This is a genomic window from Pseudomonas arvensis, from assembly GCF_056688935.1.
Window position 1 is genome coordinate 5,635,095 of record NZ_CP162038.1, and the last position, 57,226, is coordinate 5,692,320.

Genomic DNA, 57,226 nt, shown 5'->3' on the forward strand with positions numbered 1-57,226 from the left:
CAATTGCGCTTCATCCACCACGGCATAACGTGCCTGCTGGCTGACCAACAACTGCAAGGCTTGGCGCTCGATGGGCACGCCTTGCAGGTTGAGGCTCGGATAAGTGCTGCGCAGGTAATCGGCCACCGCGCTGGGCATGCGCACGGCAACGCGGGACTGATCGTCGAGTTTTTCCAGCTCCACCGCGCCGCCGCCCTCGCGGACGCCGACGATATGCTGGGGCACGCGCATATAGGGGTCGCTGAATAACCACAGGCGCAAACCAGCCGGGGTTTGTTGCAGGCCGGGGGCGATGTCCACTTCGTCATCGCGGACGGCGGTATCCAGTTGCTCCTGGTTAGGGAAGTTGCGCCAGGTCAGCTCGATATTCAGCGCCTTGGCCAGCGATTGCATCAACTCCACATTGGCCCCGGACAAGCGCTGCAGGCGCCGGTCGTACTGCGCGTAGGGCACTTGCAGCACCACGCCCACCCGCAACTCCGGGTGCCGGGCCAGCCATTCGCGCTGCTGCGCAGTGAGCTGCGCCTGCGGGGCGGCAGGCGCGGGGGAGGCGTTTGCGATCAAGGCGACGCACAAACAGCCGATAACCAGCAGACAGCGAAAACCCATGATCCACGTCTCACATCACTGACAAAAACTGACCAACCCTTTAGGCTGCTGGAATCTCTTCTGGCCGGAAATCAACGATGCCCTATCGAAACCGTTCGGCACTGCCAGCATTGTGCCTGTCGCTGCTGTTTACCAGTGCCTTTTCTGTACAGGCTGCTGACGCCCCCGCGCCGGCTGCCGAAAAACCTGTCGAGCGCCAACCCCTGCTTGAGCGCAGCCAGGAAGACGCCAGCGCGCTGGAGCGCACGATACCGCAGCAGGAACAGCAACAGCTGCAGGCCGGCAGCGACTCATTCCTCGCCCTGTGGAAACCGGCCAACAGCGCCGAACCCGAAGGCGTGGTGATTATCGTACCCGGCAGCGGTGAAAGTGCTGACTGGCCGCAAGCAATCGGCCCGTTGCGACGCAAATTGCCGGACGCCAATTGGGGCAGTCTCAGCCTGTCGTTGCCGGATGTGAGCGTCGACACCCTGCCGCCGCGCGTGATGGAAGCGCCCAAGGCCACCGTCGACACCAGCAGCAAGGACGCGAGCACCGCCGACAAACCGATCGAACAAGCCGCCAGCGCCGAAGCCGAAGGCACCGATCCGTCAGTGGTGCCGGGTGTCGACGAGCAAGACAAGACCGACGCCTCGCGCATCTTTGACCGCATTGACGCGGCCGTGGCCTTTGCCCAGACCCAGAGCGCACGCAGTGTGGTGCTGGTGGGCCATGGCACTGGCGCCTGGTGGGCTGCACGTTACCTGAGCGAGAAACAGCCGTCTCAAGTGCAAAAGTTTGTGATGGTCGCGGCGCAGACGCCTAACGGGCGTCATCCGGACGTGCAGCAACTGGCGCCCGGACTGAAACTGCCGACTGCCGATGTCTACTATCAGGACAACGCACAGGCACGCAAAAACGCCCAGGCCCGTGCCCAGGCAGCCAAGCGATTGAAGAACGATGGCTACAAGCAGGTGTCACTGAAGACCTTGCCCGGCAACAGCGCTGCGGAACAGGAGCAGTTGTATCGCAGGATTCGCGGATGGTTGAGCCCGCAGGCCAGCACCGACTGAGGAACAGCACATACCCAATGAGGGAAGGGACTTGCCCCCTCCCACATTGGTTTATGGTTATCCGTGAATCTAACGAAAATCCCGGCGCTCACGAATCAGCGCATAGGCGTTGTGCAGCTCGCGAGTGCGCTCGGTGGCCTCATGCACTTGCGTAGGGGTGGCGCCACCGCCGGCGACTTTATCCGGGTGGTGGCGGCTGAGCAGCCGACGGTAGGCACGCTTGATGACCGACGGTTCGGTGGTGGCGGTTACACCGAGCAAGCGCAGCGCGTCCTGATAACTGCCGCCGCGATTGACCAGCGTCTTGCGCTCGGGTGTGTAGTCCGCCGCCAAGGCCTTGAGCTGCTGCGGTGTCCAGCCCAACCACTTGCCCCACAAGTCGATCAGGTCGCGCTCGGCGTCATCCGCCCTGCCGTCCGCCCAGACCATCCGCCAACAGGCGCGCAACACACCTTCCGCTGCATGGGGCTGGGCCTTGAGCACACGCAGATAACTGCGCACACGGTCTGAGCCGGACTTACCCCGATTGAACGCGGCAATCGCGCGGCGCTGCGCGGACTCGGTCATGTCCAGCGAACGCATCTCCTGTCGCGCCTGCTGAATATGCCCGTCCACCACGCGCCCGTTGCTTTTGGCTAGGCGCCCGAGCAATACAAACAACAACTCATCATTGCGCAGCACCGGACGACCACCCATGCGCTCGCGCAGCTGAGCCCAGCTGTGCAGTTGCATTCGACGGTCCAGGGCCTGGCCCAGCAATGCACCCAACAAGGCCCCCGGAATACTGGCAATGGCGAAGCCAGCCCCGGCGCCGATCAGCGTCCCTGGCCACAACATGCTACTGCCCCGCTGTCAGCAGGGTTTCGACTTGCGCCAGGCGCTCCAGCGTGCCGACATCAATCCAGCGTCCCGCCATGTGTTCCCCCGTTACCAAACCTTTAGCCATGGCCTCGCGCAATAGAGGCGCCAGCTTGAAGGCACCGGCGCTGCAACCCGCGAACAATTGAGGGTCGAGCACTGAAATGCCACTGAAGGTCAGGTTATCGGCACCGGGCGCCGCATCATGAAGCAGACCCTGATCCAGGTAGAAATCACCGCCCGAAGGGTGATGCGCCGGGTTGTCGACCATCACCAAATGGGCCAGGCCCTTGAGCGGCCGATTGAGTGGGGTGAAGTCGTAATCGGTCCAGATATCGCCATTGACCACCAGGAAAGGCTCATCCCCCAGCAACGGCAACGCCCGGAAAATCCCGCCACCGGTTTCCAGCGGTTCGCCCTCCGGGGAGTAGCGGATGCGCAAGCCAAACTGTGCGCCATCCCCCAGGTAGCTCTCGATCTGCTGACCGAGCCAGGCGTGGTTGATCACGATATCGGTGAAACCAGCCTTGGCCAGCGCCTCCAGGTGATATTCGATCAGCCGCTTGCCGCCGGCCTGCACCAGCGGCTTGGGCGTGTGCAAGGTGAGCGGACGCATCCGCTCGCCTTTGCCGGCGGCCAGGATCATGGCCTTCATACCATTGCCTCAGCGGGTTGGCGCAGGCTGGTGAGCAACTCAGCCAATTCGCTCAACTCCGGACGATCCGCGATCACCGCTTCTATATAAGTAAAGAAACGCGGCACGTCGGCCAGGTAGCGCGGCTTGCCGTCGCGATGGCAAATGCGCGCGAAGATGCCGATGACCTTGAGGTGGCGCTGCACGCCCATCAGGTCGCTGGCACGCAGGAAGTCATCGAAATCCCCGTGCACCGGGATGCCAGCCTGGCCTGCACGCTCCCAATAGCCGCGCTGCCATTCACGCACGCGCCCCTGGGGCCAGCTGAGGAAGGCGTCCTTGAACAGGCAGGTAATGTCGTAGGTGACAGGGCCGTAGACCGCGTCCTGGAAATCCAGCACGCCGGGGTTCGGCTCGCTGATCATCAGGTTGCGCGGCATGTAGTCGCGGTGCACCAGCACTTTGGGTTGCGCCAGGGCGCTGTCGATCAGGCGGTCGCTGACACGCTGCCAAAGGTCTTGTTGTTGTGCATCCAACTCGACGCCCAGATGGCGGCGTATGTACCACTCGGGGAAGAGTTCCAGCTCGCGGCGCAACAAAGCGACGTCATAACTGGGCAGCGGCGCCTCCATCGGCAACTGTTGGAACGCCAGCAAGGCATTGATGGCGTCGGCAAAGAGTTGATCGGCGTTTTGCTCGTCAATCACGTCCAGGTAGGTTTTTCTGCCAAGGTCATTGAGCAAAAGAAAGCCGCGCGGCAGATCTTCTGCATAAATTTTTGGAACATTTACGCCCGACTTCGCCAGTAAATGGGCGATATCGACGAAGGGTTTGCAGTTTTCCTGGGGGGGCGGCGCGTCCATTACCACGAAAGTCCGGCCGCCGCCTTCCCAACGGAAGTAACGCCTGAAACTCGCGTCGCTGCTGGCCGCAGTCAATGTGGCCGGGGGTACGGGGCCCCAGTCCTGAGCGTTGAAAAGGATCGGCAACTGCTCATCCAGCCAGACTTCCAGCTGTTGTAAACGTAGATCTTGCTCGGGCATTACAAGGGTCTCCGACGGCGCTAGCCGTCAAGCGGGGCATGCTTTATTATCACGCATCTTTTTCAGACCATCGAGAGGCGTGCGGCCCAAACCGCGGGCAGATGGCACGCAGGAAGCCCGGACTAATAAGATGGCATTGAAATCCCCCGCGTTTCGTAGAAAATTTCCGTTGCTGGTAACCGGCAGTCTGCTGGCTATGCAACCCTTCGCCACCTCATTCGTGGTCGCCGCGGAACAGTATGACTGCTCAGTCTCTGCTTCGGGTGCCTGGGATTGCGCGCCGAAAACCGCCGCTGCCCCGTTGCCACCGCGCCCGGTGCATGACGGCGCTGCCGTCAGCTCGGCCAACAGCACGGCGCAGGCCGATGCTGGTGGCAGTGCCGCGGCCGAACCCAAGACTGCACTGGTCACCGAATCCAAGGGCCGTGGCCTGCGCTCGCGCAGCGCCGATTACAGCCACTTGGACTGGGTACCTCGCGAAAAGTTGACCGCAGCCCAGCTGGCCGAAACCGGTCCTTATTGCGGCGGTGCGTACATCGAGCCGAATCGTCCTGGCATGAACGACAAGACGAACAAGAGCGATGCGCCCACCTTCATCGGTGCCAAGGCCTCTCGTTACGAGCAGGAACAACAAGTCGCAACCCTGGCCGGTGACGTTGTCATGCGTCAGGGCAGCATGCAGCTTGAAGCCGAAGAAGCCAGCCTGTACCAGGCGGAAAGCCGCGGCGAGCTGAACGGCAACGTACGACTGCGCGACAACGGTGCACTGATCGTCGGCGACCACGCCCAGGTTCAGCTGGACACGGGTGCGGCGCAGATCGACAACGCCGAATACGTAATGCACAAGTCACGTATCCGCGGTAACGCGCTGTACGCCAAGCGTGCCGAAAACGCGATCATCCGTCTCAAGGACGGTACGTACACCACCTGCGAGCCGGACAGCAACGCCTGGCAACTCAGGGGCAACAACATCACGTTGAACCCGGCCACCGGTTTCGGTACCGCCACCAACGCGACGTTGCGGATCAAGAACATCCCGATCCTGTATACCCCGTATATCTATTTCCCGATCGACGATCGTCGTCAGTCCGGCTTCCTGCCGCCGAGCTTCAGCACCGGCAGCGAAACCGGCTTCACCCTGGTCACGCCGTATTACTTCAACCTGGCGCCTAACTACGACGCCACGTTGTACCCGCAATACATGACCAAGCGCGGCATGATGATGGAAGGCGAATTCCGCTACCTCACCAAGTCCAGCGAAGGCCAGTTCGGCGGCGCGTACCTCAACGACGACAACGACGAACGCAAGCTGCAGACCGATTACGAAAAAACCCGCTATATGCTCAATTGGCAGCATAAAGGTGGGCTGGATTCGCGTGTACTGACCCAGGTCGACTACACAAAGATCAGCGACCCTTATTACTTTCAGGACCTCAAGTCCTACCAGGAAGGTGTCGAGAGCCAGGACTACGTCAACCAGCAGGGTTCCGTGAGTTATCGCGGCGACTCCTTCCAGGCGCGCTTGAATGTCCAGGCTTATCAGCTGGCCACGATCTCCCAGATCACGCCTTACGACCGACTGCCTCAGATCACCTTCAATGGTCAGTTGCCCTACCACCCAGGTGGTTTGAACTTCAGCTACGAGACCGAAGCAGTTCGGTTTGAACGCAGCCTGGAAAGCGGCAACTTCATCAACGAAAATGGTGATTCCGAGCGTCGCCTGGACACTTACGTCAACGGCCTGACCCGTGCAAATGGTACTCGCCTGAACGTGGCGCCAGCCGTCTCCTACCCGATGAACTGGACCTACGGCTTTGTGACGCCGAAGCTCAAGTACGTCTACACCAAGTACGATCTTGACCTGGACAACAAAGGCAAGAACGACATCATCGCTGCACAAGCTGCAGCGGCGACAGCTGGCACCCAATATAACGGTGGCACGTTCAAAAGCTCCCAGGACCGTGCAATTCCTGTAGCCAGCGTAGACAGCGGCCTGTATTTCGACCGCAATACCAACTGGTTCGGCAAAGACTATCGCCAGACCCTTGAGCCGCGTGCGTTCTACCTGTACGTACCGAACAAGGACCAAAGCGATATTCCGGTGTTCGACACCAGCGAAACCTCCTTCAGCTACGCGTCGCTGTTCCGCGACAACCGCTTCAGCGGCTCCGACCGTATCGGCGACGAAAACAAGCTGTCCCTTGGCGTGACCAGCCGCTGGATCGAAGAAAACGGCTTCGAGCGTCAACGTGTGGCCGTGGGCCAGGCGCTGTATTTCAAGGACCGTGAAGTGCAACTTCCAGGTGTCCTGGCTGCCGACCGTGCCGATGCACAGTCTGACGTATCGCCGGTTGCCCTGGACTACGAGTTCCGCTTCAACCGTGACTGGCGCGCCACTGCCGACTACAACTGGGACACCGAGGAGCACAGCCCTCGCTCCGGCAGCGCGATGCTTCATTACCAGCCGGAAGACAACCCGAACAAGATCATCAACGTCGGTTATCGCTATCGTAACGACCAGGTCGTCTACAACCAGCTGACCGGTAAATGGCAGTTCGGTGGCGACTACGGCACACCAGGCTCGGCGAACTACGTGAAGGATTACTACAAAATCCAACAACACGATTTCTCGATGATGTGGCCGATCATTCCTCAGTGGAACCTGATCACCCGCTGGCAGTATGACTACGCACGCAACCGTACCCTGGAAGCCTTCGGTGGTTTCGAGTACGACAACTGCTGCTGGAAACTGCGCGTCATCAACCGTTACTGGGTTTCCAACGACGAATACAGCCAGATCGCCCCGCTGAACGAAAAGGGTGACCACGGGCTCTTCCTGCAAATCGTCCTCAAAGGACTCGGCGGCCTGACCGGCGCCAAGGTAGAGAGCTTCCTCGACAAAGGCATTGAAGGTTATCGTGAACGTGAAGACCAAGCTTTCTGATTGTCTGCGCCCGCTAGTGCTGGGCGCACTGTTCCTGGGGACCGCATCGGCACACGCTGCGGTTCAACAGCTGGACAAGGTTGTGGCCATCGTCGATAACGACGTGATCATGCAGAGCCAACTGGACCAACGCGTCAAGGAAGTTCAGCAAACCATCGCCAAGCGTGGCGGTGGTGTGCCGCCTACCAGCGTCTTGGACCAACAGGTATTGGAACGTCTGATCGTTGAAAACCTGCAACTGCAGATCGGCGACCGCTCCGGCATCCGCATTTCGGACGAAGAGCTGAACCAGGCCGTTGGCACCATTGCGCAACGCAACAACATGAGCATCGATCAGTTCCGCGCCGCCCTGGCTCACGACGGTCTCTCCTATGAAGACGCCCGTGACCAGATCCGCCGCGAGATGATCATCAGCCGTGTGCGTCAGCGCCGGGTGGCCGAGCGGGTTCAGGTGTCCGAACAGGAAGTGAAGAACTTCCTGGCGTCGGACCTGGGCAAGATGCAGCTTTCCGAAGAACTGCACCTGGCCAATATCCTGATCCCGACCCCGGACAGTGCCAACTCCGAGCAGCTCAATGCCGCCGCCGCCAAGACCCAGGCCATTTATGAGCGCCTGAAGGCGGGTGCAGATTTTGCCCAGATGGCAATTGCCCAGTCCGGCAGCGACAACGCTCTTGAAGGCGGCGACATGGGCTGGCGTAAAGCTGCTCAGTTGCCACCTCCGTTTGACCGCGAGCTGAGCGCCATGGAAGTGGGTGGTATCACCCAGCCAGCGCGCACCCCAGGCGGTTTCATCATCCTGAAGTTGCTGGAACGTCGCGGTGGCGAGACCTCGCTGAAAGACGAAGTGCATGTTCGTCATATCCTGGTCAAACCAAGCGAGATCCGCACCGAAGCACAAACCAAGGAACTGGCCCAGAAGATCTACGACCGCATCGAAGGCGGTGAAGACTTCGCCACCCTGGCCAAAAGCTTTTCGGAAGACCCTGGTTCGGCCCTCAACGGCGGCGACCTGAACTGGATCGACCCGAAAGCCCTGGTGCCGGAGTTCCAGCAGGTGATGGCCGATACACCACAGGGCGTGCTGTCCAAGCCGTTCAAGACCCAATATGGCTGGCATGTACTGGAAGTCCTTGGCCGTCGCGCCACCGACAACACCAGCCAGGCCCGCGAGCAACAAGCACTGAACGTACTGCGTAACCGCAAATACGACGAAGAGCTGCAAACGTGGTTGCGTCAGATCCGTGACGAAGCCTACGTGGAAAACAAGCTGCCAGGCGCCGAGCAAACAGGCACCGACCAGGCAGCACAGTGAAACCCCAGCGTTTCGCGGTAACACCCGGCGAGCCGGCCGGTATAGGTCCAGACCTGTGCCTGCTGCTCGCCTCGCAGCCCCAGCCACACCCCCTGATTGCCATCACCAGCCGCGACCTGCTCATTGAGCGGGCCGCGCAACTGGGTGTGGCCGTCAACTTGCTGGACGTGGCACCGGGCAACTGGCCCGACCTGCCGGCGCCAGCCGGTAGCCTGTATGTGTGGGATACCCCACTTGCAGCCAAGGTGATTGCCGGGCAACTGGACAAAGCCAATGCGGCATTTGTGCTGCAAACCCTGACCCGAGCCGGGCAAGGCTGCATCGACGGCGACTTCGCAGGCATGATTACCGGCCCGGTACACAAGGGTGTGATCAACGAATCCGGCATCGCCTTTTCCGGCCACACCGAATTCCTCGCTGAACTGACCCACACCGAACAAGTCGTGATGATGCTGGCAACGCACGGCCTGCGGGTCGCACTGGTGACCACGCACCTGCCGCTGCGTGAGATTGCCGACGCAATCACCGCTGAACGCGTGGAGCGCGTCACGCGCATCCTGCACGCCGATCTGCAGCAAAAATTCGGCATCGCCCAACCGCGCATCCTGGTCTGCGGGCTCAACCCCCATGCCGGTGAAGGCGGTCATCTGGGCCATGAAGAAATCGACATCATCGAACCAACCCTGGAGCGTCTGCGCCAAGAAGGCATGGACCTGCGTGGCCCACTGCCAGCGGACACTCTGTTTACCCCCAAATATCTGGAGCACTGCGACGCAGTGCTGGCGATGTACCATGACCAGGGGCTGCCGGTGCTGAAATACAAAGGCTTCGGCGCCGCCGTCAACGTGACACTGGGCCTGCCGATCATCCGCACGTCCGTCGACCATGGCACTGCCTTGGACCTGGCGGGCAGCGGCAAGATCGATACCGGCAGCCTGCACGTGGCCCTGGAAACCGCCTATCAGATGGCCGAGACCCGTATATGACTGAGCATTACCAACACCGGGCGCGCAAGCGTTTCGGGCAAAACTTCCTGCACGACGCCGGCGTGATCGACCGCATCCTGCGCTCCATCCATGCCAAGCCCGAAGACCGCCTGCTGGAAATCGGCCCAGGCCAGGGCGCACTGACCCAAGGCCTGCTGGCCAGCGGGGGCCAATTGGACGTGGTTGAACTGGACAAGGATCTGATCCCGATCCTGAACCAGCAGTTCGCCGGCAAATCCAACTTCAACCTGCACCAGGGCGATGCACTGAAGTTCGACTTCAACTCCCTCAACGCCGCGCCCAACAGCCTGCGCGTGGTCGGTAACCTGCCGTACAACATCTCTACGCCGCTGATTTTCCACCTGCTGAACAACGCCGGGATTATCCGCGACATGCACTTCATGCTGCAGAAAGAAGTGGTGGAGCGCCTGGCCGCAGGCCCTGGCGGTGGTGACTGGGGCCGTCTGTCGATCATGGTTCAGTACCACTGCCGTGTTGAACACCTGTTTAACGTAGGTCCAGGTGCATTCAATCCGCCACCTAAGGTCGACTCGGCCATCGTCCGCCTGGTGCCACATGCCGTTCTGCCGCACCCGGCCAAGGATCACAAGTTGCTGGAGCGCGTGGTGCGCGAGGCGTTCAACCAGCGCCGCAAAACCCTGCGCAACACGCTCAAAGCCCTGCTGAGCAACGCCGAAATCGAAGCCGCCGGCGTCGACGGCAGCCTGCGCCCCGAGCAACTGGACCTCGCCGCGTTTGTGCGCCTGGCCGACCAGCTTGCCATCCAGCCTGCGCCAGCCGCCGACTGAAGCACCCAGGCATGGCCAGACACATGTCTGGCCTAGTGCCCACCTCTTGGCCTAGACTGATCCGCATCTGCTGTCCTCCGCTTTTGCTTTTAAGGCCTCTTGCATGTCCGATCCTCGCTACCAGATCGACGTCAGCGTCGTCACCCGCTTCCTGGCGGACCAATCGCAACCTGAACACAACCGCTTTGCCTTTGCCTACACCATCACGGTGAAGAACAACGGGCTCGTGCCGGCCAAGTTGCTGTCACGCCACTGGGTGATCACCGACGGTGACGGCCAGGTCGAAGAAGTACGCGGCGCAGGCGTGGTTGGCCAGCAGCCGTTGATCGACATTGGCGCCAGCCACACCTACAGCAGCGGCACGGTGATGACCTCCAAGGTCGGCACCATGCAAGGCTCGTATCAGATGAAAGCCACTGACGGCCAACTGTTCGACGCCATCATCAAGCCGTTTCGCCTTGCCGTACCGGGAGCCCTGCACTGATGGCGACCTACGCGGTCGGTGACCTGCAGGGCTGCCTGGAACCGCTCAAGTGCCTGCTTGAGCGCGTGGCCTTCGATCCGGCCAACGATCGGCTTTGGTTGGTCGGTGACCTGGTCAATCGCGGCCCCGAGTCACTGGATACCCTGCGCTACTTATATAGCCTGCGTGATTCCCTGGTATGCGTACTCGGCAACCACGACCTGCATCTACTGGCGGCCGGCAACAATATCGAGCGCCTGAAAAAGGGCGACACGCTACGGGAAATCCTCGAAGCTCCCGACCGGGCCGAGTTACTCGACTGGCTGCGTCGGCAAAAGATCATGCATTACGACGAAGGCCGCAACATGGCCCTGGTGCATGCGGGTATCCCGCCGCAGTGGACACTGAAGAAGGCCCTCAAGTGCGCCGCTGAAGTTGAAAGCGCCCTGGCCGACGACAGCCTGTACACCGCCTACCTCGACGGCATGTACGGCAACGAACCGGTGAAATGGGACAACGACCTGACCGGCGTCGCCCGCCTGCGGGTGATCACCAACTACTTCACGCGCATGCGTTTCTGCACCGCCGAGGGCAAGCTGGACCTCAAGAGCAAGGAAGGCGCCGACACCGCCCTGCCCGGCTACAAGCCCTGGTTCGCCCACAAGGAACGCAAGACCCGTGACACCAAGATCATCTTCGGGCACTGGGCCGCCCTGGAAGGCAAGTGCAATGAACCCGGCGTGTTCGCCCTCGACACCGGTTGCGTGTGGGGTGGCGCCATGACCCTGATGAACATCGACACGGGCGAGCGCCACAGCTGCCAATGCCAGTCCTCCCCTCCCACTACACAGCCGGCCGCCATAAAGCCATAGGAGCCCGCCATGAGCGAATTCAAACGTATCCCTCCCGAACAAGCCCAGGCCTTGCGCGAGCAAGGTGCGGTAGTCGTCGACATTCGTGACCAGCCGACCTACGCGGCTGCTCACATCACCGGCGCCCAGCACCTGGACAACGTCAACATCGCCGACTTCATCCGTGCGGCCGACCTCGACGCGCCGCTGATCGTGGCCTGCTACCACGGCAACTCCAGCCAGAGCGCCGCCGCCTACCTGATCAGCCAGGGTTTCTCCGACGTCTACAGCCTGGACGGTGGTTTTGAGCTGTGGCGTACGACCTATCCTAAGGAAATTTCCTCGGGCGATTCGCAATAATTTTTTTCAAACCCCGCTACCCCGCGTGACGCTTGGGCTCGCGCCGTTTCTGACGAACGGCGCAGGCAAACTAATTGCGTATCGCGCCTTGACCTCCCGGATTCCGAACTATCCTTAAGCGCAGGCCATCCGAATCAGGGGAGAGCCGGTACACCGGCGTGCGGGTCATCGGTAGGGTTTAGGGTGTTCTGGGGGGAAAACAGCCGTTGGCGATTGCCAATGGCTGCCAGCATCGACTGATTGATCCGACGTCGGCTCCACGTATCGAGCGAGGTGACGACGTCATGAGTATTTTTAGCCACTTCCAACAACGCTTCGAGTCCACACAGCAGGAAGAACTCACGCTTCAAGAGTATCTAGAGCTGTGCAAAAAGGACCGCAGCACCTACGCGTCTGCCGCCGAACGCCTGCTGCTGGCAATTGGCGAGCCGGAGCTGGTAGACACCTCGAACAATTCGCGCCTGTCGCGAATATTTTCCAACAAGGTGATCCGCCGCTACCCGGCCTTTGAAGACTTCCACGGAATGGAAGAATGCATTGACCAGATCGTCTCCTATTTCCGCCATGCCGCCCAAGGCCTGGAAGAGAAGAAACAGATCCTTTACCTGCTCGGTCCCGTCGGCGGTGGCAAGTCGTCCCTGGCCGAAAAGCTCAAACAGCTGATCGAGAAAGTGCCCTTTTACGCGATCAAGGGCTCGCCGGTCTTCGAGTCGCCACTGGGCCTGTTCAACGCCACAGAAGATGGCGCGATCCTCGAAGAAGACTTCGGCATCCCACGACGCTACCTCAACACCATCATGTCGCCCTGGGCCACCAAGCGCCTGGCTGAATTTGGCGGCGACATCAGCCAGTTCCGTGTGGTGAAACTCTACCCGTCGATCCTCAACCAGATCGGCGTGGCCAAGACCGAGCCGGGTGACGAAAACAACCAGGATATTTCCGCGCTGGTGGGCAAGGTCGATATCCGCAAACTCGAAGAATTCCCGCAGAACGACGCCGACGCTTATAGCTACTCTGGCGCACTGTGCCGGGCCAACCAGGGCCTGATGGAGTTCGTGGAAATGTTCAAGGCACCGATCAAGGTGCTGCACCCACTGCTGACCGCGACCCAGGAAGGTAACTACAACAGCACCGAAGGCCTGGGCGCGATTCCGTTCACCGGGATTCTGCTGGCCCACTCCAACGAATCGGAATGGCACACCTTTCGCAACAACAAGAACAACGAAGCCTTCATCGACCGGATTTATATCGTCAAGGTGCCGTACTGCCTGCGGGTCAGCGATGAGATCAAGATCTACGACAAACTGCTGTTCAACAGCTCCCTGGCCAAGGCCCATTGCGCACCCGACACCCTGAAGATGCTCGCCCAGTTCACCGTGCTGTCGCGCCTCAAGGAGCCGGAGAACTCGAATATTTACTCGAAGATGCGCGTGTACGACGGTGAGAACCTCAAGGACACCGATCCTAAAGCCAAGTCGATCCAGGAATACCGCGACACGGCGGGCGTGGATGAGGGCATGAACGGCCTGTCGACACGCTTTGCGTTCAAGATCCTGTCCAAAGTCTTCAACTTCGACCCGCACGAGATCGCCGCCAACCCGGTGCACCTGCTCTATGTACTGGAACAGCAGATCGAACAGGAACAGTTCCAGGCGGAAACCCGCGAACGCTACCTGCGCTTCCTCAAGGAATACCTGGCACCGCGCTACATCGAGTTTATCGGCAAGGAAATCCAGACTGCGTACCTGGAGTCCTACAGCGAGTACGGCCAGAACATCTTCGACCGCTACGTGCTGTACGCCGACTTCTGGATCCAGGACCAGGAATACCGCGACCCGGAAACCGGCGAGATTCTCAACCGCGTCGCCCTCAACGAGGAACTGGAGAAAATCGAGAAACCGGCCGGCATCAGCAATCCGAAGGATTTCCGCAACGAAATCGTCAACTTCGTCCTGCGCGCCCGCGCCAACAACAACGGCAAGAACCCGACCTGGCTCAGCTACGAGAAGCTGCGGGTGGTCATCGAGAAGAAAATGTTCTCGAACACCGAAGACCTGCTGCCGGTCATCAGCTTCAACGCCAAGGCCAGCAAGGAGGATCAGCAAAAACACAACGACTTCGTCACACGAATGGTCGAGCGTGGCTACACCGACAAACAGGTACGGCTGCTCTCCGAGTGGTACCTGCGGGTTCGTAAATCACAGTAAGGCAGCGGCAAGCGTTCACTGCCAGGCAGTTGGCCTGGCAGCTGACCGCTTGTCTCTAAGCTTCCAGCTCGCGGCTTGAAGCTTGTAACGTGAAGCTGCCCGGAGGGCTCCCCATGAGCTATGTGATCGACCGACGCCTCAATGGCAAGAACAAGAGCACGGTAAACCGCCAGCGTTTCCTGCGGCGTTACCGTGACCACATCAAAAAGGCCGTTGAAGAGGCCGTCAGCCGCCGTTCCATTACCGATATGGAACATGGCGAGCAAATCAGCATCCCCGGACGGGACATCGACGAACCGGTGCTGCACCACGGTCGCGGCGGCAAACAGACCGTCGTGCACCCAGGCAACAAGGAATTCACCACCGGCGAACATATCCAGCGGCCCCAAGGCGGTGCGGGCGGCAAAGGTCCGGGCAAGGCCGGCAACTCCGGCGAAGGCATGGATGAGTTCGTGTTCCAGATCACCCAGGAAGAATTCCTCGAATTCATGTTCGAGGACCTGGAACTGCCCAACCTGGTCAAACGCAACCTGACGGGTACCGACACCTTCAAGACCGTGCGAGCGGGTATCAGCAACGAGGGCAACCCGTCACGGATCAATATCATCCGTACCCTGCGTTCGGCCCATGCGCGGCGCATCGCCCTGTCGGGGAGCAGCCGCGCCAAACTGAAGGAAGCCAAGGAAGAATTGGCGCGTTTGAAGCGCGAAGAACCTGACAATTTCGGCGATATTCAGGAAATCGAGGCGGAAATCGAGAAACTCAGCGCGCGTATTCACCGCGTGCCCTTCCTCGACACCTTCGACTTGAAATACAACCTGCTGGTCAAACAACCCAACCCCAGTTCCAAGGCGGTGATGTTTTGTCTCATGGACGTCTCCGGCTCCATGACCCAGGCCACCAAGGACATCGCCAAGCGGTTCTTTATCCTGCTGTACCTGTTCCTCAAGCGCAATTACGACAAGATCGACGTCGTGTTCATCCGCCATCACACCAGCGCCCGGGAAGTCGACGAAGAAGAGTTCTTCTACTCGCGGGAAACCGGCGGCACCATCGTGTCCAGCGCCCTGAAGCTGATGCAGGAGATCATGGCCGAGCGCTATCCGGCCAACGAGTGGAACATCTACGCCGCCCAAGCCTCGGACGGCGACAACTGGAACGATGACTCCCCCATTTGCCGCGACATCCTGATCAACCAGATCATGCCGTTCGTGCAGTATTACACCTACGTCGAAATCACCCCCCGTGAGCACCAGGCCCTGTGGTTCGAATACGAGCGCATCGGCGAAGCCTTTGCCGACACGTTCGCCCAGCAGCAACTGGTCTCGGCCGGCGATATCTACCCGGTCTTCCGTGAACTCTTCCAGCGCAGGTTAGTGACATGACCGCCAAAAAAGAGACTAAGCGCCAACCCATTTCCACCGGCTCCGAGTGGACCTTTGAACTGATCCAGGCCTATGACCGGGAAATCAGCCGGATCGCGGCGGGTTATGCCCTGGACACATACCCCAACCAGATCGAAGTGATTACCGCCGAGCAGATGATGGATGCCTACGCGTCCGTCGGCATGCCGCTGGGTTATCACCATTGGTCCTACGGCAAACACTTCCTCAGCACCGAGAAATCCTACACCCGAGGCCAGATGGGCCTGGCCTACGAGATCGTGATCAACTCCGACCCGTGCATTGCCTACCTGATGGAAGAAAACACCATCTGCATGCAGGCTTTGGTAGTGGCTCACGCCTGCTATGGGCATAACAGCTTTTTCAAGGGCAACTACCTGTTCCGCACCTGGACCGATGCCAGCTCGATCATCGACTACCTGGTGTTCGCCAAGCAGTACATCATGCAGTGCGAGGAGCGCCACGGCATCGATGCGGTAGAAGACTTGCTCGACTCCTGTCATGCCCTGATGAACTACGGGGTCGACCGCTACAAACGCCCCTACCCGATTTCCGCAGAGGAGGAACGCCTGCGCCAGAAGGAGCGCGAGGAGCATCTGCAAAAGCAGATCAACGACCTGTGGCGCACCATTCCTAAAAAAGCTGGGAAGAACAGCGACAAGGACAACGCACGCTTCCCCGCCGAACCTCAGGAAAACATCCTGTATTTCCTGGAAAAACACGCGCCGCTGCTGGAGCCATGGCAACGGGAAATCGTGCGCATCGTGCGCAAGATCGCCCAGTACTTTTATCCACAACGCCAAACCCAGGTGATGAACGAAGGCTGGGCGACGTTCTGGCACTACACGCTGATGAACGACCTGTACGACGAAGGCCTGGTCACCGATGGCTTCATGATGGAGTTCCTCACGTCTCATACCAGCGTGGTGTTCCAACCTGGCTTCGACAGCCCGTATTACAGCGGCATCAACCCTTATGCCTTGGGCTTTGCCATGTACCGCGACATCCGACGCATGTGCGAACACCCCACCGAAGAAGACCGCCGCTGGTTCCCGGAAATCGCCGGCACTGACTGGCTGTCTACCATCAAGTTCGCCATGAGCAGCTTCAAGGACGAGAGCTTCATCCTGCAGTACCTGTCACCCCAAGTGATCCGGGACCTCAAGCTGTTCAGCATCCTTGATGACGACCTCAAGGATGACTTGGTCGTCCCGGCCATCCACGATGAGCCTGGCTACCGCATCATCCGTGAAACCTTGGCCGCGCAGTACAACCTGGGCAACCGCGAGCCCAACGTGCAGATCTACAGCATCGATGTGCGTGGCGACCGCTCGCTGACCTTGCGTCACCAGCAACATGACCGCAAGCCGCTGGGCGAATCCACCGAGGAAGTACTCAAGCATCTGCACCGGCTGTGGGGCTTCGACATCCATCTGGAAACCCTGCAGGGCGATCAGGTGATGAAGACTCACCATGTGCCACCGCGCAGCGATCACAACGACAACGACTACGGCCGCCTGGACCTGGCCGTCGTGCATCTCTGAAACGGCAAAGCCTCCATTGGTCCGGCACAGGCGGTATCCTGTGCCGCTAATGGAGGCTTTTTCATGAAAATCTATAAAGTCGGCGGCGCCGTGCGTGACCGCTTACTGGGCATCAAGGTTACCGACATCGACCGCGTGGTCGTCGGCGCCACCACCGAAGAGATGCTGGCCAAAGGCTTCAAGCCGGTGGGCTCCGACTTCCCGGTCTTCCTCGATCCCAAAAACGGCGACGAATACGCCCTGGCCCGTACCGAGCGCAAGAGCGGCCGGGGTTACGGCGGATTTGTGTTTCACGCCAGCCCCGAAGTTACGCTGGAAGAAGACCTGATCCGTCGCGACCTGACCATCAATGCAATGGCAGAAGACGATGAAGGCAACCTGACCGACCCTTATCACGGCCAGCGCGATCTCGAAGCGCGCATTCTTCGCCACGTTTCCCCCGCGTTTGCCGAAGATCCCCTGCGAATTCTGCGCGTTGCACGTTTTGCTGCGCGCTATGCACACCTGGGTTTTACGGTGGCACCGCAGACCCTGGAACTGATGCGTCAACTCAGCGAGTCAGGAGAGTTGGAAGCCCTGACGCCGGAGCGCAGCTGGAAAGAAATCTCCCGGGCGCTGATGGAAGATCAGCCCCAGGTGTTTATTCAGATACTGCGCGACTGTGACGCACTGAAAACCCTGATGCCGGAAGTGGATGCCCTTTTTGGAGTACCGCAGCCCGAAGCCCATCACCCCGAAATCGACACCGGCGTGCACACGTTGAGCGTGCTGGAGCAGTCCGCACTGCACAAGCAGCCACTCACCGTGCGCTGGGCCTGCCTGCTTCATGACCTGGGCAAAGGCCTGACGCCTGTGGATAAGTTGCCGCAGCACATCGCCCACGAGCATCGGGGTTTGAAGCTGATCAAGGCGGTCAACGAGCGCTTCAAAGTGCCAAGGGATTGCCAGGAACTGGCGCTGTTGGTGGGTCAATATCACACCCACGGCCATCGAGCGCTGGAGCTGAAAGCCTCGACACTGCTGGAGTTGCTGCAAAGTTTTGACGTCTATCGCCGACCGCAGCGCTTTGAGGAGTTTGTGGTGAGCTGTGAAATGGATGCTCGGGGCCGCAAGGGCCTTGAGCAACGCAGTTATCCACAGGCAGATTATTTGCGCGGCGCAGCAACGACAGCGCGTGAAGTGGCCGTAGCGCCACTGCTGGAGAGAGGTTTCAAAGGCCCTGAGCTGGGCGAGGCCTTGAAGCGCGAACGGCTCAAGGCGCTGCAAGCCTACAAGGCAGAACGCGCCCTATCGAATTAGGAGCGCGCTCGATGTCAATTGCTGGCCCTGCCACTCAAATGCAACAGGCGCCAGCACTTGGTCGATGTGCGCATCACGCCACAGCTCAGCCATGGTTTTGCCCACCTCAGGGTGCACCCGGTCCGGCGCCATCATCGACAGCGGCCACAACACGAAGGCGTTTTTCAGGATCTCTGCGCGGGGCAGGATCAAACCGTCGAAATCACCCACCATTTCGCCGTACAGCAGCACGTCGATATCCAACGGCAAGCCCTTGCGATCTGGAGCATAACGACCATTGTCGGCTTCGATGAGCTTGAGACGACGATCCAGCTCCCTCAACGGCAGGTCGGTATAGGCCGACACTACTAAATTGAAAAACGGCCCACTCTTGATGCCCACTGGTTGGCTTTCGAACACCGCCGAGCAGCGCAAGTCGGTCAGAAAGCTCGCCAGCGCATCAAGTCCGGCGCACAAATGGGGCTCGCGCTCGATATTGCTGCCGAGGCCAAGGTAAATCTGCGTTAGCGACATCCGCGCTCGATCTCCACGCCCACGCCCGTTGCGGCCGGTACGGCGCCGGGCTTGGTCAACTTGAGGTGCAGCCAGGGAATCTGGAATTCACTCATCAGCACTTCGGCCAGGCGCTCGGCAAAGGTTTCCACCAGTTGGTACTGGGACTGCTCGGCAAAGGCCTGGATACGCGCGGACACGCTGGCGTAATCCAGAGCCAGGCTCAGGTCGTCACCCGCAGCCGCCGGGCGGTTATCCCATGCGAAGCTCAGGTCCAGGCGCAGGCATTGGCGGATTCCGCGCTCCCAGTCGTAGGCCCCGATCACGGTGTCGACTTCCAGGCCTTCGATAAACACTCTGTCCAAGCTCTTCTCCGCAGCACGACAAGGGCGCGATGCCCCGTTAGAATCAGGGCGTCCTCGCCCGGAATAGTTAGCATGTTTTGGTCACTGGCGATTCTCGCCTACCTGCTCGGCTCGCTGTCCTTCGCCATTTTGCTCAGCCGCCTGACGGGAAACCCCGACCCGCGAATGAGTGGCTCAGGCAATGCCGGCGCCACCAATATGTTGCGCCTGGCCGGCAAGAAGCTCGCCGTCCTGACGCTGCTGGGCGATCTGTGCAAGGGTTTGCTGCCCGTGCTGATCGCCAGCCTCGTCGGCCTGACCCTGCAACAGCAGGCCTGGGTGGGCGTGTGCGCCGTCCTCGGCCATCTGTTTCCACTGTACTTCCGCTTTCGCGGCGGCAAAGGTGTCGCTACGGCAGCCGGCATGCTGCTGGGGATCTACCCACCGGCAGCATTGCTGGCGGTACTCGCCTGGCTGCTGACGTTCTACCTGACCCGCACCAGCTCACTGGCGGCTCTGATCGCCACGCCGCTCACCCTGCCCTTGCTGGCCTGGCAGGAACCCGCGGCGCTGTTGCCGATGAGCGTGCTGACACTGCTGATCGTCTGGCGTCACCGGGGCAATCTACGCGACCTGTTTGCCGGGCGCGAACGGCATTTTTAAATACCGTCGATGAGTACTTCTCACGTTGCAGCCCTACAACAGCCTACAAAGGCGGCAGTTGCTCCATCGGCCAGCGCGCCTGCACGCTGATTGCCAGACTTTCGTGCTGCCCCGCCTGCAAGCGCTGGCAACCGGCATAGGCGATCATCGCGCCATTGTCGGTACAGAACTCAGGGCGGGCGTAGAACACATCGCCCTTCATATCGCCGAGCATTTTTTCCAGTGAACTGCGCAGCGCCTTGTTGGCGCTGACGCCGCCAGCGATCACCAGTCGCTTCATGCCTGCCTGTTTCAGGGCACGCTTGCACTTGATGGTCAAAGTCTCCACCACGGCCTGCTGGAACGCCAGCGCGATGTCGCAACGGGCTTGCTGACTGTCGTCCCCGGCGCTGACACTGTGCTGCCAGGTATTGAGCGCAGAGGTTTTCAAGCCGCTGAAACTGAACATCAAACCAGGGCGATCGCACATCGGACGCGGGAAGGTATAACGACCAGCAACGCCTTTTTCGGCGAGGCGGGCGATCTCCGGTCCGCCGGGGTAATTGAGGCCCATCATCTTCGCGGTCTTGTCGAACGCTTCGCCGGCGGCGTCATCCAGCGACTCGCCCAACAGCGTGTATTGACCGATTGCGTCGACCTGAACCAGCTGCGTATGCCCCCCTGAAACCAACAAAGCGACGAACGGGAACTGCGGCGGGTTTTCTTCCAGCATTGGCGCCAGTAAATGGCCTTCCATGTGGTGCACACCGAGGGCCGGAATGCCCCAGGCAAACGCCAGCGCCTGGGCGCAAGAGGCCCCAACCAGAAGGGCTCCGACCAATCCAGGGCCTGCGGTATAGGCAATCGCGTCGATCTCGGTCGGCACGCAACCGGCCTCGTCCAACACCTGACGAATCAACGGCAACATACGCTTGACGTGATCACGGCTGGCCAGCTCCGGCACCACGCCGCCATAGGCACGATGCAGGTCGATCTGACTGAACAGTGCATCGGCCAAAAGCCCGCGTTCACTGTCGTAAAGTGCGACACCGGTTTCGTCGCAGGAGGTTTCAAGTCCCAGTACTAGCATGGGTTTGCGCCTTGTAGAGGCTAAATTCGAAGGCGCGCATAATAGTCGCCACTCCCCCTCCCGACTAGCGGTTTTCGATCAGAGGCTTTGCATTCCGGTCAATGAGGGGTTAACATCCGCAACCCTTAAAAACCGACGACCTCAGCCGCGAATTTTTTGCGACGAGAACGTTGATCCCGGTAATGAAAGAAGGTAGCTCTGGATGCCAGCCGTCAAAGTTAAAGAGAACGAACCCTTCGACGTAGCTCTGCGTCGTTTCAAGCGCTCCTGCGAAAAAGCCGGTGTACTGGCCGAAGTTCGTAGCCGCGAATTTTACGAGAAGCCAACTTCTGAGCGTAAGCGTAAAGCAGCAGCCGCTGTTAAGCGTCACGCCAAGAAAGTTCAGCGCGAGCAGCGCCGCGCCGTTCGCCTGTACTAATACACAGACGTTCGTAGCACGCTTCTGCCAAGCCCGGCCCTCAGCCGGGCTATTGGCATTTGCAGATATCGCTTGATGCTTTACCGTCGACGCCGCACACGCGACTGAGACAACTGCTTCACACGTCAGGACTGGCTCTTTTGCCAGCGGTGCACGTCTCTTCTGACGAGCCTAACAAGGCTACTGACGAGCACACTTATTCTGTAAACAGGCGATCAACGGTCGACTGTGCCCATCGATGAGCTACCGAGGCCACCATTGGCCAGAACCGGAGCCCGGGGCAACATTTCTTCGCCGAAGACTGATTGGAAATTAACGTCAGTGAATGCTCGGCAGATACACTTCCATACAGCCCAAGCAGACGATTGATGGTCGAGCTACTCGACCCAAGCGCTTGAGCACTTCACGGGCCCTCATTTACACGCAGTGATGACGAGAACGCCATGGCCGGGCTAATTCCCCAGAGCTTTATTGACGACCTTCTGAACCGCACCGACATCGTCGATGTTGTCAGCTCGCGCGTGCAACTGAAGAAAGCCGGCAAGAACTACACCGCCTGCTGCCCGTTCCACAAAGAAAAAACCCCGTCGTTCAGTGTCAGCCCCGACAAGCAGTTCTACTACTGCTTCGGCTGCGGCGCAGGCGGCAACGCCCTCGGCTTCCTGATGGACCACGACAACCTGGATTTCCCCCAGGCAATCGAGGACCTGGCGAAAGCCGCCGGCATGGAAGTCCCCCGCGAAGAAAGCGGCCGCCCGCACAAACCGCGGCAACCCACCGATTCGCCGCTGTACCCACTGCTCACCGCCGCCGCCGACTTTTACCGACAGGCACTCAAGAGCCATCCGCAGCGCAAGGCCGCCGTCGACTACCTCAAGGGCCGCGGCCTTACCGGCGAAATCGCTCGCGACTTCGGCCTCGGCTTCGCGCCGCCCGGCTGGGATAACCTGTACAAGCACCTGAGCAGTGACACCCTGCAGCAAAAAGCCATGATCGACGCCGGTCTCCTGGTGGAAAACGCCGAGACCGGCAAGCGCTACGACCGTTTTCGCGACCGCGTGATGTTCCCGATCCGCGACAGCCGCGGCCGCATCATCGCCTTTGGTGGCCGGGTATTGGGGGACGACAAGCCCAAGTATCTGAACTCGCCGGAAACCCCGGTATTCCACAAAGGCCAGGAACTCTACGGCCTGTTCGAAGCGCGCAAAAACAATCGCAACCTCGATGAAATCATCGTGGTTGAAGGCTATATGGACGTGATTGCCCTGGCCCAGCAAGGCTTGCGCAACGCCGTAGCCACCCTCGGTACCGCCACCAGCGAAGAGCACTTGAAACGCCTGTTTCGCGTAGTGCCCAGCGTGCTGTTCTGCTTCGACGGCGACCAGGCCGGCCGCAACGCCGCCTGGCGAGCACTCGAAGCCACGCTGCCGAGCCTGCAAGACGGGCGCCGCGCACGCTTCCTGTTCCTGCCTGAAGGCGAAGACCCGGATACCCTGGTGCGCTCCGAAGGCACCGACGCATTCCGCGCACGCATCAACCAACATGCGCAGCCGCTGGCGGACTATTTCTTCCAGCAACTGACCGAAGAAGCCGATCCGCGCTCCCTCGAAGGCAAGGCCCATATGGCCACCCTCGCAGCGCCGCTGATCGACAAGGTGCCAGGCGCCAACCTGCGCACCCTGATGCGCCAGCGCCTGCTGGAAATTACCGGATTGAGTGGCGAAGCCGTCAGCCAACTGGTGCACAGCGCACCGCAGGACGCGCCGCCCGCCTACGATCCGGGCATGGATTACGACGCCATGCCGGACTATTCCGACTTCCAACCGCAGGATGCCTACGCGCCCCAGCAGGAATGGGCCCCGAAGAAACCCGGTGCCGGCGGCAAGAAGTGGGACAAAAAGCCCTGGAGCAAGAACGGTAAGCGCGGCGATCGCGACGAGGCCTACGCCCCGCGCACGCCAGTTGCCGTAGAAGCGCCCACGCTGATCGCCCTGCGCACGCTCATTCACCACCCGCAATTGGCGGGCAAGGTCGAAAGTGCCGACCATTTTGCCAATGCGAGCAATACCTACGCTCAAGTCCTGATCGCACTGATCGAAGCTGTGCAGAAAAATCCTAAGCTAAACTCAATTCAGTTGATGGCGCGCTGGCACGGCACAGAACAGGGACGCTTGTTGAAAGCACTTGCGGAAAAGGAGTGGCTAATTGACGGCGATAACCTTGAACAACAGTTTTTAGACACCATTACTAGGTTATCCGCGGGTCAGCATACGCAGACCCTCGATGAACTCATCATGAGAGCAAGACAGCCGGGATTATCGGCTGAAGAGCAAATTCAGATAGCAAAACAGATGCGTGACCTCTTAAAACAGAATGTTTCCGCATCAAACCCGACCTCAGCTGGCGTGTGAGGTCATAGCTCGGGTATAATCCTCGGCTTGTTTTTTGCCCGCCAAGACCTTCAGTGGATAGGGTGTTATGTCCGGAAAAGCGCAACAGCAGTCTCGTATCAAAGAGTTGATCACCCTTGGTCGTGAGCAGAAGTATCTGACTTACGCAGAGGTCAACGACCACCTGCCTGAGGATATTTCAGATCCTGAGCAGGTGGAAGACATCATCCGCATGATTAATGACATGGGGATCCCCGTACACGAGAGTGCTCCGGATGCGGACGCCCTTATGTTGGCCGACGCCGATACCGACGAGGCAGCCGCTGAAGAAGCCGCTGCTGCGTTGGCCGCGGTGGAGACCGACATCGGTCGCACGACTGACCCTGTGCGCATGTATATGCGTGAAATGGGTACCGTCGAGTTGCTGACACGCGAAGGCGAGATCGAAATCGCCAAGCGTATCGAAGAGGGCATCCGTGAAGTGATGGGCGCAATCGCGCACTTCCCTGGCACGGTTGACCACATTCTCTCCGAGTACACTCGCGTCACCACCGAAGGTGGCCGCCTGTCCGACGTCCTGAGCGGTTATATCGACCCGGACGACGGCATTGCGCCGCCTGCTGCCGAAGTACCGCCGCCTGTCGATCCGAAAGCCGCGAAAGCGGATGACGATTCCGAAGACGACGAAGCTGAAGCCAGCACCGACGACGAAGAAGAAGTCGAAAGCGGTCCAGACCCGATCATCGCTGCCCAGCGTTTCGGTGCGGTTTCCGATCAAATGGAAATCACCCGCAAGGCCCTGAAAAAGCACGGTCGCTCCAACAAGCTGGCAATTGCCGAGCTGCTGGCGCTGGCTGAGCTGTTCATGCCGATCAAGCTGGTACCGAAGCAATTCGAAGGCCTGGTTGAACGCGTTCGTAGCGCCCTTGAGCGTCTGCGTGCACAAGAGCGTGCGATCATGCAGCTCTGTGTCCGTGATGCGCGCATGCCGCGTACCGACTTCCTGCGCCAGTTCCCGGGCAACGAAGTTGACGAAAGCTGGAGCGACGCCCTGGCCAAAGGCAAGGCGAAGTACGCCGAAGCCATTGGCCGCCTGCAGCCGGATATCATCCGTTGCCAGCAGAAGCTGACTGCACTTGAGACCGAAACCGGTCTGACGATTGCCGAGATCAAGGACATCAACCGTCGCATGTCGATCGGTGAGGCCAAGGCCCGCCGCGCGAAGAAAGAGATGGTAGAAGCGAACTTGCGTCTGGTGATCTCCATCGCCAAGAAGTACACCAACCGTGGCCTGCAATTCCTCGATCTGATCCAGGAAGGCAACATCGGCTTGATGAAGGCTGTGGACAAGTTCGAATACCGTCGCGGCTACAAGTTCTCGACTTATGCCACCTGGTGGATCCGTCAGGCGATCACTCGCTCGATCGCCGACCAGGCCCGCACCATCCGTATTCCGGTGCACATGATCGAGACCATCAACAAGCTCAACCGTATTTCCCGGCAGATGTTGCAGGAAATGGGTCGCGAACCGACCCCGGAAGAGCTGGGCGAACGCATGGAAATGCCTGAGGATAAAATCCGCAAGGTATTGAAGATCGCTAAAGAGCCGATCTCCATGGAAACCCCGATTGGTGATGACGAAGACTCCCATCTGGGTGACTTCATCGAAGACTCGACCATGCAGTCGCCAATCGATGTCGCCACTGTTGAGAGCTTGAAAGAAGCGACTCGCGACGTACTGTCCGGCCTCACTGCCCGTGAAGCCAAGGTACTGCGCATGCGTTTCGGCATCGACATGAATACCGACCACACCCTTGAGGAAGTCGGTAAGCAGTTTGACGTGACCCGCGAGCGGATCCGTCAGATCGAAGCCAAGGCGCTGCGCAAGTTGCGCCACCCGACGCGAAGCGAGCATCTGCGCTCCTTCCTCGACGAGTGATACCAGAACCCCCGGCCCAGGCCGGGGGTTTTGTTTTGCATAGATAAAATCCTGTACTGCCCCTCCTCCCCCTGCAATGCCCGTCTACACTCGACACATTCCCCGTGCCATAACGAGACCGTTATGCCCAGATTGCCGACCGTGATACTGCTGTCGCTGCTGAACTGGACCGCAACGGCTGGCGCGTTGACTCTTACTGATGATGAGCGTGGCTGGCTGGCGGACCATCAGGAGCTGAGACTTGGCGTGGACGCCTCGTGGCCACCCTTCGAATACCGTGATGACAGTGGCCGATACCAAGGCTTGTCGGCAGATTACGTGCGCCTGATCCAGGACCGCCTGGGCGTCAGGGTCAAGATAATCGAACCGCCGAGCTGGGGCGCTGTATTGGAGATGGCGCGAAACAACCAACTCGATCTTATCGCCAGCATCATGTCGACCCCGGAACGCCAGGGCTATCTGGCTTTTACCCGGCCTTACATCGACTTCCCGATGGTGATTCTTGCCCACGAAGGCGGAGCACGACCGCACAACCTCAAGGATCTTTACGGCCTGAAGGTTGCCGTGGTGGAAAACTACGCCCCTCACGAGTTGCTGCGTACCCACCATCCCGACCTTAACCTGGTCGCACTGCCCAACGTCAGTTCCACACTGCAAGCCCTGGCGACCGGCGAAGTGGATGCCGTGGTCAGCGACCTGGCGTCCAGCGTCTGGAGCCTGCGCGAACTCAAACTCGATGGCCTTTACGTCAGCGGCGAAACCCCTTACCGCTATCAATTGGCGATGGGCGTACCACGGGACGATAAAATGCTGGTGGGCATCCTGGACAAAGTCCTGGCCGACCTCAGCCCGGAGGAAACCGACGCGATTCAGCAGCATTGGGTGAGTAAGTTCACGGATAACCGCACCTTCTGGAACGACCTGCTGATGTACGGCCTGCCCGCCGTACTGCTGCTGTGCAGCGTATTGGCCATCGTGATTCGGATCAATCGTCGGCTGAGTTCGGAAATTTCCCGCCGCGTCGCTCTCGAACAAGAATTGCGCAGCAGCGAATACCACTATCGCGGCCTGGTAGAGAGCTTGTCCGCCATCGCCTGGGAAGCCAATGTCACCGATTTCACCTACAGCTACGTCTCCCCTCACGCAGAAGACTTGCTCGGCTACCCACGCGCTCATTGGCTGATTCCGGGCTTCTGGCGCAACATCATTCACCCGGCCGACCTCATACGTGCCGAAGCTTATTGCCACCGCGAAACCCGTGCCAGCCGCGACCACAGTGTTGATTACCGAGTGATTACCGCAGACGGCCGCTGCCTGTGGGTACGCGACATTGTCAGCCTGATCGAACACGGTCATGAGCCTGTGCTGCGCGGCCTGATGATTGATATCAGCGAGGCCAAGCGCACCGAGGAAGCGCTGCAATTGTCCGAACAGAAATTTGCCTCGGTGTTCCAGCAATGCCCGGACATTCTGGTGATTGCACGGCTATCCGATGGCTGCTTGCTGGAGGTCAATAAAGCCTTCGAAGATCAAATCGGCCTGACTGCTGAGGAGGTGATCGGCAAAACCGGTACAGAACTGGAAATATGGGGCATCCCGGGCATCGGCCCCGAGCTGCTGCAACGTGTCCAGACCACCAGTATCCGCAACCTTGAAATTCCGTTCCTGCGCAGCAACGGCCAAGCCTTTACCGGTCTTATCTCGGCAGAGCCCTTCCAGTTGGATACGACTGAAGCCATCGTGGTGGTGGTGCGCGATATCACCCAACTCAAGGAAACCCAGCAACTGCTGCAAACCTCCGAAGAGAAGTTCGCCAAAGCCTTCCACGCCTCGCCCGACGGTTTGCTGCTGAGCCGCCAACGCGACGGTCTGCTGATTGAGGTCAACGAAGGCTTCAGCCGGCTGACCGGCCACACCAGCGCCACATCGGTTGACCAATCGAGCCTGGACCTTGGCATCTGGGTCGACCTTAACGAGCGCAAACACATGCTGGAGTTGATGCAGCGTGATGGGTTTGTCCGCGACTTTGTCTGTCATATCCGTCGCGTCGATGGCCTGATACGCCTCTGTGAATTGTCCAGTCGCCCACTGCCTATCGGCGATGAAGACTGCATGCTCACCATCGCCCGCGACATCACTGAACGCCAGCAGATGCAGGAAAAACTGCAACAGGCCGCCACCGTCTTCGAAAGCACTGCCGAAGGCGTGTTGATCACCGACACCCGCCAGAACATCAGTGCCGTCAACCGCGCCTTCAGCGAAATCACCGGCTACAGTGAAGCCGAAGCGCTCGGCCAGACACCGCGCCTGCTCGCCTCGGGCCAGCATGACAGCGCCTTCTACGCCGCCATGTGGCACCAGTTGACGGCCCATGGCCATTGGCAAGGCGAGATCTCCAACCGCCGCAAGAACGGTGAGTTGTATCCCAGTTGGCTGACCATCAGCGCCGTGCGTAACCGCGATCAACTGATCACCCACTTTGTGGCGGTGTTTGCCGACATCTCCAGCCTCAAACTGGCCCAGGCACGCCTCGACTATCAGGCGCACCACGACCCACTGACCGGCCTGCCCAACCGCACGCTGTTTGAAAACCGGTTGCAGGCCGCCCTCAACGGTCATCAGGAAACCGGTAAACAGGGCGCCGTGCTGTTCCTCGACCTGGACCGCTTCAAACACATCAACGACAGCCTCGGCCACCCGATCGGCGACCTGCTGCTCAAAGACATCGCCGTACGCCTCAAGGATCAACTGCGAGACATCGACACCGTCGCGCGCCTGGGCGGCGACGAGTTCATCATCCTGTTGCCCGGCCTGCAACACGCCAGCGACGCCGAACACCTGGCGAATAAGCTACTGGCCTGCTTCACCCCGCCCTTCCAGGCTGGCGAGCACGAGTTCTTCATCAGCGCCAGCATCGGCACAAGCCTCTATCCGCAGGACGGTACGGACGTCGCCACCCTGGTCAAGAATGCCGACGCCGCGATGTACCGCTCCAAAGCCAAGGGGCGTAACCGGGTCGAAAGCTACACCCGCGACCTCACGGCCCAGGCCAACGAACGTGTGGCACTGGAACATGAACTGCGGCGAGCCATCGAACGAAAAGAGCTAAGCCTGTATTACCAGCCAAAGCTGAGCCTGGTGACACACGAACTGATCGGCGCCGAAGCCCTGATTCGCTGGCACCACCCCACCTTTGGCGAAGTACCCCCCGAACACTTCATTGCCCTGGCCGAAGAGAACGGCACGATCCTGCAAATTGGCGATTGGGTATTGGAACAGGCCTGCCAACAACTGCACGCCTGGCAGGGCACCTTCGAAGATTTCGGCCCGCTGTCGGTCAACCTCGCCGGCGCGCAGTTGCGCCATCCCGGCTTGCTGAGTCGCATCGAACAACTGTTGCGCGACTACCACCTCGACCCCGGCCACCTGCAATTGGAGATCACGGAAAACTTCATCATGAGCCAGGCCGAGGAAGCACTGGAGGTGCTGTACCAACTCAAGCAGTTGGGCGTGCAACTGGCGATTGATGACTTCGGCACCGGCTACTCATCCCTCAGCTACCTTAAACGCCTGCCGCTGGATTTCCTGAAGATCAACCAATCCTTCGTCCGTGGCCTGCCCGATGACCCCCACGATGCCGCCATCGTGCGCGCCATCATCGCCCTGGGGCATAGCATGCAATTCACCATCATCGCCGAAGGCGTGGAGAACCCCGCCCAGCAAGCCTTCCTGGCCGCTGAAGGCTGCGAACAGATGCAAGGCTACATCGTCAGCCTGCCGCTGCCGCCGGAGCTTTTTGCCGCTACCTTCCTTCGCATGAACATTGAGGATTTTTCGGATGGCACAGCGGGGAAACCATCGTTATAATCCGCGACCTGTTACAGGGCCTATAGCTCAGTTGGTCAGAGCAGAGGACTCATAATCCTTTGGTCCACGGTTCAAGTCCGTGTGGGCCCACCAAACAAGAAAGCCGCGCAATGCGCGGCTTTTGTGTGTCTGGCAGTCTCACTTCGCAAACAACTGCCCAATATCCCGGAATGCCTTGAACTCCAGCGCGTTCCCGCACGGATCAAACAGAAACAACGTCGCCTGCTCCCCCACCTGCCCCTTGAAGCGAATGTGCGGTTCCAACACAAACGTCGTCCCTCTCGCCTGCAAGCGTTCCGCCAAGGCATGCCAATCTTCCCAGCCCAACACCACGCCAAAATGCGGCACGGGCACGTCGTGGCCGTCTACCGCGTTGGTGTGGGCTGATTCCTGGGAGGCGGTTTTCGGGTGTTCGTGAATGACCAACTGATGCCCGAAAAAGTTGAAATCTACCCAGTGTTCGCTGGAACGCCCCTCTTCAAGGCCAAAAACGTCACCGTAGAAATGCCGCGCAGCGGCGAGGTCGTAAACCGGAATTGCCAGGTGAAAAGGTGCGAGTGTCATCAGGTCAAACCTCTGTGGGCATTAAGTCCCCCGAGTTTAGCCTTGCTTCAGCCGATGAAAAGACGATAGTTTTTGCGCCGAGCTCAAATTATTTCGATGAATCGAGACCCTATGCTGCGTGAATTGAAGACCTTTATTGCCGTAACCCGCCATGGCACGTTCGCGGCGGCGGGCATGCATGGCGGCCTGACACAGTCGGCGGTCAGCGCGCAGATTCGGCAGTTGGAGCAGACGCTGGGGGTGCAGCTGTTCGATCGCACCGGGCGTCAGGCCACGCTGAATGCGGCGGGTTTGCGCGCATTGCCATTGGCCAAGGAAATCATTGAAACGTTCAACCGCATGGCGGTGCCGGTGGACGCCGATGAATATCGGGGCGAGTTGAAAGTCGGTGCCATCACCACCGCCCAGACCGGCTTGCTGCCACAGGCGTTGGTGCGTTTGCGCCAGGCTGCGCCAACGGTCGAGTGCAAGTTGGTCCCTGGCGTGTCCCTGGAGTTGTTGAGCCAGGTAGATGCCGGCGAGTTGGATTCGGCGATCATCATTCGCCCGCCGTTCGATCTGCCCAAGGAATTGCACGTGCAGGTGCTGCGCAAGGAACCGTTCGTGCTGGTCGTGCCGCACACAATGACTGGCGATGATCCTGTGCAGTTGCTCAGCAGCCACCCCCATGTCCGCTATGACCGCGCATCGTTCGGCGGTCGGTTGGTGAGCCGGTTCCTGCGCGAGCAGAAAATTGATGTACAGGTCGCACTGGAACTGGACGAGCTGGAGGCCATCGTCAAGATGGTGGAATGTGGCCTTGGCGTATCGCTGATCCCCCAGGCGGGCCTGTGGCTGGAGCGTTCGCCTGAAATAAGAACAATCCCCCTGGGCAGCCTGACGTTTTACCGTGAGATCATCCTGCTCAGTCGCTACAGCCAACGGCATCTGCCGGTCCCGCAGCTGTTCGCCCGCTGCCTGCTGGCCGATACAAGCCTGTAACATGCGTGGCTGTTGCCGCCCGAATGGAGCCTCTCTTGCCTGTCCTAGATGAAATCGACCGCCAGTTGATCGCCGCGCTGCAGATCAACGCCCGCGAAAGCGTGGCCATGCTTGCCCGGCAGTTGGGGATCGCACGCACCACCGTGACTTCGCGCCTCGCACGCCTGGAGAAAACCCAGGTGATCACCGGTTACGGCGTGCGCCTGGAGCAACGTGTGGCAGACGGTGGTTTGCAGGCCTACGTGGGCATCACCGTGCAACCACGCTCAGGCAAAGAAGTGCTGCGCAGGCTGAGTGCCATGGCTCAAGTGCAGCAGTTGTGCGCGGTGAGCGGCGAGTTTGATTACGTGGCCTGGCTGCGCACGGACTCGCCGGAGCAGCTTGATCAGTTGCTGGACCAGATCGGCGGTGTCGATGGTGTGGAAAAAACCACCACCTCAATCATCCTCAGTAACAAATTGGATCGCGGCCAACCAATCTGACCGTCAAACTCGTCACTTCGACTGAAAACAGTCCATTTTGACGACACATTGCGTCTTATTAACGAGCGCAACGCTCCCTAAACTGGCTGCCATCTTTTCCTATACTCAGCGGGTTCCTTCCGCCTAGTCGCCAGTAAGGTCAGCCATGAGCATTCCGTCCAGCACCCTCAGCAAGACCACTCGCCATCCGGCAGACGGTAAAAAACCCATCACCATCTTTGGCCCGGACTTTCCGTTTGCCTTTGATGACTGGATCGAGCACCCCGCCGGCCTGGGCAGTATCCCCGCCGCCAACCATGGCGCCGAAGTTGCCATCGTCGGCGCAGGCATCGCCGGTCTGGTCGCCGCCTACGAACTGATGAAGCTGGGCCTCAAACCCGTGGTGTACGAAGCCTCGAAGATGGGCGGCCGGTTGCGCTCCCAGGCCTTCGAAGGCGCCGAAGGCATCATCGCCGAGCTGGGCGGCATGCGCTTTCCTGTGTCATCCACCGCCTTCTACCACTATGTGGATAAGCTGGGCCTGGACACCAAGCCGTTCCCCAACCCGCTGACGCCGGCCTCCGGCAGTACCGTGATCGACCTCGAAGGCCAGACCCACTACGCACAAAAGCTGTCTGACTTGCCTGCCCTGTTCCAGGAAGTGGCCGACGCCTGGGCCGACGCGCTGGAAGCCGGCTCGCAGTTCGGCGATATCCAGCAAGCCATTCGCGACCGCGATGTGCCGCGCCTCAAAGCGCTGTGGAACAAGCTGGTACCGCTGTGGGACGACCGCACCTTCTACGACTTCGTCGCCACCTCCAAGGCCTTCGCCAAGCTGTCGTTCCATCACCGGGAAGTGTTTGGCCAAGTCGGTTTCGGCACCGGCGGCTGGGACTCGGATTTCCCCAACTCGATGCTGGAAATCTTCCGGGTGGTGATGACCAACTGCGACGACCACCAACACCTGGTGGTCGGCGGCGTGGCCCAGGTGCCCATGGGCATCTGGCGCCATGTGCCAGAGCGCTGCGCCCACTGGCCGGCCGGTACCAGCCTCAGCTCACTGCACTGCCGCGCACCTCGCGCAGGGGTCAAGCGCATTGCCCACGCCGCCGATGGCCGTTTCGCGGTGACCGACAACTATGGCGACACCCGTGAATACGCCGCCGTGCTCACCACCTGCCAAAGCTGGCTGCTGACCACCCAGATCGAATGCGATGAAACCCTGTTCTCGCAAAAGATGTGGATGGCCCTGGACCGCACGCGCTACATGCAATCGTCGAAAACCTTCGTGATGGTCAACCGCCCCTTCTGGAAAGACAAAGATCCGGAAACCGGCCGCGACCTGATGAGCATGACCCTCACCGATCGCCTCACTCGCGGCACCTACCTGTTCGACAACGGCGACGACAAACCAGGGGTGATCTGCCTGTCGTACTCGTGGATGAGCGACGCGCTGAAAATGCTTCCGCAGCCCATCGACAAGCGGGTAAAACTGGCCCTGGATGCCTTGAACAAGATCTACCCGAAAGTCGATATCAAGGCGCGCATCATTGGTGATCCGATCACCGTGTCCTGGGAGGCGGATCCGCATTTCCTCGGCGCCTTCAAAGGCGCATTGCCTGGCCACTACCGCTACAACCAGCGGATGTACGCGCACTTTATGCAGAAGGACATGCCCGCCGAACAGCGTGGGATTTTTATCGCGGGCGACGACGTTTCCTGGACCCCTGCGTGGGTGGAAGGCGCCGTACAAACCTCGCTGAACGCAGTGTGGGGCATCATGACCCACTTCGGCGGCAGCACTCACGCCGAGAACCCCGGCCCCGGTGATGTGTTCGATGAAATCGGGCCAATCGCCCTGGCCGAGTAAGGAGTTACGCCATGCGTGTCGCCCTGTACCAATGCCCGCCGCTGCCGTTGGACGTAGCGGGCAACCTCAAGCGCCTGCGTCGGCTTGCACACGAAGCGACCGACGCCGATGTGCTGGTGCTGCCGGAGATGTTCCTCACCGGCTACAACATCGGCGCAGAAGCCGTCGGGGCCTTGGCCGAAGCACAGGATGGCGAGTCTGCCGAGATCATCGCAGACATCGCGAAAATTGCCGGGCTCGCCATTTTGTACGGTTATCCGGAGCGGGCCGACGATGGGCAGATCTACAACGCCGTGCAATTGATCGACGCCCACGGCCAGCGCCTGTGCAACTACCGCAAGACCCATCTGTTCGGGGATCTGGACCATTCGATGTTCAGCGCCGGCGACGATGACTTCCCACTGGTGGAGCTCAATGGGTGGAAGCTGGGATTCCTGATCTGCTACGACCTGGAGTTCCCGGAAAACACTCGACGCCTGGCCCTGGCCGGGGCAGAGGTGATCCTGGTACCCACCGCCAACATGGTGCCGTTCGATTTTGTTGCCGACGTCACCGTGCGGGCGCGGGCCTTTGAAAACCAGTGCTACGTGGCCTACGCCAACTATTGCGGGCACGAAGGCGAGATTCAGTATTGCGGGCAAAGCAGCATCGCCGCGCCGGATGGCCAGCGAATCGCCCAGGCGGGGCTGGATGAAGCCTTGATTGTTGGCACGCTGGATCACCAATCGATCCTCGACGCCCGCGCCGCCAATCACTACCTGCAAGACCGTCGCCCCGAGCTTTACGGCCCGCTGCACAAGCCCTGACCCAACGGGTTTGTTAGCATAGGCACTTGCCCCGTTCTGGAAGTGCCCATGCCTGCCCCGGCCCACCCTTATCCCGTTCATTTGACCCTGGCCAATGGCCTGCGTGTTTCCCTGCGCCATGCGCCACGTTTGAAACGTTGCGCCGCAGCGTTAAGGGTGTCTGCCGGTAGTCATGACGTGCCGCTGGATTGGCCTGGACTGGCGCATTTCCTTGAGCATTTGTTGTTTCTTGGCACCGAGCGTTTTCCCACCGGCGAAGGGTTGATGGCCTACGTACAACGCCATGGTGGCCAGGTGAACGCGAGCACCCGCGAACGCACCACGGACTTCTTCTTCGAGCTGCCGGTTTCGACCTTTACGGATGGGCTGGAGCGGCTGGCAGACATGCTCACCCATCCGCGCCTTGCGCTGGAAGATCAACTGCGCGAGCGCGAAGTGCTGCACGCCGAGTTTGTCGCCTGGACCCAGGACGCCAAGGCTCAACAGCAGGTGGCGTTGGTCGAAGGTTTGGCGGCAGATCATCCGTTGCGTGGCTTTCACGCAGGCAACCGCGACAGCCTGCCGGTGGAGCGTGAGGCGTTTCAGCAAGCCTTGCGGGAATTCCACGCGCAGTTCTATCAGAGCGGGCAGATGACCTTGAGTCTCGCCGGCCCGCAGTCGTTGCAAACGCTGGAAACCATGGCGCAGCAATTCAGCGAGCATCTGATCTCTGGCCCGCAGCATCCACAGGCTGCGCCACCCGCCTTGATGCAAGGCGCGGCCCGGCGTTATCAGCACACCGAAGACGGCCACCTGCACCACGTCATCACCTGTGACGCGCCCCGCGCCGCACTGGACTTCCTTTGCACCTGGCTCAACGCCTCTGCGCCGGGCGGGCTGCTCGCCGAGTTGAAAGCACAACAACTGGCCAGTGCACTGCAGGCGTCCGTGCTGTATCACTTCGCCGGACAAGCCGTGCTGGATATCGACTTCACGCTCGGTACCGCAGATAAACCGACGACACAGATTGAGGCGCTGTTGCACGACTGGCTGAGCTTTTTCTCACGCAGCGACTGGACGCCACTTCGCGAAGAGTCCGCGCTGCTGAACGCCCGCCGACAACAGATCCAGGGCGCATTGGCATTGGCCCGAAACGACAGCGAAGATCTGTGTGAACAAGACATCGCCGCGCTCAAGGCCCTGCTTGAATCACTGCACCTGCCGCCCGCCGAGCACATTTGGCAACTTCCCCCGCCCAACCCGTTCCTGCGCCCACCGGCCAAGGAAGAGCGCGCCGGCCTGATCCGCGGCCAAACCAGCGCCCACCGGGGCCTGCGCACCTTTGCCCAGGACCGCTCGCGGGGTCGCCGCGAGGTATCGGCGCTGGCCTTCAGCCAGGCCTTGGCGGATGACAGCGATGAAGGCGCGCTATACCTGCAATGGCGGTTCGACGCGCCAGTTGCTGCCGCGCTGGAAAACACCTTGCAGCCATTGCGTGAGAGTGCACGTCAGGCGGGCGTTGAAGTGTCCTTCGAAACCACCGGCACTGACTGGCGGGTGACGATGACCGGACTGCACGAGCCCATGCCAGCCGTGCTGGAGGCCTTGGCGCAAAGCCTGAACCTGCCGCAAGAGGCGGTCATTGCCCCAGCGCCAATGATTCCAATCCGGGCGTTGCTCAAGGCGCTGCCCTCGTGCTGCGCCAACGGCAATGTCGAGACACGTGAGCAGCCTGCATCCTGGGCCACCGCACGCTGGCATGGCCTGGGCCTGGGTTTGCCCGCCGCGACTGAAACGCTGATCAAGGCCGCCGCTGCTCGTCTGCCAGGCCAACCTGCCCACCTCGAACCACCTCAGCAGACCTTCAGCGGTCAACGCGTGTGGCATGCGATAAAAACCGATTCCCCTGAAGCCGCCTTGCTGCTGTTTTGCCCGACACCGAGCCCGTCGCTGGCCGACGAAGCGTCGTGGCGACTGCTGGGACACCTGCTCCAAGGGCCGTTCTACCAACGCCTGCGGGTCGAGTTGCAGTTGGGCTACGCGGTCTTCAGCGGTGTCCGACAGATAAACGGACAGACCGGCCTGTTATTTGGCGTGCAGTCTCCCAGCGTGTCCCTGGAAGGCATCGTTGAACACTTGAACACCTTCCTGGGCCAACTGCCGGCATTGGTCGGCACCAGCGAAGACCTGGACAATATTGCCCTTGCCCAACAGTTTTCACCTCAAGCGTTGCCGGTCGCCCAAGCCGCCGAACTGCTGTGGCACGCACACTTGGCCGGCCATCCGTCGGCTTATCTCACCCATCTTCAACAGTTGATCCAAGGCCGCAGCCGTGAGGACGTGCTGCTGGCCGCCCAGCAACTGAACGACGCCCAAGGAGGCTGGCGCTATGTGGCCAACGGCCCACAAACCTCGAACGTGTGAAGGCCGGCAGGTCGATCATTGCCAACTCTGCAACAGGCTTTTTCCACCAAGACAGCGCTAACTTGCCAAGAATTGAGTAACATTCCTACGCACACATCTGAACATCTCCGACTGGAGGTGGACTATATGTATTACTTGGTAGTAAACGTCCCATCCCTTCGTAGGAGTATGAATATGACTTGGTCCAAACCTGCTTACACTGATCTGCGCATCGGCTTCGAAGTCACCATGTACTTCGCCAGCCGCTAATCCGCTGGGTAATACAACGCCTCGGTTCGCCCGGGGCGTTTTTGTTTTGAGCTTTGCGTGATGGAGCAATCATGTTTGTCCAGATTCTAGGTTCCGCCGCCGGCGGTGGTTTCCCGCAGTGGAATTGCAACTGCGTGAACTGCGCAGGCTTTCGTGATGGCAGCCTGCGGGCCCACGCACGTACCCAGTCGTCCATCGCGATTTCCGACGATGGCGTGAATTGGGTGCTGTGCAACGCCTCGCCGGATATCCGCGCACAGCTGCAAGGCTTTGCGCCGATGCAACCCGGCCGCGCCCTGCGCGACACCGGCATCAGCGCGATCATCCTGATGGACAGCCAGATCGACCACACCACGGGCCTGTTGAGCCTGCGCGAAGGCTGCCCGCACCAGGTGTGGTGCACCGACATGGTCCATGAAGACCTGAGCACCGGCTTCCCGCTGTTCACCATGCTCACCCACTGGAACGGCGGCCTGGCCTGGAACCGCATCGAGCTGGACGCCAGTTTCACCATCCCGGCCTGCCCCAACCTGCGCTTCACTCCACTGCCGCTGCGCAGCGCTGCGCCGCCGTACTCGCCGCACCGCTTCGACCCGCACCCCGGCGACAATATCGGCCTGATCGTCGAAGACCTGCGCACCGGCGGCAAACTGTTCTACGCCCCGGGCCTGGGCAAGGTCGACGCGCCGCTGCTGGAGATCATGGCCGGCAGCGACTGTCTGCTGGTAGACGGCACGATGTGGGATGACGACGAAATGCAGCGCCGTGGCGTCGGCACCCGAACTGGGCGCGAGATGGGCCACCTGGCGCAAAACGGCCCCGGCGGCATGCTCGAAGTGCTGGAGCAGTTGCCCGAGCAGCGCAAGGTGCTTATCCATATCAACAACACCAATCCGATCCTCGATGAAGACTCTCCCGAGCGCGCGGAGTTGGTGCGACGTAATGTCGAAGTGGCTTACGACGGCATGAGCATTGAATTGTAGGAGCAGACGACATGACTGACACACCGTTGACGACCGCCGAATTCGAAGCCGCCTTGCGCGCCAAGGGTGCCTTCTACCATATCCATCACCCGTACCACGTGGCGATGTACGAAGGCCGCGCCAGCCGCGAACAAATCCAGGGCTGGGTCGCCAACCGCTTCTACTACCAAGTCAATATTCCGCTGAAGGACGCCGCGATCCTGGCCAACTGCCCAGACCGCGAGATTCGTCGCGAATGGATCCAGCGCTTGCTCGACCACGATGGTGCACCCGGTGAAGACGGCGGCATCGAAGCTTGGCTGCGCCTGGGCCAGGCGGTCGGCCTCGACCCGGATCAATTGCGTTCCCAGGAATTGGTACTGCCCGGCGTACGCTTTGCGGTGGACGCCTACGTCAACTTCGCGCGCCGCGCCAGTTGGCAGGAAGCCGCCAGCAGTTCGCTGACCGAGCTGTTCGCGCCGCAGATCCACCAGTCGCGCCTCGACAGCTGGCCGCAGCATTACCCGTGGATCGACCCGGCCGGCTATGAATATTTCCGCACCCGCCTGGGCCAGGCCCGTCGCGATGTGGAGCACGGTTTGGCGATCACGCTGCAGCACTACACCACCCGTGAAGGCCAGGAGCGCATGCTGGAAATCCTGCAGTTCAAACTGGACATCCTGTGGAGCATGCTGGACGCCATGAGCATGGCCTACGAACTCAAACGCCCGCCGTATCACAGCGTGACCGAGCAGCGGGTCTGGCATAAAGGGATCACCTTATGAGCTTTGATCGCAGCAGAATACCGACCTGGCGCCAGGGCTATCGCTACCAGTACGAGCCCGCGCAAAAGGGCCATGTGCTGCTCTACCCAGAGGGCATGATCAAGCTCAATGACAGCGCCGCATTGATCGGCGGTTTGATCGACGGCGAGCGCGACGTGGCGGCGATCATCGCCGAGCTGGATCAGCAATTCCCCGGCGTGCCTGAGCTGGGTGACGACATTGAGCAATTCATGGAGGTCGCCCGTGCTGAGCACTGGATCACCCTTGCCTGAAAAACCGGCTGTCGGTTTGCCGCTGTGGCTGTTGGCCGAACTGACCTACCGCTGCCCGTTGCAGTGCCCGTACTGCTCCAACCCGCTGGATTTCGCCGAGCAGGGCAAGGAGCTGAGCACCGAACAGTGGATCAAGGTGTTTCGCGAAGCCCGGGAAATGGGTGCCGCGCAGTTGGGCTTTTCCGGCGGTGAACCGCTGGTGCGCCAGGACTTGGCGGAGTTGATCGCCGAGGCGCGCAAGTTGGGGTTCTACACCAACCTGATCACCTCCGGCATCGGCCTCACCGAGCAGAAAATCAGCGACTTCAAGAAGGCCGGCCTGGACCATATCCAGATCAGCTTCCAGGCCAGCGACGAACAGGTGAACAACCTGCTGGCCGGCTCGAAAAAAGCCTTCGCGCAAAAACTGGAAATGGCTCGGGCAGTGAAAGCCCACGGCTATCCGATGGTGCTGAACTTCGTCACCCATCGGCACAATATCGACAAGATCGACCGCATCATCGAGCTGTGCATTGCGCTGGAAGCCGACTTTGTCGAACTCGCCACCTGCCAGTTCTACGGCTGGGCGCAGCTCAATCGTGTGGGGTTGTTGCCCACCAAGGAGCAGTTGGTGCGCGCCGAGCGCATCACCAACGAATACCGCGCCAAGCTCGAAGCCGAAGGCCATCCGTGCAAGCTGATATTCGTCACGCCGGATTACTACGAGGAACGCCCGAAAGCCTGCATGAATGGCTGGGGCAGTATTTTTCTTACCGTGACGCCAGACGGAACCGCCCTGCCCTGCCACGGCGCCCGACAGATGCCGGTGCAGTTTCCGAATGTGCGCGACCACAGCATGCAGCACATCTGGTACGACTCGTTTGGCTTCAACCGCTTTCGCGGCTACGACTGGATGCCCGAGCCGTGCAAGTCATGTGATGAAAAGGAAAAGGACTTCGGCGGCTGCCGTTGCCAGGCCTTCATGCTCACGGGGGATGCGAGCAATGCCGACCCGGTGTGCAGCAAGTCCGAGCAGCACGGCATCATCCTTCAGGCACGGGAAGAAGCCGAACACGCCACCCAGACCATCGAGCAACTGGCCTTTCGCAATGAGCGCAACTCACGGCTCATCGCCAAAGGCTAACGGCCTCAGCGCTTGGCGATGATGTACACCGCGTGGATGATGCCTGGGAAGTAACCGCACAAGGTCAGCAGAATGTTCAACCAGAACGCGCCGCCGAAGCCTACTTGCAGGAACACACCCAATGGCGGCAGCAGAATGGCGATGATGATACGAATGATGTCCATGGGTCAGCTCCAAAAAATCGGCTCGTGTGAGCCGTGTAGCTAATCGACCTTGGGCGCTCGTGAGGGTTCAGTGGAATCTGGCACTGGGCCACCCTCAGGCCAGGATTTCCAATCCATGCTTTTGCACGATGCTCAGAAGCTTGAGCGCCATGCCGCTGGGTTGTTTCTCACCCGACTCCCATTTTTTTACCGTGGAGGCGCTGGTGTTCAGGTAACGGGCGAATACGGGTTGGCTGACATGGTTGGTTTCGCGCAGTTGTTTGATCTGTTCGGCCGGGATTTGCACGGGGGCAGTTGCAAAGCACATCTCGTCGAACTCTCGAAGGGTGGTCTTGCTGATCGCACCAATCGAATACAACGCCTTGGCCGATTGATGAACCGACTCCAATGCTTCACTTTCATATTTTCTGGTCATGATGTATCTCCACAAACTCCTTGAAGTCCAGTAGCTGCTGGACATCCGATTCAGTTAAATCTTCATATTTCTTCGCCATCGCACGCAACCCGACCAAATCCTTCTGGCTGATATTGCTTTGATCCTGTTTGGCATACAGAAGCTGATAAACCCAAAAATGTCTGCCCTTGGCCAAGACAATAGACCGATGTCTGTTCTGGTTTAGGCGTTTTTTCCACACCCCGCCTCCCAGGTTGTCTGCTTGCCCTCTTAGCATTTCGCCGAATGCCTCACTCAACTCCAAATCACAAATCCAGGCCTTGCTGGCCGCATCAGCGAAATTGCGTGTTTTAAACAGCCTGAGCCTCATGGATATCCCTTCCTATAAAACATACCACCCAGTGGTACAGATTAGAAATGGAGCACGCGAAAAAGCGTCACGCCCCATCGGCAGTCCTTGCCGACGCCCGCTAAAAAGCCACTATTTTCAAAATCGATCAATCAACGCTTTCAATCCAAAAATTTCACACACAAAAAAACGCCCCCAGCCAAAAGAATCAGGCTGGAGGCGCCGCGTATGCCGCGAGACGGTTCAGGAAAATGGGGTTAAACAGCGATGCCCTTGCGGCATTGCAGTTGTGCGGTGCGCACGCGGGAGAAGGCGCGGGCCAGGCGCAGGAGCATGTCGTCGATGTTGCTTCTGCTCACGGTCAACGCCGGGGTGAAGCGCAGGCAGTCAGGTTGCGGGGCATTGAGGATCAGGCCTTCTTGCAGCGCGGCGTTTACCACGGCATCGGCAGAATCATCCGACAACGTCAGGCCCCACATCAGACCTTGTCCGCGCAGTTGGCCGTGCTCGTAGCGGTAGGCCAGGCGGGCAAGGCCTTCGCCCAGATAAAGTCCGGATTCACGCACGTGCTCAAGAAAACCATGTTCCAGCACCGTGTCGAGTACCGCCGCGCCGGCTGAAGCCATCAGTGCATTGCCGTGATGGGTACCTTCCAGCTCGCCCACTTCGAAACAACACGCGCTACCACGCGCCAGTAGCGCCGCGAGAGGCACGCCGCCGCCCAGGCCTTTGCCGAGGGTGATGATGTCGGCTCGTACGCCGTACTGTTGTTCGGCCAGCAACGTGCCACAACGACCGAGGCCGGTCTGCACTTCGTCGAGGATCAGCAGGATTCCCAGTTCACGGCACAGGCGCTCGACGCCCTTGAGGTAGTGTTCGGTCGCGGGGGTTACGTTGGCGCCCTGGATCGGCTCAAGCAGGATGGCAACGGTTTGCGCATCGACAGCAGCGTGCAGGGCCGGCAGGTCGTTGAAAGGCACATGGCTGAAACCGGGCAGTTGCGGCTCGAAACGGTTTTCCAAGGTCCCGGCCGATGCCGCCAGCGCCGCGAAACTGCGGCCATGGCAACCGTTGCTGGCGCTGATGATGCGATAGGCGCCGCCGCGGTGCAGTTGGCCCCATTTACGCGCCAGCTTGATCGCCGCTTCACAGGCTTCCGCGCCGCTGTTGAGCAAATAAGCCTGGTCGCTGCCGGTGCGGTGGCACAAGCGCTCAACGAGGTTGAGTTGGGCGCGGTTATGCAGGCCCATGCCGGGGTTGATCAGCGCGTGGGTTTGTTCGCTCAAGGCTTTGATCAACACCCGCGGGCTGTGGCCGAGGCTGTTGGCGCCATTGCCTTGGCTGAAGTCCAGATAGGCGCGGTCGTCACTGTCCCACAACCAGGAACCCTGGCCACGCACGAAGACGTGTTGCGGCCGCGCCACCGTGGGCATCAAGGATTCGCTGGAGGGATCATTGCGCGGCGCATCCAGGACCAAATCGTCCAGGCTTGGCGCGGGGCGGCGGATAGAGAACAAGTTCACAGATCCGTCCCGATAGCAACCGAGCCTGGTGCCGACACTGCCGTTGGATTTTTTGACTTGCCTATGTAAACGCTATCAACACAAACACTGTTCATTGCCCGATCCGGCCCTGTAAGCCCTGCGAATAGGCGCTAGACTAGGCGTCTCACAGGCCACAGGCCATTTCGATTTTGCAGCTTTTTCGATAAGAAAGTCTTATGGATTTCAAGCAACTGCGTTATTTCGTCGCGGTATATGAAGAAGGCCATGTGGGCCGTGCCGCCGAACGTCTGTCGATCTCTCAACCGGCGCTGTCACAGCAGATTCGCCAGTTGGAGCAGAACCTGGATGTGAGCCTGTTCGAGCGCAGCAGCAAGCGTCTGCTGCCAACCCTGGCCGCCCACACGCTGTACAACCATGCGCTGCCGTTGATCGATGGCATGCAGCAAGCTGTCGAGGCGCTACGCAACTTCAAAGGCCAGGCCTTGCGCACCTTGGCCATCGGCGTGCTGCAAACCGTGCACACCAGCCTGGTGCCGCAGATGCTTGAGCGGGTGCGCAAGGCCCAGCCGCACCTGGTGGTGCAGATCTATGAACTCACCGGGATTGAGATAGAACGGCGGCTGCTCAACGGCTCGCTGGACATTGGCATCAGTTACCTGCCGCCGCGTCAGCCGGGGTTGCACGGCGTGCTGCTGTATGAGGATGAGCTGAAAGTGGTGATCCCGGACGATCATCCCCTGCGCGAATTCAAGAAAGTCTCGCTGAAACAAGCGGCCGAGTTGCCAATGTTGCTATTGGGGGAAGAGTTTCAAATCAGGCAGATATGGCAGGGCCAGCTCGCCAATCTTGGGCGACGACCGCAAGTACAGGCTGAGCTCAATACCATGGTGGGGATTCTCGACAGCCTGCCCCATACCAAACTGGCAACCGTGCTGCCGGGGCGCTCCCAGGACGAACACAGCAGCCAGATGCTGCTGTGGAAACCCTTGAGTGAACCGCGGGTGCCGCTGAAAGTAGGCCTGGTCTGTCGTGATGTGCAGCGTCAACAGGCGACGGTGGCGTTGCTGCGCACCTTGCTCGAAGACGTGATGAATGCCCCGCAGGCGCCGGCCTGACTTTTTCGCAGGCAAAAGAAAACCCCGCCGAAGCGGGGCTTTGCAGACTGTTTCCCTGACATCCATTTCACTCCGCCGTCCTGGCAGAATCCTACGTGTCCGTGTTGTTGCTTTGCGCTTCCTGCGCGACGTCCATGTGAAGTAGATTATCCGTGGATCCAATTTGGCGATAGAGGACGAATAGCAGTACGTCATGTAAGAGAATGCTTACACGCCCTCCAAACCCTTAGAACAGTGCCTCATCCAGCAGAAACAGTGATTCACTCCCGGCCTTTACCGACGCGCTCAGCGAGTGAATACGCGGCAGCAGGCGTGCAAAATAGAAGCGCGCCGTCCCCAGTTTGCTGGCGTAGAAGTCTTCTTCAGCCTCTTTGCCCAACGCGGCCTTGGCCATACGCGCCCACATGTAGGCGTAGGCCATGTATCCAAACGCATGCAAATACTCCACCGAGGCCGCGCCGATTTCATTCGGGTTGGTCTTGGCGCGATCCAGTACCCAGGCCGTCAGTTCATCCAGGTTATCCACCGCCGCGCTCAGCGGTTTAGTGAACTCGGTTAACCCAGGGCCTGACTCAACGACGAACTGGCGGATCTCATCAGCAAACAAGGTGTAGAACGCCCCGCCGCTGCCCACGATCTTGCGGCCCATCAAGTCCAGGGCCTGAATGCCGTTGGTGCCTTCGTAGATCTGGGTGATGCGCACATCACGCACCAATTGCTCCTGGCCCCACTCGCGGATGTAACCGTGGCCGCCAAACACCTGCTGGCCGAGCACCGTGGTTTCCAGGCCCAGGTCGCTGAGGAACGCCTTGGCCACCGGCGTCAGCAATGCCACCAGGTTATCCGCTCGTTCACGGGCTGCGGCGTCTTCGCTGAACTTGGCGATGTCCAACTGCGTTGCCACGTAGGTGGAGAACGCACGGCCGCCTTCGTTGGCGGCTTTCATGGTCAGCAGCATGCGGCGCACGTCCGGGTGGACGATGATCGGGTCAGCGACTTTGTCTTTCGCCTGGGCACCGGTCGGCGCACGGCTTTGCAAGCGGTCACGGGCATATTCAATCGCGTTCTGATAGGAACGCTCGCCGGACGCCAGGCCCTGGATACCCACACCCAGGCGCTCGTAGTTCATCATGGTGAACATCGCCGCCAGCCCGCGATTAGGCTCGCCCACCAGGTAACCCACGGCTGCGTCGAAGTTCATCACGCAGGTCGCGGACGCCTGGATACCCATCTTGTGTTCAATGGAGCCACAGCTCACCAGGTTGCGCGCGCCCAGGCTGCCGTCGGTGTTGACCATGAACTTCGGCACCAGGAACAGCGAAATGCCTTTAGGCCCGGCCGGCGCATCCGGCAGCTTGGCCAGGACCAGATGGATGATGTTTTCGGTGAGGTCGTGCTCGCCACCGGTAATGAAAATCTTGGTGCCGCTGATTTTGTAGGAACCATCCGTCTGCGGCTCGGCCTTGGTACGGATAATCCCCAGGTCGGTGCCGGCATGGGCCTCGGTCAGGCACATGGACCCGGCCCACTCGCCGGAATACATCTTCGGCAGGTAGACCGCCTTGAGTTCTTCACTGGCGTGGGTGTTGATCGACACACACGCACCGGACGTCAACATTGGATACAGGCCAAACGCCAGGCTCGACGAGTTGATCATCTCCTCAACCTGCGCCGACACAGCCTTGGGCATGCCCATGCCGCCAAACGCAGGATCGCCGCCGACGCCGACCCAGCCGCCTTCAGCGTAGGTTTTGTAGGCCTGTGGGTAACCGTCCGGGGTGAACACCGCTGTGTTGTCCCAGCGGCAGCCTTGTTCATCGCCGCTGCGACTGATCGGGGCAATGGATTTGGCGGTGACCTTGCCGGCTTCTTCGAGGATCGCCTCGACGGTTTCGGCGTCGACGGTGTCTGCCAATGCCGGCAATTGGGCCCAGGTGCTGGCGACCTCAAAAACTTCGTTGAGGACGAAGCGCATATCACGCAGCGGCGCTTTGTAATCAGCCATGACAAACCTCGTGGGAACGTGAAAAGTGATTCGATAGGATCGGTTTTACAGGCTCCGAGTGTACCCGAACAACTTTTCAGACACATAGGGTCCACTTGTGACTGATTGGTATTTTTAAGTCATTACAAAGCAAACGCCTCCGCCGGCAGACTCATCAGGCATTCGCTGCCCGCTTCCACCGCTGCACGGTGGGTTGCCGTACGCGGTAGCAGGCGCTTGAAGTAGAACTCGCACGTGGCCAGCTTGGCCTTGGCAAACTCGACATCGTCATGGGCCTGCGCCGCGATCGCCATGCGCAGCCACAGGTAGGCGAGGATGATGTAACCGCTGTACATCAAGTAATCCACGGCAGCGGCGCCCACTTCGTCAGGATTTTTCATCGCGGCCATGCCGACCTGGGTGGTCAGTTCGCCCCACTCTCCGTTCAATTGATTGAGCTGCGCCACAAAGGCCTTGAACTGCGGATGTTCAGCATTCGCGGCGCAGAACTTATGCACAATTTTGGTGAAGCCGCGCAGCAACTTGCCCTGGCTGCCCAATACCTTGCGGCCCAGCAGGTCGAGCGCCTGGATGCCGTTGGTGCCTTCATAGATCGGCGCAATCCGCGCATCGCGGGCCAGTTGTTCCATGCCCCACTCACGGATGTAGCCGTGACCACCGAACACCTGCATGCCGTGGTTGGTCACTTCCAGCCCGGTGTCGGTCATAAACGCCTTGCAGATGGGCGTGAGAAACGCCAACAGGTCTTCAGCGTCCTGGCGTTGAGAGGCGTCGCTGCTCATGTGCGCAGTGTCGAGCAATTGCGCGGTGAAGTAGGTCAGTGCGCGGTTGCCTTCGTTGAAGGCTTTCATGGTCAGCAGCATGCGGCGCACATCGGGGTGCACGATGATCGGATCGGCGGCCTTGTCCGGAGCCTTGGCGCCGGTGAGCGAGCGCATTTGCAGGCGGTCGTTGGCGTATTTGACCGCGCCCTGGAAGCTCGCCTCGCCGTTGCACAGTCCTTGCATGCCGGTGCCCAGCCGCGCGTGGTTCATCATGGTGAACATGCAGTTGAGGCCTTTGTTGGCCTCGCCAATCAAAAAGCCCTTGGCACCGTCGAAGTTCAGCACGCAGGTGGCCGAGGCCTTGATGCCCATCTTGTGCTCGATGGACCCGCAGTGCACCGCGTTGCGTTCGCCGGAATCGGCGTGGAACTTGGGCACGATAAACAGCGAGATGCCCTTGGTGCCCGCCGGCGCGTCCGGCAGTTTGGCCAACACCAAGTGGATGATGTTGGCGCTCATGTCGTGCTCGCCGGCCGAGATGAAGATTTTGCTGCCGGTGACTGCATAACTGCCGTCCGCCTGTGGCACGGCGCGGGTCTTGATCAGGCCGAGGTCGGTGCCGCAATGGGCTTCGGTGAGGCACATGGTGCCGGTCCATTCGCCGGCCGTGAGTTTGCTCAGGAAGGTGTCTTTCTGCTCAGGGGTGCCGTGGGCGTGGATCGCCGACATGGCGCCGTGGGTCAGCCCGGGGTACATACCCCAGGAGGTATTGCTGGAGCCGATCATCTCACTGAGCACCAGACCCAGGGATTGCGGCAAGCCTTGGCCACCGTAGGCCGGGTCCGCCGCCACACCGTGCCAGCCGCCTTCGACGTACTGGGCGAAGGCCTCCTTGAACCCCTCGGGCGTGGTAACGACGCCATTATCGAAATGGCAGCCCTCTTCATCGCCGCTGCGGTTGAGCGGCGAGAGCACGTTCTCGCAGAATCTCGCGCCTTCTTCGAGGATCGCGCTGACCATGTCCGGGCTGGCGTCGGTTGCGCCCAGCGCGGCGTAGTGGCCGTGGAAATCGAACACGTTGTCAATCAGAAAGCGCATGTCGCGCAGGGGAGCTTTGTACTCAGGCATGGTCATGTCTCCGGCAGCAGATAGTCTCAACCTACTGCCGGCGAACGCCGCAAACAATCACTGTAGAACCGCTGAATACAGCGCCATTACTCAACCGGTAGCGCTTTCCATGCGCACTGCGCCACGGCGGGTCTGCCCGGCGGCAATCACACAGTTACGCCCCGCGCCCTTGGCGGCATAGAGTGCCTGGTCGGCAGACTTGAGGACTTCTTCAGGCGTGCGCTGCTCGGCCTGGCGTTCGGCCACGCCGATGCTGACGGTCACCGACACACTCGTCGCGCCGCTGCCCGCCCGGCGCTGACGGCCTTGCTGATCGTCATGAGGGCGGTCCGCGTTGCGTAGCTTGATGTCGTAGTTGGCGACAATTTCGCGGATTTCTTCCAGGTGCGGCATGCACTCATCGAGGGTCTTGCCGGCAAATACCACGGCGAACTCCTCACCGCCGTAACGATAGGCACGCCCGCCGCCGTTGACCTTGGACAGCTTGCTCGCCACCAGACGCAGCACTTGGTCACCCACGTCGTGGCCATGGGTATCGTTGAAGCGTTTGAAGTGATCGACGTCGGTCATAGCCAGCACATAGTTGCGCCCCAGCCGTTGCATGCGCTCGTTGAGGGCGCGGCGCCCCGGCAGGCCGGTCAGTTCATCGCGGAACGCCATTTGATAGGCCTCGTGGGCCACGCCCGCAGCAATCATCAGCATCACCTGGCTACACATGATGTTCAGGGTAAACGGCAGGATGAAGGTTTTCGGCAACATCCAGAACAGCCCCAGCAGCCCGACCAATTGCGCCGCATGCAGCGGGCGCGGTTGGTACCAGTACTGTGCGGCGAGGGTGAGAAAACCGATCAGGAACATCGGATACGACAACTGGATCAGGCTCATCCAAGTGCCGTGCAGCGCCGGCCAGCGAATCTCTGCCAGCCAGTTCAGCACCGCCTGCGGAAAACTCTGTTCCAGAGCCAGCGCCACACTGCCGATGGCCAGCAACACGGCGCAGCGGGCCACGAAGTCGCGGAACAAATGGGTTTTCTCCTGCCACAGCGCGTAGATGCTGAACAGCAGCGGCAACAACAGGCAACACAGATGAAACACCACCGCCGCGTCTTCGCGCACGCGGCCGTTGTCGCGATAGAAATCGGTTTGGGTATCGAGCAGGAAGTAGGCGATGTACACGGTGATCATCAAAAACAGCTCACGCTGGCGCCGATAAACCGCGCAGTACGAACCGCCGAGCAACAGCACCAAGGTGGGCAACACGTTGAACAGTGATGTGAAGAAGACGTTGAGGTCCTTGACGTACGCAGCCGAGAGCCCGGCCAGCAAGAGCAGCAACGAAGGTAGAAAATGACTGAAACGTACAGCGGACACGCGTGACAAGGGTAAAACTCCGACCCGCAAAAAATGATGGCAATGTGCCTTGGACGGAACAGTTAAGCACACCCTGCCTGCCATGTATCACATTGCCATCACTGTAACGGCAGCCGGCGGCAATCCCTGAGCGCTGTGCTGTGTTTTTTATCCTCCAAAAAAAACCGCCGCTCCCAAAGGAAGCGGCGGTTTCAGGTAAACCCGGTGAGGCTTAGTAAGCCAGGCCGAAGTCTTCCTCTTTCATGTCCATCAGGTTGTTGGCGCCCGACAGCATGGTTGCCTTGTGCGCCAGAGTACGCGGCAGGATGCGCTGGAAGTAGAAGCGCGCGGTCTGCAGCTTGGCGGTGTAGAAGGCCTCTTCGGTGGTGCCGGCAGCCAGTTTTTCAGCCGCCAGGCGGGCCATGTCGGCCCAGAAGTAAGCCAGGCACGCGTAACCGGAGTACATCAGGTAATCCACCGAGGCGGCGCCGACTTCTTCACGGTCTTTCATCGCGGCCATGCCGACCTTCATGGTCAACTCGCCCCACTCTTTGTTCAGTGCAGCCAGCGGTGTTACGAACTCCTGAACGGCGGCGTTGCCTTCGTTGGCCTGGCAGAACTTATGCACGATCTTGGTGAAGCCCTTGAGCGCTTCGCCCTGGGTCATCAGCACTTTACGGCCGAGCAGGTCCAGCGCCTGGATACCGGTGGTGCCTTCGTACAACATCGAAATGCGGCTGTCGCGAACGTTCTGCTCCATGCCCCACTCGGCGATGAAGCCGTGGCCGCCGTAGATCTGCACGCCATGGTTAGCCGCTTCAAAGCCGACTTCGGTCATGAACGCCTTGGCGATCGGGGTCATGAAGGCCAGCAGGCCGTCGGCCTGTTTCTTGGCTTCGTCGTCGGTGCCGTACTTGACGATGTCCACTTGCTTGGCGGTGAAGTACACCATCGCACGGTTGCCTTCAGCGAAGGCTTTCATGGTCAGCAGCATGCGGCGCACGTCGGGATGCACGATGATCGGGTCAGCAGCCTTGTCCGGTGCTTTCGGGCCGGTCAGGGAGCGCATTTGCAGGCGATCGCGAGCGTATTTCAGGCCGCCCTGGAAGCCGATCTCGGCGTGGGACAGGCCTTGCAGTGCGGTGCCCAGGCGCGCGGTGTTCATAAAGGTGAACATGCAGTTCAGGCCTTTGTTCGCCGGGCCGATCAGGAAACCGGTGGCCGCATCGAAGTTCATCACGCAGGTGGCGTTGCCGTGGATGCCCATCTTGTGTTCCAGGGAGCCACAGGACACCGCGTTGCGCTCACCCACCGAACCGTCGGCGTTGGGCAGGAACTTCGGCACGATAAACAGCGAGATGCCTTTGGTGCCGGCCGGCGCGTCCGGCAGGCGGGCCAGTACGATGTGGACGATGTTGTCGGCCATGTCGTGCTCACCGGCCGAGATGAAGATCTTGGTGCCGGAGACTTTGTAGGAACCGTCGGCCTGAGGCTCGGCCTTGGTGCGCAGCATGCCCAGGTCGGTGCCGCAGTGTGGCTCGGTCAGGCACATGGTGCCGGTCCATTCGCCCGACACCAGTTTGGTCAAGTAAGCCTCTTGCTGCTCGGGAGTACCGTGCTCGGAGATGGTGTTCATCGCACCGTGGGACAGGCCCGGGTACATGCCCCACGACCAGTTGGCGGCGCCGACCATTTCACTCACCGCCAGGCCCAGGGATTCCGGCAGGCCTTGGCCGCCGTGTTCCACGTCGTGGGCCAGGCTAGGCCAGCCGCCTTCGACGAATTGCTTGTAGGCTTCTTTGAAACCCGTCGGCGTCTTAACGCCTGACTCACTCCAGGTGCACCCTTCGATGTCGCCCACGCGGTTCAGCGGTGCCAGCACTTGTTCACAGAACTTGGCGCCCTCTTCAAGGATGGCGTCAACCATGTCCGGAGTAGCGTCCTGGCAAGCCGGCAGGCTCTGATAGTGCGCTTCATAACCGAGCAGTTCGTCACGAACGAAGCGAATATCACGCAAGGGGGCCTTGTAGTCAGGCATAGCGATAAACCTCTGCTGATGTAGCTGGAATGAACAACCGCGTGGAATGTGTTGTGGCGGTCAAACAGGTGTTTGAAACATACGTTTACGACCTGGGGATGTCAAGCGTCGTCCAAGCGCCGTTTGTCATGACGTGGATCAACCCAGGCGCAACAAGGCCTGCGGCGAGATACCACATCAAAGAGAGTGTAGAGAGGGTTCAGGATAAAACAGGGCAAATGTGGGAAGGGGCTTGCCCCCCTCCCACACTTTTAGATCAGGCGTAGGTGTCGATCAGAGTACCGAGCATTTCGTCGGAAGCCTTGGCGACTTTGACGCCCAGCTCCACCTGAAACTTGCCTTCGGCCAGTTCCACCATATTGCTGGCGGAGTTGGTCGGCTGGCCACGGTTGACCGCCTGCAAGCGATCATTCTGGGCATCCGAAGGTTGGCTGGTGGCTGCACTGGCGATCTTGCCAGCGGCCTGGTCGACACGGCTTTGCCCGGACTGAATGGTATTCAGGCCCGAGTAAAACGCGCTGCTTCCAGAGATTTCCATGGCGTAAGCCTGCCTTTAGAGAATCGTGAACGCTGATTGAAGCAGAGAACGTGGCAAAACGCCCGTCAAAAACACTAATAGCACAATGCCTTACCGATAGCCAAAATCAGTCAAGCAAGTCCAACTGCAAGTATTCCGCCACGGCTTCGGCGCCGGCATGCTTGAGTTTGGGCACGCGCCCCAGGCACGGTGCGGGCAACCGTTCGGCCAAGGTGGCGAGGTTTTCCTCCAGGCGGGAAGTCTTGGGGTCGATGATGTTCGCGACCCAACCCGCCAGCGCCAAACCGTCCCGTGCGATGGCTTCGGCGGTGAGCAAGGCATGGCTGATACAGCCCAGACGCACGCCCACCACCAGGATCACCGGCAGTTTGAGCGCGATGGCCAGGTCCGACAGATTGGCCTGGTCAGCCAGCGGCACGCGCCAGCCGCCCGCGCCCTCGATCAAGGTGAAATCCGCGTGCCGCGCCAGAACCAGTTGCATGGGCTTGAGCAGCGATTGCACCGTCAGCGAAACACCGGCCTCCCGCGCCGCCAGATGAGGGGCTATAGCCGGTTCGAACGCCACCGGATTGACCTCGGCATAACTCAACGGCAATGAGCATTCGGCCAGCAGCGCCAGGGCATCGGCATTGCGCAGGCCGTTGGGGGTCACGGCACAACCGGAGGCCACGGGTTTGCCGGCGGCGGTGCTTTTGCCGGCTTGGCGGGCGGCATGCAGGAGGCCGGCGGCGACGGTGGTCTTGCCGACATCGGTGTCGGTGCCCGTAATGAAATAAGCGACGCTCATTGAGGTTTCTCCAGTACGGCATACACCACTTGATAAGTCGCCGGCAGGCCCTGGGCCTGGCGGAACCGCTCATAAGCCTCGACCAGTGCCACAATCCGCGCCCGGCCAGTCAACCCGCCGGGGCGGCCGGGGTTGAGGTTGTGTGCACCGAGGGCCTTCAATTCATGGGTCAGGCTGCGTACATCCGGGTAATGCAGCACATGGGGCTGGCGCTCCAGGCTGACCACGCGCAAACCGCTGGCCGCGCACAGTTGCTGGTAAGCCTCGAAGGTGCGGAAGCGATTGACGTGCACCAGGCCATCGGCGGCGCGCCAGCTTTCGCGCAGTTCATCCAATGTGCCCACGCACAAACTCGCAAACGCCAACACCCCGCCCGGTTGCAGCACGCGATGGGCCTCGCTGAGCACCGCATCGAAGTTCGCACACCATTGCACCGCAAGGCTGGAGAAGATCAGCTCAAAGCGCTCGGCGTTCAGCGGCAAGCGTTCGGCATCCCCCGCGATGAAGTGCTGCGCGCCACCCAAGGGCCGCGCATGGTTGAGCATGCCTTCGGCGATATCCAGGGCCACGCCCTGACTGGCGGGCAATAAATCCCCCAGCACGCGACTGAAATACCCCGTACCACATCCCATATCCAGCCAACGACGTGGCGCACAGGCTGACGGCAGGCGGGACAGCAACGCGTGCCCCACAGCGCGCTGCAACTCGGCGACGCTGTCGTAACTGGCCGCCGCACGGGAAAACGACGCCGCCACCTGGCGCTTGTCTGGCAAGGCACCCGGCAGAGGGGGGTGGGATAGATCAGTCATCGACACACTCATGCAAAAAAGCCTGGATGGCCCCCGCTACACCGTGGGGGTCTTCCAGAAGAAACGCGTGACCGGCCTGTTCAATCAGACCGATTTCAACATCGGGCAGCAGCGCCAGCAGGTCGCTGGCGGCTTCGGCGGGCACCAAGCCGTCCATACCGGCAAACAGATGCAACTGCGGGCCGCGATAGGCCAGCAAGGCTTCGCGGGTGTCCAGTTGCGCAAGCAGTTCAAGACCGGTCATCAAAATGGCGGACGGCGTCTTCGGCGCGCCGCTGACCAACAACCGCGCGAGCCCGCGAGGGTCTGCGGCGCCTTTGGCACACAACAGGCCGAAGCGCTTGAGCGTGACCTGGGAGTCCGCGTGGCACCCGGCGAGAAACGCATCGAAGGTCTCGGCGGGCATCGCACTCGGCCAACTGTCGTGGGCGACAAAACACGGGTTGCTCGCCAGGGTCAGCAAGCCACAGCAGCGTTCACCGCGTCGCGCCGCCAATTCAGAGGCCAGCATGCCGCCCAGCGACCAACCGCCAAGCCAGGTGTTGTCCGGCAAGGTGGCGTTGAGTTCATCCAACCATTCGCCGAGATCGCTGGCGTCCAGCGCCGGCAACGGCTCGATCTGTACGTGCAGATGCTCGTCCAGCCCCTGCAATGCGGCGGCCAATGGTTCCAGCGGCGATACGCCAAGGCCCCAGCCGGGCAGCAATATCAGTCGATCACGCATGGTCGGGCTCCAGGGCGCCTGGCAAGCGGAAACACTCTTCCAATGCGTTTAACAATAGCTGCACCTGCGCCTCGCTGTGGGCCGCCGTCAATGTCACGCGCAAACGGGCGCTGCCGACGGGCACGGTGGGCGGGCGGATCGCGGTGACCATCAGGCCACGCTCGCGCAGCATCCGGGACAAACGCACGGCCCTGGCGCTGTCGCCGATCAGGATCGGCTGGATCGGTGTAAAGCTGTCCATCAAGTCCAGGCCAAGCTGCTCGGCGCCGTGGCGGAACTGACGGATCAGGCCGCTGAGGTGTTCACGCCGCCAATGCTCGGTGCGCAGCAGTTCCAGGCTTTTCAACGTGGCGCAGGCCAGCGCCGGTGGTTGGCTGGTGGTGTAGATATAGGGGCGAGCAAACTGGATCAGGCTTTCGATCAAGTCTTCACTGCCCGCCAAAAACGCGCCGGAGGTACCGAAGGCTTTGCCCAGGGTGCCGACCAATACGGGCACGTCTTCCTGGCTCAAGCCGAAATGCTCGACGATGCCTGCGCCGTTGGCACCCAGCGGGCCGAAGCCATGGGCGTCGTCGACCATCAGCCAGGCGCCTTTGGCCTTGGCTTCACGGGCCAGGGCGGGCAAGTCAGCCAAATCGCCGTCCATGCTGAACACGCCATCGGTGACTACCAACGTGTTGCCGGTGGCTTTCTCCAGGCGCTTGGCCAGGCTGGCCGCGTCGTTGTGCAGATAGCGATTGAAGCGCGCCCCGGACAGTAAGCCCGCATCCAGCAACGACGCGTGATTGAGCCGGTCCTGCAGCACCGTGTCGCCCTGCCCCACCAGCGCCGTGACCGCGCCCATATTGGCCATGTAGCCGGTGGTAAACAGCAGCGCACGCGGGCGACCGGTCAGGTCAGCCAGCGCCTCTTCCAGCTCATGATGCGGCGTGGCATGCCCGACCACCAGGTGCGACGCGCCACCGCCCACGCCCCAACGGGAAGCACCGGCGCGCCAGGCTTCGATCACTTGCGGGTGATTGGCCAGGCCCAGGTAGTCGTTATTGCAGAAGGCGAGCAACGGTTGGCCGTCGACCACCACTTCAGGGCCTTGAGGGCTCGCCAGCAATGGGCGTTGGCGGTAAAGGTGTTCGGCACGGCGGGCAGCGAGGCGCGCAGAGAGATCGAAAGACATGCTGGCCTCGGTTTAACAGGATTAACTCAGTCGAGAATGTCGGACGGGCTGCTTCGCAGCCCCGCGCAGGACAAGCCTGCTCAACACAGCAAGCCGGCTCCTACAGGGTCCGAATCAAACAGCAGCGTTGTAGAACTGCTCGCTGCTCTTCTGCTCCACCAATGCCTGCTCGATCGCCGCCTGATGCACTTCATCGGCGTGCTCTTCACGGGCTTCCGGCAGGATGCCCAGGCGCGAGAACAGTTGCATGTCCTTGTCGGCCTGCGGGTTGGCAGTGGTCAGCAGTTTGTCGCCGTAGAAGATCGAGTTGGCGCCGGCGAAAAACGCCAGGGCCTGCATCTGCTCGTTCATGGCTTCACGACCGGCCGACAGGCGCACGTGGGACTGCGGCATCAGGATGCGCGCCACGGCGAGCATGCGGATGAAGTCGAACGGGTCGATATCTTCGGCGTTTTCCAACGGCGTACCGGCCACTTTCACCAGCATGTTGATCGGCACCGACTCTGGATGCTCCGGCAGGTTGGCCAACTGGATCAGCAGGTTGGCGCGGTCGTCGAGGGACTCGCCCATGCCGAGGATGCCGCCGGAACAGATCTTCATCCCCGAGTCACGCACATAGGCCAGGGTTTGCAGGCGCTCGCTGTAGGTGCGGGTCGTGATGATGCTGCCGTAGAACTCCGGCGAGGTATCCAGGTTGTGGTTGTAGTAGTCGAGGCCGGCCTGGGCCAGGGCTTCGGTCTGGTCCTGGTCGAGACGGCCGAGGGTCATGCAGGTTTCCAGGCCCATGGCTTTCACGCCCTTGACCATCTGCAGCACGTACGGCATGTCTTTGGCCGACGGGTGTTTCCAGGCGGCGCCCATGCAGAAGCGGGTCGAACCGATGGACTTGGCGCGAGCGGCCTCTTCGAGGACCTTCTGCACCTCCATCAGCTTTTCTTTTTCGAGGCCCGTGTTGTAGTGGCCCGACTGCGGACAATATTTGCAATCTTCCGGACAGGCGCCGGTCTTGATCGACAGCAGGGTCGACACCTGTACACGGTTCGCGTCGAAATGCGCACGGTGTACGGTCTGCGCCTGGAACAAGAGGTCGTTGAACGGCTGCACGAACAGTGCTTTGACTTCGGCCAGGGACCAATCGTGACGCAAGGTGGCGGTGATGCTGGCGCTCATGGGCGATTCCTTGATTATGCTTGGGCTCTCGCTGCGGGAAAGGTAATACCCGCAGGCGCGACACGGATGCTCGGCATATTTAAGGAAGATCCATGCACTGTCAACCTGGACACAAACACCAAGTTTACATCTGGTCAAAAAACACACAAACCTGCTTACTCTGCGACGAAGCCACAGAAACAGCCGATTGTGTGTGCAACGTCTGCGAAACCGAGCTGCCTTGGCTGATGGAGCATTGCGAAATCTGCGCGCTGCCCCTGGCGATGGACGGGTTGGTCTGCGGCCAATGCCTCAAACAACCGCCCGCCTTTAAACAAGTCATCGCGCCCTGGACCTACAGTTTTCCCGTGGACACCCTGATCAGCCGCTTCAAGCACCAGGCACGCTGGCCACTCGGGCATCTGCTGGGGCACTTACTGGGAAAATACCTGCAACATCGCTTCGACAACCACGAACTCATTCGCCCGGACGCACTGCTGCCGGTGCCCATGGCGAGCCAGCGCCTGCGCGAGCGCGGTTATAACCAGGCGCTGATGCTGGCGCGCTGGCTCAGCGCCGACCTGACTATCCCCTGCAATGAACACGTGTTGTTGCGCCCCCATGAAACCCTGGCGCAACAGAACCTCGACGCCAAGAGCCGCAAACGCAACCTGCTCGACGCCTTTGCCCTGGCCCCTGATGCGCAGGTACAAGACCGCCACTTCGCGCTGGTGGACGACGTACTCACCACCGGCGCTACCGCCCACAGCCTGGCGCGGCTGTTGATCAGCGCCGGAGCGCGGCAGGTGGATGTGTACTGCCTGGCCCGCACCCCCAAGCCTGGCACTTGACTCTCATGCCGCACGGCCGCAACGTCCGCTCATCCCAACACAGCGTATGCCCATGTCTCTCCCGACTTTGCTCAGCCAACATATCGTCCGCCGCCCCCAGCGCATCGCCCTGCTGGGGCATATCGCCGAACAGGGCTCCATCACCCGCGCCGCCAAAAGTGCTGGCTTGAGCTACAAGGCCGCGTGGGATGCCATCGATGAACTGAACAACCTCGCGCAAAAACCCCTGGTAGAACGCAGTGTCGGCGGCAAAGGCGGTGGCGGTGCCAAACTCACCGCCGAAGGCGAACGGGTGTTGCGCCTCTACCAACGCCTGCAAGCGTTACAGGCCGAGGTGCTGGGTTCGG

Annotated in this window: 52 protein-coding genes and 1 tRNA gene (2 of these 53 only partly in view); 31 read left to right on the plus strand and 22 right to left on the minus strand. The window is 60.4% G+C overall.

All coding sequences use genetic code 11. The annotated features are described in order from the left end of the window. Positions 1–609, minus strand: the 5' end (the start) of a protein-coding gene (locus tag AB3G88_RS25650; protein ID WP_480452186.1) for a PAS domain-containing sensor histidine kinase. 1,386 nt of this gene lie to the left of the window's left edge; only the first 609 of its 1,995 coding nucleotides appear in the window; its start codon is at positions 607–609; the stop codon falls past the left edge of the window. 77 nt (positions 610–686) lie between these two features. Between AB3G88_RS25650 and AB3G88_RS25655 the strand changes: the two genes are divergently transcribed. Then, positions 687–1,661, plus strand: a complete 975-nt coding sequence (locus AB3G88_RS25655; RefSeq protein WP_099585662.1) for an alpha/beta hydrolase family protein — start codon at positions 687–689, stop codon at positions 1,659–1,661. A 69-nt stretch (positions 1,662–1,730) separates the two neighbouring features. Here the strand turns inward: AB3G88_RS25655 and AB3G88_RS25660 are convergent, their stop codons facing one another. The 3 genes from AB3G88_RS25660 to AB3G88_RS25670 are packed head-to-tail and all read right to left on the minus strand — an operon-like array spanning position 1,731 to position 4,196. Beyond that, complete coding sequence (locus AB3G88_RS25660; RefSeq protein WP_099585663.1) at positions 1,731–2,498, minus strand: TerB family tellurite resistance protein; 768 nt, start codon at positions 2,496–2,498, stop codon at positions 1,731–1,733. A 1-nt stretch (position 2,499) separates the two neighbouring features. Continuing rightward, positions 2,500–3,174, minus strand: a complete 675-nt coding sequence (gene murU / locus AB3G88_RS25665; RefSeq protein WP_191946855.1) for an N-acetylmuramate alpha-1-phosphate uridylyltransferase MurU — start codon at positions 3,172–3,174, stop codon at positions 2,500–2,502. Beyond that, positions 3,171–4,196: an aminoglycoside phosphotransferase family protein gene (locus AB3G88_RS25670; protein WP_400528961.1), complete on the minus strand. Its 1,026-nt coding sequence runs from the start codon at positions 4,194–4,196 to the stop codon at positions 3,171–3,173. Before AB3G88_RS25670 ends, murU begins: the two co-directional genes overlap by 4 nt. A gap of 130 nt (positions 4,197–4,326) precedes the next feature. Between AB3G88_RS25670 and AB3G88_RS25675 the strand changes: the two genes are divergently transcribed. From AB3G88_RS25675 to AB3G88_RS25725, 11 genes are all read left to right on the plus strand, one after another. After that, the gene (locus AB3G88_RS25675; protein ID WP_480452190.1) at positions 4,327–7,140 is read left to right on the plus strand and encodes an LPS-assembly protein LptD; all 2,814 of its coding nucleotides are present in this window, start codon (positions 4,327–4,329) and stop codon (positions 7,138–7,140) included. Further along, a complete protein-coding gene (locus AB3G88_RS25680) occupies positions 7,115–8,455 on the plus strand; it encodes a peptidylprolyl isomerase (protein WP_480452192.1) in 1,341 nt (446 codons plus the stop codon). The genes AB3G88_RS25675 and AB3G88_RS25680 overlap by 26 nt, the downstream gene beginning before the upstream one ends. After that, positions 8,452–9,441, plus strand: a complete 990-nt coding sequence (gene pdxA, locus AB3G88_RS25685; protein WP_480452194.1) for a 4-hydroxythreonine-4-phosphate dehydrogenase PdxA — start codon at positions 8,452–8,454, stop codon at positions 9,439–9,441. Before AB3G88_RS25680 ends, pdxA begins: the two co-directional genes overlap by 4 nt. Further along, positions 9,438–10,250: a 16S rRNA (adenine(1518)-N(6)/adenine(1519)-N(6))-dimethyltransferase RsmA gene (gene rsmA / locus AB3G88_RS25690; RefSeq protein ID WP_099585669.1), complete on the plus strand. Its 813-nt coding sequence runs from the start codon at positions 9,438–9,440 to the stop codon at positions 10,248–10,250. Before pdxA ends, rsmA begins: the two co-directional genes overlap by 4 nt. Before the next feature lie 103 nt (positions 10,251–10,353). Further along, on the plus strand, positions 10,354–10,734 hold the full coding sequence (gene apaG / locus AB3G88_RS25695) for a Co2+/Mg2+ efflux facilitator ApaG/CorD (RefSeq protein ID WP_099585670.1): 381 nt from the start codon (positions 10,354–10,356) through the stop codon (positions 10,732–10,734). Next, complete coding sequence (locus AB3G88_RS25700) at positions 10,734–11,585, plus strand: symmetrical bis(5'-nucleosyl)-tetraphosphatase (protein WP_112192571.1); 852 nt, start codon at positions 10,734–10,736, stop codon at positions 11,583–11,585. The genes apaG and AB3G88_RS25700 overlap by 1 nt, the downstream gene beginning before the upstream one ends. Positions 11,586–11,594: 9 nt before the next feature. Beyond that, entirely contained in the window at positions 11,595–11,924 is a 330-nt protein-coding gene (gene glpE / locus AB3G88_RS25705; RefSeq protein WP_099585672.1) for a thiosulfate sulfurtransferase GlpE, read from the plus strand. A 284-nt stretch (positions 11,925–12,208) separates the two neighbouring features. Then, entirely contained in the window at positions 12,209–14,131 is a 1,923-nt protein-coding gene (locus AB3G88_RS25710) for a PrkA family serine protein kinase (RefSeq protein ID WP_017739508.1), read from the plus strand. 113 nt (positions 14,132–14,244) lie between these two features. Then, the gene (locus tag AB3G88_RS25715) at positions 14,245–15,516 is read left to right on the plus strand and encodes a YeaH/YhbH family protein (protein WP_480452199.1); all 1,272 of its coding nucleotides are present in this window, start codon (positions 14,245–14,247) and stop codon (positions 15,514–15,516) included. Then, on the plus strand, positions 15,513–17,078 hold the full coding sequence (locus tag AB3G88_RS25720; protein WP_099585674.1) for a SpoVR family protein: 1,566 nt from the start codon (positions 15,513–15,515) through the stop codon (positions 17,076–17,078). The genes AB3G88_RS25715 and AB3G88_RS25720 overlap by 4 nt, the downstream gene beginning before the upstream one ends. 63 nt (positions 17,079–17,141) lie before the next feature. Next, positions 17,142–18,377, plus strand: a complete 1,236-nt coding sequence (locus AB3G88_RS25725) for a multifunctional CCA addition/repair protein (protein ID WP_480452202.1) — start codon at positions 17,142–17,144, stop codon at positions 18,375–18,377. Here AB3G88_RS25725 and folK read toward each other — a convergent pair. Both folK and folB read right to left on the minus strand, forming a co-directional pair. Then, the gene (gene folK, locus AB3G88_RS25730; protein WP_480452204.1) at positions 18,366–18,890 is read right to left on the minus strand and encodes a 2-amino-4-hydroxy-6-hydroxymethyldihydropteridine diphosphokinase; all 525 of its coding nucleotides are present in this window, start codon (positions 18,888–18,890) and stop codon (positions 18,366–18,368) included. The two genes, AB3G88_RS25725 and folK, sit on opposite strands and share 12 nt — an antisense overlap. Continuing rightward, a complete protein-coding gene (gene folB / locus AB3G88_RS25735; RefSeq protein WP_099585677.1) occupies positions 18,881–19,234 on the minus strand; it encodes a dihydroneopterin aldolase in 354 nt (117 codons plus the stop codon). The genes folK and folB overlap by 10 nt, the downstream gene beginning before the upstream one ends. Positions 19,235–19,306: 72 nt before the next feature. On the opposite strand from folB, the gene plsY reads away from it, so the two are divergent. Next, entirely contained in the window at positions 19,307–19,876 is a 570-nt protein-coding gene (gene plsY, locus AB3G88_RS25740) for a glycerol-3-phosphate 1-O-acyltransferase PlsY (RefSeq protein WP_099585678.1), read from the plus strand. 43 nt (positions 19,877–19,919) lie between these two features. On the opposite strand, the gene tsaD is transcribed toward plsY, so the two are convergent. Beyond that, positions 19,920–20,945, minus strand: coding sequence for a tRNA (adenosine(37)-N6)-threonylcarbamoyltransferase complex transferase subunit TsaD (tsaD, locus tag AB3G88_RS25745; RefSeq protein ID WP_099585679.1), 1,026 nt, complete (start codon positions 20,943–20,945; stop codon positions 19,920–19,922). Between the two features lie 202 nt (positions 20,946–21,147). On the opposite strand from tsaD, the gene rpsU reads away from it, so the two are divergent. The 5 genes from rpsU (at position 21,148) to AB3G88_RS25770 (ending at position 29,652) form a co-directional block, all read left to right on the plus strand. After that, a complete protein-coding gene (gene rpsU, locus AB3G88_RS25750) occupies positions 21,148–21,363 on the plus strand; it encodes a 30S ribosomal protein S21 (protein ID WP_002551877.1) in 216 nt (71 codons plus the stop codon). Positions 21,364–21,806: 443 nt separating this feature from the next. After that, positions 21,807–23,774 carry a DNA primase gene (dnaG, locus tag AB3G88_RS25755; protein ID WP_191959384.1) on the plus strand — a complete coding sequence of 656 codons (1,968 nt, stop codon included), beginning with the start codon at positions 21,807–21,809 and terminating at the stop codon, positions 23,772–23,774. Between the two features lie 67 nt (positions 23,775–23,841). Beyond that, complete coding sequence (gene rpoD, locus AB3G88_RS25760; RefSeq protein ID WP_099585681.1) at positions 23,842–25,692, plus strand: RNA polymerase sigma factor RpoD; 1,851 nt, start codon at positions 23,842–23,844, stop codon at positions 25,690–25,692. Between the two features lie 123 nt (positions 25,693–25,815). After that, complete coding sequence (locus tag AB3G88_RS25765; protein ID WP_480452209.1) at positions 25,816–29,559, plus strand: bifunctional diguanylate cyclase/phosphodiesterase; 3,744 nt, start codon at positions 25,816–25,818, stop codon at positions 29,557–29,559. Positions 29,560–29,575: 16 nt separating this feature from the next. Continuing rightward, a tRNA-Ile gene (locus AB3G88_RS25770) sits at positions 29,576–29,652 on the plus strand. Between the two features lie 45 nt (positions 29,653–29,697). Here the strand turns inward: AB3G88_RS25770 and AB3G88_RS25775 are convergent. Continuing rightward, on the minus strand, positions 29,698–30,123 hold the full coding sequence (locus tag AB3G88_RS25775; RefSeq protein ID WP_191959373.1) for a VOC family protein: 426 nt from the start codon (positions 30,121–30,123) through the stop codon (positions 29,698–29,700). 111 nt (positions 30,124–30,234) lie between these two features. Between AB3G88_RS25775 and AB3G88_RS25780 the strand changes: the two genes are divergently transcribed. From AB3G88_RS25780 to pqqE, 10 genes are all read left to right on the plus strand, one after another. Beyond that, positions 30,235–31,104 (plus strand): LysR family transcriptional regulator, encoded by an 870-nt coding sequence (locus AB3G88_RS25780; protein ID WP_099585684.1) that lies wholly within the window; start codon positions 30,235–30,237, stop codon positions 31,102–31,104. A gap of 35 nt (positions 31,105–31,139) precedes the next feature. Beyond that, complete coding sequence (locus AB3G88_RS25785; protein ID WP_480452212.1) at positions 31,140–31,586, plus strand: Lrp/AsnC family transcriptional regulator; 447 nt, start codon at positions 31,140–31,142, stop codon at positions 31,584–31,586. A 145-nt stretch (positions 31,587–31,731) separates the two neighbouring features. Further along, positions 31,732–33,435, plus strand: a complete 1,704-nt coding sequence (locus AB3G88_RS25790) for a flavin monoamine oxidase family protein (protein ID WP_480452214.1) — start codon at positions 31,732–31,734, stop codon at positions 33,433–33,435. An 11-nt stretch (positions 33,436–33,446) separates the two neighbouring features. Further along, entirely contained in the window at positions 33,447–34,241 is a 795-nt protein-coding gene (locus AB3G88_RS25795; RefSeq protein WP_191959372.1) for a carbon-nitrogen hydrolase family protein, read from the plus strand. A 48-nt stretch (positions 34,242–34,289) separates the two neighbouring features. Further along, a complete protein-coding gene (gene pqqF, locus AB3G88_RS25800) occupies positions 34,290–36,644 on the plus strand; it encodes a pyrroloquinoline quinone biosynthesis protein PqqF (protein WP_480452217.1) in 2,355 nt (784 codons plus the stop codon). 174 nt (positions 36,645–36,818) lie between these two features. Then, the gene (gene pqqA, locus AB3G88_RS25805) at positions 36,819–36,893 is read left to right on the plus strand and encodes a pyrroloquinoline quinone precursor peptide PqqA (RefSeq protein ID WP_003194766.1); all 75 of its coding nucleotides are present in this window, start codon (positions 36,819–36,821) and stop codon (positions 36,891–36,893) included. 71 nt (positions 36,894–36,964) lie between these two features. After that, complete coding sequence (gene pqqB, locus AB3G88_RS25810; protein ID WP_099585688.1) at positions 36,965–37,876, plus strand: pyrroloquinoline quinone biosynthesis protein PqqB; 912 nt, start codon at positions 36,965–36,967, stop codon at positions 37,874–37,876. A gap of 11 nt (positions 37,877–37,887) precedes the next feature. Continuing rightward, entirely contained in the window at positions 37,888–38,640 is a 753-nt protein-coding gene (gene pqqC, locus AB3G88_RS25815) for a pyrroloquinoline-quinone synthase PqqC (protein ID WP_099585689.1), read from the plus strand. Then, on the plus strand, positions 38,637–38,912 hold the full coding sequence (gene pqqD, locus AB3G88_RS25820; RefSeq protein ID WP_099585690.1) for a pyrroloquinoline quinone biosynthesis peptide chaperone PqqD: 276 nt from the start codon (positions 38,637–38,639) through the stop codon (positions 38,910–38,912). The genes pqqC and pqqD overlap by 4 nt, the downstream gene beginning before the upstream one ends. Then, positions 38,905–40,035, plus strand: a complete 1,131-nt coding sequence (gene pqqE / locus AB3G88_RS25825) for a pyrroloquinoline quinone biosynthesis protein PqqE (protein ID WP_099585691.1) — start codon at positions 38,905–38,907, stop codon at positions 40,033–40,035. Before pqqD ends, pqqE begins: the two co-directional genes overlap by 8 nt. Before the next feature lie 5 nt (positions 40,036–40,040). Here pqqE and AB3G88_RS25830 read toward each other — a convergent pair whose 3' ends face one another. From AB3G88_RS25830 to AB3G88_RS25845, 4 genes are all read right to left on the minus strand, one after another. Continuing rightward, the gene (locus AB3G88_RS25830; RefSeq protein WP_003194776.1) at positions 40,041–40,199 is read right to left on the minus strand and encodes a YqaE/Pmp3 family membrane protein; all 159 of its coding nucleotides are present in this window, start codon (positions 40,197–40,199) and stop codon (positions 40,041–40,043) included. Between the two features lie 94 nt (positions 40,200–40,293). Then, entirely contained in the window at positions 40,294–40,614 is a 321-nt protein-coding gene (locus AB3G88_RS25835; RefSeq protein ID WP_099585692.1) for a helix-turn-helix domain-containing protein, read from the minus strand. Further along, entirely contained in the window at positions 40,598–40,963 is a 366-nt protein-coding gene (locus AB3G88_RS25840) for a type II toxin-antitoxin system RelE/ParE family toxin (RefSeq protein WP_099585693.1), read from the minus strand. The genes AB3G88_RS25835 and AB3G88_RS25840 overlap by 17 nt, the downstream gene beginning before the upstream one ends. Before the next feature lie 236 nt (positions 40,964–41,199). Continuing rightward, positions 41,200–42,465, minus strand: coding sequence for an aminotransferase class III-fold pyridoxal phosphate-dependent enzyme (locus AB3G88_RS25845; RefSeq protein ID WP_191959370.1), 1,266 nt, complete (start codon positions 42,463–42,465; stop codon positions 41,200–41,202). Between the two features lie 197 nt (positions 42,466–42,662). Here AB3G88_RS25845 and AB3G88_RS25850 point away from each other — a divergent pair, with 197 nt between their 5' ends. Continuing rightward, positions 42,663–43,562 carry a LysR family transcriptional regulator gene (locus AB3G88_RS25850; protein WP_480452222.1) on the plus strand — a complete coding sequence of 300 codons (900 nt, stop codon included), beginning with the start codon at positions 42,663–42,665 and terminating at the stop codon, positions 43,560–43,562. 226 nt (positions 43,563–43,788) lie between these two features. Here AB3G88_RS25850 and AB3G88_RS25855 read toward each other — a convergent pair whose 3' ends face one another. The 10 genes from AB3G88_RS25855 to bioB form a co-directional block, all read right to left on the minus strand. Next, complete coding sequence (locus tag AB3G88_RS25855; protein WP_480452224.1) at positions 43,789–45,567, minus strand: acyl-CoA dehydrogenase C-terminal domain-containing protein; 1,779 nt, start codon at positions 45,565–45,567, stop codon at positions 43,789–43,791. Positions 45,568–45,689: 122 nt separating this feature from the next. After that, positions 45,690–47,459: an acyl-CoA dehydrogenase C-terminal domain-containing protein gene (locus AB3G88_RS25860; RefSeq protein WP_480452226.1), complete on the minus strand. Its 1,770-nt coding sequence runs from the start codon at positions 47,457–47,459 to the stop codon at positions 45,690–45,692. A 90-nt stretch (positions 47,460–47,549) separates the two neighbouring features. Continuing rightward, positions 47,550–48,839: a GGDEF domain-containing protein gene (locus AB3G88_RS25865; RefSeq protein ID WP_099585698.1), complete on the minus strand. Its 1,290-nt coding sequence runs from the start codon at positions 48,837–48,839 to the stop codon at positions 47,550–47,552. 202 nt (positions 48,840–49,041) lie between these two features. Then, positions 49,042–50,847 carry a phenylacyl-CoA dehydrogenase gene (locus AB3G88_RS25870; protein ID WP_480452228.1) on the minus strand — a complete coding sequence of 602 codons (1,806 nt, stop codon included), beginning with the start codon at positions 50,845–50,847 and terminating at the stop codon, positions 49,042–49,044. Between the two features lie 256 nt (positions 50,848–51,103). Continuing rightward, positions 51,104–51,385, minus strand: a complete 282-nt coding sequence (locus AB3G88_RS25875) for a pyrroloquinoline quinone biosynthesis protein PqqE (protein WP_099585700.1) — start codon at positions 51,383–51,385, stop codon at positions 51,104–51,106. Positions 51,386–51,491: 106 nt separating this feature from the next. Then, a complete protein-coding gene (bioD, locus tag AB3G88_RS25880; protein WP_099585701.1) occupies positions 51,492–52,172 on the minus strand; it encodes a dethiobiotin synthase in 681 nt (226 codons plus the stop codon). Continuing rightward, the gene (bioC, locus tag AB3G88_RS25885; RefSeq protein ID WP_112192589.1) at positions 52,169–52,981 is read right to left on the minus strand and encodes a malonyl-ACP O-methyltransferase BioC; all 813 of its coding nucleotides are present in this window, start codon (positions 52,979–52,981) and stop codon (positions 52,169–52,171) included. The genes bioD and bioC overlap by 4 nt, the downstream gene beginning before the upstream one ends. Beyond that, complete coding sequence (locus AB3G88_RS25890) at positions 52,974–53,705, minus strand: alpha/beta fold hydrolase (RefSeq protein WP_480452231.1); 732 nt, start codon at positions 53,703–53,705, stop codon at positions 52,974–52,976. The genes bioC and AB3G88_RS25890 overlap by 8 nt, the downstream gene beginning before the upstream one ends. Continuing rightward, complete coding sequence (bioF, locus tag AB3G88_RS25895; RefSeq protein WP_480452233.1) at positions 53,698–54,879, minus strand: 8-amino-7-oxononanoate synthase; 1,182 nt, start codon at positions 54,877–54,879, stop codon at positions 53,698–53,700. The genes AB3G88_RS25890 and bioF overlap by 8 nt, the downstream gene beginning before the upstream one ends. A 114-nt stretch (positions 54,880–54,993) precedes the next feature. Then, entirely contained in the window at positions 54,994–56,049 is a 1,056-nt protein-coding gene (bioB, locus tag AB3G88_RS25900) for a biotin synthase BioB (RefSeq protein ID WP_480452235.1), read from the minus strand. 92 nt (positions 56,050–56,141) lie between these two features. Here bioB and AB3G88_RS25905 point away from each other — a divergent pair, with 92 nt between their 5' ends. Both AB3G88_RS25905 and AB3G88_RS25910 read left to right on the plus strand, forming a co-directional pair. Then, positions 56,142–56,879, plus strand: a complete 738-nt coding sequence (locus AB3G88_RS25905; RefSeq protein ID WP_480452237.1) for a ComFC family protein — start codon at positions 56,142–56,144, stop codon at positions 56,877–56,879. Positions 56,880–56,931: 52 nt separating this feature from the next. Continuing rightward, positions 56,932–57,226, plus strand: the start of a protein-coding gene (locus tag AB3G88_RS25910) for a TOBE domain-containing protein (protein WP_480452239.1). It continues 470 nt past the right edge of the window; only the first 295 of its 765 coding nucleotides appear in the window; the start codon lies at positions 56,932–56,934; its stop codon lies beyond the right edge, outside the window.

What these genes read in the sequence shown, in the direction of transcription:
- AB3G88_RS25655 (WP_099585662.1), top strand. Translation starts at nt 687, where the DNA reads ATGCCCTATCGAAACCGTTCGGCACTGCCAGCATTGTGCCTGTCGCTG.
- tsaD (WP_099585679.1), bottom strand. Translation starts at nt 20,945, where the DNA reads ATGCTAGTACTGGGACTTGAAACCTCCTGCGACGAAACCGGTGTCGCA.
- apaG (WP_099585670.1), top strand. Translation starts at nt 10,354, where the DNA reads ATGTCCGATCCTCGCTACCAGATCGACGTCAGCGTCGTCACCCGCTTC.
- AB3G88_RS25790 (WP_480452214.1), top strand. Translation starts at nt 31,732, where the DNA reads ATGAGCATTCCGTCCAGCACCCTCAGCAAGACCACTCGCCATCCGGCA.
- AB3G88_RS25715 (WP_480452199.1), top strand. Translation starts at nt 14,245, where the DNA reads ATGAGCTATGTGATCGACCGACGCCTCAATGGCAAGAACAAGAGCACG.
- AB3G88_RS25700 (WP_112192571.1), top strand. Translation starts at nt 10,734, where the DNA reads ATGGCGACCTACGCGGTCGGTGACCTGCAGGGCTGCCTGGAACCGCTC.
- plsY (WP_099585678.1), top strand. Translation starts at nt 19,307, where the DNA reads ATGTTTTGGTCACTGGCGATTCTCGCCTACCTGCTCGGCTCGCTGTCC.
- dnaG (WP_191959384.1), top strand. Translation starts at nt 21,807, where the DNA reads ATGGCCGGGCTAATTCCCCAGAGCTTTATTGACGACCTTCTGAACCGC.
- AB3G88_RS25855 (WP_480452224.1), bottom strand. Translation starts at nt 45,567, where the DNA reads ATGGCTGATTACAAAGCGCCGCTGCGTGATATGCGCTTCGTCCTCAAC.
- glpE (WP_099585672.1), top strand. Translation starts at nt 11,595, where the DNA reads ATGAGCGAATTCAAACGTATCCCTCCCGAACAAGCCCAGGCCTTGCGC.
- pqqF (WP_480452217.1), top strand. Translation starts at nt 34,290, where the DNA reads ATGCCTGCCCCGGCCCACCCTTATCCCGTTCATTTGACCCTGGCCAAT.
- AB3G88_RS25890 (WP_480452231.1), bottom strand. Translation starts at nt 53,705, where the DNA reads ATGCGTGATCGACTGATATTGCTGCCCGGCTGGGGCCTTGGCGTATCG.
- pqqB (WP_099585688.1), top strand. Translation starts at nt 36,965, where the DNA reads ATGTTTGTCCAGATTCTAGGTTCCGCCGCCGGCGGTGGTTTCCCGCAG.
- folK (WP_480452204.1), bottom strand. Translation starts at nt 18,890, where the DNA reads ATGTCGCTAACGCAGATTTACCTTGGCCTCGGCAGCAATATCGAGCGC.
- AB3G88_RS25780 (WP_099585684.1), top strand. Translation starts at nt 30,235, where the DNA reads ATGCTGCGTGAATTGAAGACCTTTATTGCCGTAACCCGCCATGGCACG.
- AB3G88_RS25835 (WP_099585692.1), bottom strand. Translation starts at nt 40,614, where the DNA reads ATGACCAGAAAATATGAAAGTGAAGCATTGGAGTCGGTTCATCAATCG.
- rpsU (WP_002551877.1), top strand. Translation starts at nt 21,148, where the DNA reads ATGCCAGCCGTCAAAGTTAAAGAGAACGAACCCTTCGACGTAGCTCTG.
- AB3G88_RS25905 (WP_480452237.1), top strand. Translation starts at nt 56,142, where the DNA reads ATGCACTGTCAACCTGGACACAAACACCAAGTTTACATCTGGTCAAAA.
- bioF (WP_480452233.1), bottom strand. Translation starts at nt 54,879, where the DNA reads ATGTCTTTCGATCTCTCTGCGCGCCTCGCTGCCCGCCGTGCCGAACAC.
- pqqC (WP_099585689.1), top strand. Translation starts at nt 37,888, where the DNA reads ATGACTGACACACCGTTGACGACCGCCGAATTCGAAGCCGCCTTGCGC.
- bioB (WP_480452235.1), bottom strand. Translation starts at nt 56,049, where the DNA reads ATGAGCGCCAGCATCACCGCCACCTTGCGTCACGATTGGTCCCTGGCC.
- rsmA (WP_099585669.1), top strand. Translation starts at nt 9,438, where the DNA reads ATGACTGAGCATTACCAACACCGGGCGCGCAAGCGTTTCGGGCAAAAC.
- murU (WP_191946855.1), bottom strand. Translation starts at nt 3,174, where the DNA reads ATGAAGGCCATGATCCTGGCCGCCGGCAAAGGCGAGCGGATGCGTCCG.
- AB3G88_RS25830 (WP_003194776.1), bottom strand. Translation starts at nt 40,199, where the DNA reads ATGGACATCATTCGTATCATCATCGCCATTCTGCTGCCGCCATTGGGT.
- AB3G88_RS25860 (WP_480452226.1), bottom strand. Translation starts at nt 47,459, where the DNA reads ATGCCTGAGTACAAAGCTCCCCTGCGCGACATGCGCTTTCTGATTGAC.
- rpoD (WP_099585681.1), top strand. Translation starts at nt 23,842, where the DNA reads ATGTCCGGAAAAGCGCAACAGCAGTCTCGTATCAAAGAGTTGATCACC.
- bioD (WP_099585701.1), bottom strand. Translation starts at nt 52,172, where the DNA reads ATGAGCGTCGCTTATTTCATTACGGGCACCGACACCGATGTCGGCAAG.
- AB3G88_RS25710 (WP_017739508.1), top strand. Translation starts at nt 12,209, where the DNA reads ATGAGTATTTTTAGCCACTTCCAACAACGCTTCGAGTCCACACAGCAG.
- AB3G88_RS25725 (WP_480452202.1), top strand. Translation starts at nt 17,142, where the DNA reads ATGAAAATCTATAAAGTCGGCGGCGCCGTGCGTGACCGCTTACTGGGC.
- AB3G88_RS25840 (WP_099585693.1), bottom strand. Translation starts at nt 40,963, where the DNA reads ATGAGGCTCAGGCTGTTTAAAACACGCAATTTCGCTGATGCGGCCAGC.
- AB3G88_RS25795 (WP_191959372.1), top strand. Translation starts at nt 33,447, where the DNA reads ATGCGTGTCGCCCTGTACCAATGCCCGCCGCTGCCGTTGGACGTAGCG.
- AB3G88_RS25850 (WP_480452222.1), top strand. Translation starts at nt 42,663, where the DNA reads ATGGATTTCAAGCAACTGCGTTATTTCGTCGCGGTATATGAAGAAGGC.
- AB3G88_RS25675 (WP_480452190.1), top strand. Translation starts at nt 4,327, where the DNA reads ATGGCATTGAAATCCCCCGCGTTTCGTAGAAAATTTCCGTTGCTGGTA.
- AB3G88_RS25670 (WP_400528961.1), bottom strand. Translation starts at nt 4,196, where the DNA reads ATGCCCGAGCAAGATCTACGTTTACAACAGCTGGAAGTCTGGCTGGAT.
- AB3G88_RS25870 (WP_480452228.1), bottom strand. Translation starts at nt 50,847, where the DNA reads ATGCCTGACTACAAGGCCCCCTTGCGTGATATTCGCTTCGTTCGTGAC.
- AB3G88_RS25660 (WP_099585663.1), bottom strand. Translation starts at nt 2,498, where the DNA reads ATGTTGTGGCCAGGGACGCTGATCGGCGCCGGGGCTGGCTTCGCCATT.
- bioC (WP_112192589.1), bottom strand. Translation starts at nt 52,981, where the DNA reads ATGACTGATCTATCCCACCCCCCTCTGCCGGGTGCCTTGCCAGACAAG.
- AB3G88_RS25875 (WP_099585700.1), bottom strand. Translation starts at nt 51,385, where the DNA reads ATGGAAATCTCTGGAAGCAGCGCGTTTTACTCGGGCCTGAATACCATT.
- AB3G88_RS25775 (WP_191959373.1), bottom strand. Translation starts at nt 30,123, where the DNA reads ATGACACTCGCACCTTTTCACCTGGCAATTCCGGTTTACGACCTCGCC.
- pqqD (WP_099585690.1), top strand. Translation starts at nt 38,637, where the DNA reads ATGAGCTTTGATCGCAGCAGAATACCGACCTGGCGCCAGGGCTATCGC.
- AB3G88_RS25765 (WP_480452209.1), top strand. Translation starts at nt 25,816, where the DNA reads ATGCCCAGATTGCCGACCGTGATACTGCTGTCGCTGCTGAACTGGACC.
- AB3G88_RS25720 (WP_099585674.1), top strand. Translation starts at nt 15,513, where the DNA reads ATGACCGCCAAAAAAGAGACTAAGCGCCAACCCATTTCCACCGGCTCC.